Consider the following 54,525-nt stretch of genomic DNA (forward strand, 5'->3'; position numbering starts at 1 on the left):
GGCTCAGCCCCCCGGTGCGGCGCGTCACGTGGTAACGCATGGACAGTTGGTGGATGTGCTGGAAGGTCTCCAACGCCAGTGCGCGCAAGGCCCGCTGCCCTACAGGGGCAAAGGCCGCATCGCGTAACTGCTGGAAACCAACTGTCATCATGCGTGCGACACCATAGGCCACGGTCAGACCAACAGCGCCCAAGGCCAGTGGCGGAACACCCTCACCTGCCAGCCCATCGACAGCGCCCTTGTAAAGGATGGGGGTATAGACAGCGATCAGCTTGGCCAGCACCAGCATGCCCATGGCCAGAACGACGCGACGTTTTACCCAAGGCTCGTCCTCGGGCCACATATAAGGCGCAACCTTCCGGATCGTGCGCCAGCCTGAGCGGCGGTCGTCGGGCGTGGGCGTATCGGCTGAGGTCATTGGCGCTGCTCGTCTCATCACGTACCTGATCTGCGGTCAGAGATAGACCGCTGGCCCACCAAGGGCCAGCAGCAATAGTTCATTCCGGGATGGTGAATATCTGACCGGGATATATCAAATCAGGATCGCGGATCGCGTCGCGGTTAGCCTCGAACAATTTCACGTAAAGGATACCATCGCCGAACCGATCACGCGATATGGCCCAAAGCGTGTCGCCTTCCTGCACAGTGACCGCGCGGATCGGGGGGGTATCTGTTTCGCCCTCGGGCTGGTCGCCACCCTCTGCCGCGCGCAGAGCTTCCAGTGGTTCGCGCTTGAACGGCGTTTCAAGGCGACTGACCACGGTGCCATCCGTGGCGATTTCATCCACACGCAGGGTGTAGATCCCAGGGTCAATCCCTTCCAACTCGCTGCGCCATTTACCATCATCAACCAGCGGCAGATCGGCGACAAGCTGGTTGTCCAGATACAGCCGCACCGCAGACCCGTCCGGCACCCGGCCTGTCAATTCAACGTCGCCAACGTCAGAATATCCAATCGTGTCCAACGCCACCTCATCCGAAGTATCGGGTTCGGCTGTTGGAGATTGAACCAGTTCAACCCCGTCTTCACCTGAACGCAAAATAGCAACTTGTTGACTTTCATTGCTTTCTTCAGCGGCTTGTTGTGCAGTTTCCTGGGGTTGATCCTCTGGTTGATCTGCAACTGCCTCCGCCGTTTCGACATCACCGGTTGTCGATGTTTCATCGGTCGACGCAGGCGTCGATGTGTCTTGCGCCCCTGCAGTTTGATCACTGGCGGCGTCACCTGTTTCCAAGGCAGCTATCTGCTCAATTGCCGGTTCCGGTTCAGGTAAAGCTGCAATCAAATAATCGTCCGAACGGACAGGTTGATCCTCACCCGCAGTTTCCAGCGTTAACCCGCGTGCATCATCTGAGAATGGGATCGACAGAAACTCGGCAAACTGACCGGAGTCGTCGACGGTAAAGCTGTGTACCTGCTCACCATCCAGCAAAACACGAACGTCCGCACCCGGTTCTGCGTTGCCCGAAAGAACAGTATTTCCGTCAGGTTCTACGAAAATCTGGTCCAGAGTCGGTGGTGCGGCAACCGGCTCGACCTCGGCTGTGTCAGTCGCTGGTGCAGAAGTGTCATCAGACTGATCAATGGCTTCCTGTTCCTGATTTGCCGTGCTCTGATCCTCAGAGGCGGTGGAATTCGTACTGGCCGCTTCCGTGGTCTGGACTGCGGTGTCTTGTTGCGGCACAGCGTCCTGAGGACCAGCACCAAAGATACCGGACAGGTACAACCCACCGGCTCCCACCAATGCAACGACGCCGGCAATCACCCCCCAGGTGAAAGTTCCGGAACTTTCGCTTCCCGAATTGGAATTCATTCTTTTCCCTTCACTCCGCAGCGCAAGTGCTTTGAGTATAACACATTCTGCCTGACGGTTGAGCCAATCTATCAATCCCGCTATCACGGGTCAAAACACCATATACAAGCCCGGAGAAGCCATCCCATGTCTCGGAAATCTGTCTGTGTGTATTGCGGGTCACGAAATGGCGCGAATCCGGCCTATTCCGACGCGGCGCAGCACTTTGGAACCCTTTTGGCCGAAGAAGGTTGGCGACTGGTCTACGGTGCCGGAGATGTCGGACTGATGGGCGAGGTTGCACGTGCCGCGCAAGCCGCCGGTGGTGACACGTTCGGCGTCATCCCCGTGCATCTTTTGCAACGTGAAGTCGGTAAAACGGATTTGACCCGTTTCGTGGTCACCGAGACTATGCACGAACGCAAAAAGGTCATGATCATGAACGCCGATGCGGTCATTGTCCTGCCAGGCGGTCCCGGGTCGCTGGACGAGTTGTTCGAGGCGCTCACTTGGCGTCAGTTGGGCCTGCACGACAAGCCCATTCTAGTCATGAATGTGGATGGGTATTGGGATACGCTGCACGAGTTGTTGCAACAGGTCATCGGCCAAGGCTTTGCCGATACGTCTCTGTCAGACTTCATCACATGGGTCGACGGCCCCAACGCCGCAATGTCAGTTCTCAGGAAAGTTCTGAACTAACGCGGCTGGCAAAACGGGCGGTCAGAACCGCCCGTTTAATTTCACCGAATTCAAGTCGCAGGGGCAAGGCGCTGTCGCAACACTTGCTCAACCTTGTGCAGCGGGTGATTGGTCAGGGTTTTATCAACCTCGGCAACCACTTTTCCCAGCACTTCGCTGTGCAACCGCCGACGCAGCAGCCCGAGAACATGCGGGCTGGCCACCAGGACCAAACGTTTATAGGCCCCTTTTAATCCCTTGCGGTTCAACAAGTTGGCGACATCCTGCACGAATAGGGACTTCGCGTGGGTTTTCCATTTGCTCTCTTCCACGGCCGATTTCTGGTGTGGCGCCGTGTCAAAACGACGACCGGCTCGGTCCGAAGGCTTGGTCCTTGGTCCATCGCTTTCTTCTACGGATACGACAACCAGATTGGGATCTTCAGCGTCGGTGATATTCTCCATGAACAGCGCCTTTTCCCCGTCGGCAATGACAACCCATGTTCCCTGTGCAAGTTCGACCATTGTATTCTCCTGTAATGGCGTTTTTTGGCCATCCCTCATGCGTCAGGCAAAGCTTACCCGAGACGCACCGAAGTCATTCGGCGCGTTGCCTGACCGTTTTCTTAGTGGTTTGCGGCTCTCTCCCTCCGCATACTTTAGCTAGGTATTTCGGGACGGCGTACAATAGGTCTCAATTCGAAAGTTGACGTATAGGCAGGTTTTCTCCTGCGGCAGAGTTGCAGGGTCACGTCGACACTGTCGAATGGCTTTTCGACTAAAGTCAGCTTTGCGGACAAACCCGCTGTTCGCTTATCTGAGCACAATGGTTGTCCGCCAACGCAAAGCGGTATTTTGCTGAAGCAACCCGGCATTCACGACGACTTGTCAGACAACATCTTTCGCACAGTTGGGAAGACTGATTGCTGTCGGAGGCGACATTAAGACCGGCGCATAATATCTCCGCAAAAACTCTGTCAAAATCCTTTCGCCCTATTGGCTTCAGCGATGGGCTTCTCCCCAATCATTCCCTCACATGCTGCTTTAGCAGGAACTGATTCTTGAAGTTCTTCAGCCCCGGCATAACGTCGGCATTGGCGATATCGTCATTTGCGTGGATTTCACGCTCCAGAAATTCCTTCAATGCGTCATCATCGTCGCTGACCAATTCAATGATAAGGTCATATCGACCCGCGACCCACAGAATGAAAACAACCCGAGGGTTCTTTTCAAGCCGCTCCGCCACCTGGCGTGGGGTCACGCCAACAGCCACATTCAACCCAATCATCGCGTCGGTTGTGTACTCTGTGGCCACGGGATCCGACATCGCGACGATCCGCAACATGTTATTGTCTCGCAGACCGCTCACCCTGTTGCGGATGGTTCCTTCGGACACGTTCAACTGCTGCGCAATCTCCGAAAAGGCCATCCGGCCATCTTGCTGCAACAGCCGGATGATCTGTTGGTTCAAGTCATCCTTTGGGGACCTAATGCTCTGTGCGGTGGCGCGCACGTTTGATTGCTTTTTGACTGCCATATACCTGATGCTCGATTGCTGCATTCGTAGCTGAGACTAGGTGAGGACATCGAAATCCGCAATTCTCCCCTGAGAATTCTGTGGCAGGAAGTGCAGAAAACGACATCCTTTGCCCTCGACACCGCAGTTTCCAAGGACGGTGACGCGGACCTATTGCCAAATTTTCTGTAAAATCCCGTTGGAATTGCGGCTCTCGCAATCCACACGACCTCGTTATTCGAAATTCGTACCATCATGCCGTTTTTTGACCAGATCATTTCCGATTCTTGCCCCAAAATCCCAATTAGTCGCGGAAATCGAAATATCGCTAGACGAAAAATGCGATATTCGCAGTCGAAACCTCAAGCCCCGGCGCGGCGGGACAAAGTCGGCAAGTAGGAAGACCGCGAGAAACGGAAAAACCATGCGCCTGTCGTTGGACCGACGGGTACAGGTGGCAGTGTCGAAGGGAGGACAAATGACAATTGCCGAGGATAGAGCCCAGGCCGTTGGAGGGCCTCAGCACGGGTTGACCGCCGGGGCGTATCGTAGCGAAGAGTTCTGGCAGCGGGAATGCCAGACGGTCCTGGCCAAGAACTGGGTATTCATCGGGTTTGCGCATCAGATGGCAAACCCCGGCGACGCTCATCCGGTCACATGCGCAAACTTGCCACTGTTGGCGGTGCGCGGTCGTGATGGCGACATCCAGGTTTTTCACAACGTTTGCCTGCACCGGTGCATGACATTGGTCGACAAGCCCAAGAACGTCGGCAAGCTGATCCGCTGCCCCTATCACGCTTGGGCTTATGACCTGGATGGCCGCCTGCGCGCTGCACCTCATTTTGCCGGAACCGGCAAGCAGGAGTTCGACGGCTTTGACATCAAAAATCATCGCCTCAAGCCCGTTCGCACCCATGTCTGGCATGACTGGATCTTCGTCAATCTGGACGGGAATGCGCCGGATTTCGAAGACTATGCCGCGCCTTTGATCAGCCGACTGGAGGGGATGGACTTCACCAGAGTGGAACCAATTGGCCTGCTCGACTTTGGTGAGATTGGCACCAACTGGAAGCTGATCATGGAGAACTTTATCGAGCCCTACCACGTTCAGTTTGTCCATGCCTCAACCACTGATCAGCCGTTGGAGAACCACTATACCATCACCGATGGCACCTGCATCGGCAGCGCGGTGGATCTGAACGAAGAGTTGGGCACATCCGGCAGTCTGGGCGTCAGCTCTCGCTATCTGACCCTGTACCCCAATTTCATTCTGGGCCGCTATTTTCCGGATCAACTGGGCGTCTATCTGAACGTACCCATCGGCCCCGGAAAAATGCGCCAGTACCGAGCACTTTACACGACAGAAGGTCAGGAGCTGAGCGCCGAGGAAATACAAGCCCTCAGAAACCTTTGGTGGGATGTCCACAAGGAAGATCACGAGATGGTTGAACGCATGTTTGAGGGCCGCAAGTCCCCAGTCGCCGAGGATGGAGGCCTGTTGTCGCCCGCCTGGGAGGACAGCGTGCGCGCCTTCCAGGATCTGATCGAGCGCGACGTAGCTGGTGCCTAAGCAAGAAGGAACAATAACGATGAACAAGTCCATATCCAAAGGGTTTCGTCTGGCCCATACGATGATGCGGGTCACCGACATGGAGAAGTCACTGGATTTCTATTGCGGAATTCTGGGTATGGAAGTGCAGCGGCGCACGGACTACCCCGAAGGCAAATTCACCAATACCTTTATCGGCTATGGGCCCGAGGCCGAGTTTCCCACGCTGGAGCTGACCGCCAATTGGGATCAGGGCACGCCTTATGACAAAGGCGACGGCTGGGGTCACATCTGCATCGAAACGCCAGATGTTTATGCCGCGTGCGAACAGCTGGCTGCGGCGGGCGTAAACATCACCCGCCCACCGGGGCCAATGAAAAACGGCACAAGGGTCATCGCCTTTTGCGAGGACCCCGACGGTTACAAGGTCGAATTGAACGAATCCATACTGAAACACCTGGCACAGGAAGGCTGACCAAATGGGTGACACACCTCAACTTTTCAAATTCGATCTGGTTCAAAACCGCTACGACTCGATGGGCGACAGCGACACTTACATCAAACCGATGGTGACCAGCGAATTCAGCAAGTCCATGTGCGGCGGTATCAACGTCCTGAACAACATCAAGGTGCCGTGGGATCTGACCTGCGACGAGATCATTTATTGCCTTGAGGGTACATTCCGACTGGTTTGCGATGGCAAAAGTTATGTTTGCAATCGTGGTGATGTGCTGTTTGTCCCAAAGGACAACCACATTTCCTACGAGTCGGACGGCAAATGCGTGATCTTCTATGCCGCCTACCCTCACAACTGGAAACAGCTTGCCGGGATCACGCAGGTTCCGGGCATCGACCCCGACGATTTTGTCCCCGGCTGAACACCTTTTCGCTGAGCGACAGAACAACCGAAACCAGCACCAACACTGAGGGGTCACCCTCGGTGAACCAAATCTGATTGCCATTCGATGGGAGGACGCCGAATGCCCAAGGACAATGCCAGCACCCGCATCTACTACGAGACTTTCCATGACGCTGTCGAGCGTAACCGCCCGCGTATCGCAGAGGTACGGCAACGTCTGGAGGAGGCTGGCGTCAAATACGTGATGGCCGCCTGGATTGACCTGCACGGTATTCCAAAAACCAAACCCGTACCGATGAGTGATTTTGAACCGCTATGCCTTGGAAAAGGCCCGCAATTCGCGGTGCATTCGATTTCGTACGTGCCCGAGCTAAGCCCCGCCGACAGCGATCAGGTGGTGGTGCCGGATCTCGATGCCGTCTACGTCTGTCCATGGGACACATCGATGGCGATCATCTTCTCGGATCTCTACTGGGAAGACGCTCCTTACAACGTTTGTCCGCGTCAGGCCCTGAAACGCGCCATGCACGAGGCCGCGCTGGAAGGGTACACTGGTTACGCAGGGGTAGAACCCGAGTTTATCGTGATGAAATACGACGACGCCGGGCAGCCGGTAAAGGCATTTGACGATGACCCTGCAGATGGGCTTCGTCCGCGTCGTCAGGCATTTGGCTATGATGTTGAGTATTCCATCGACTCGATGCCATTCCTAAAAACCCTGATCGACATCATCGAAGGATTAGGCTGGAACCTGCATGACGTGGTGGCCGAGGGGGCGTATTCCCAGTTTGAACTTGATTTCCACTACACCAACCTGCTGGAAATGTCCGACCGGTTGGCTTTTCTGCGCATCACGTTGAAAGAGGTGGCCAAGCAGCATGGGCTGTTTGTGACCTTCATGCCCAAACCAACTGTGGGGGACTGGCGGTCCGGGGCGCATATCAACATGTCGATGCAGCATGAAAGTCGCCCCGGCGAAAACATTTTTGAGACACCCGATGGCAACTGGAGCGACGAGAGCCGCTGGGCCGTGGGCGGATTGATGCAGCACGCCGAAGCCATCACCGCAATCACCTGTCCGACAGTGAATTCCTATAACGGGTTGGTGCCGCGCGTTGGCGGTTTTGAAGGCGGCACAGTCACCTGGGCTCCGACCAATATCACATATGGCTTCAACAATCGCTCGGCCCAGTTCCGCCTGCCACAGAGCCGCCACTGCATCGAAAACCGTGCCTGCGACATGACCATGAATGTCTATCTGGCAATGGCGATGCATCTGAGCTGTAGTGTTAAGGGCATCAAAGAAAAGACCGACCCGGGCGAACCAACGGATTTTGATCTCTATTCTAAGACCGAAGCTGAACTTGCCAAGCTCGGAATCCGCCGATTGCCGCGAACGCTCTATAACGCGATTGAGGCTTTGCGTGGCGATGCCATGGCGGAACATGTGATGGGCCCGGTGATGCGTAGTTCTTATCTCGAATACAAAAACGATGAGTGGGAGCGGTATCACCAATCGGTCACCGATTGGGAAGTGCAGGAATATCTGCGGCTCTACTAAAACAGGAAAGGATCAGGTGGTGCCGGATTTTGAGATTTACGAGCTGGGCGACTTTCCGCTTTTGTCGGGCGAGGTATTGAAGGATGCCAAGCTTGCCTATCAGACCTACGGAACAATGTCGGCCGCCCGTGACAATGTCATCGTTCTGCCCACCTTTTATACCGGCACAAATTCCCGTAACGAGGGGTTCTTTGGCCCGGGTCGCGCGATTGATCCAAGCCGCCATTTTATCGTCAGTCCGAACCTGTTCGGTAATGGTCGCTCATCGTCGCCATCGAACACGCCTACGCCGCAGGACGGCCCGCGATTTCCGCTGGTGCAGATGTGGGACAACATCGCTGCCCAGCATCGGTTGATCCATGATCACCTGGGGATCGAGAAAATCGCCCTAGTCGCTGGCTGGTCAATGGCGGGCTGCCAATCCTACCAGTGGGCGGCGCAATACCCGGACATGGTCCAAGCGATCCTGCCTTTCTGCGCCTCGGCCAAGACCTCACCGCATAATTTTGTCTTCCTCGAAGGGGTCAAGGCCGCCCTTTGTGCGGATCAGAATTGGAACGGCGGTAATTATGACAGCCCACCCGAGGCTGGGCTTAGCGCCTTTGGCCGGGTTTACGCAGGCTGGGCCTTCTCTCAGACCTTCTATCGCGAGGGGCTATATCGGCAGCTGGGATTTCAATCCATTGAAGAACTGATGCAGGATTGGGAGCAGGACCATGTGCAGGGCTGGGATGCCAACAACTTACTGGCAAAGCTTGCCACTTGGCAGGCAGGCGACATCTCAGCCGGGCCGCTTTACAATGAAGATTTTGAACTGGCGCTAGGTGCCATCAAGGCTCGTGCCATTCTGATGCCTTGTACTCAGGATCTATATTTCCCTCCCGAGGACAACGAAATTGAGGCCCACCACATACCTCGCGCCGTCTTCCGCCCTTACAATTCCCCTTGGGGCCATTGCGCTGCCAACCCAGGCAATGACAAAGGTTTCACTGCGCAGCTAGATGCCAATATTCGGGAACTTTTAGAAGATTAACACTTGGTAAATAACTGGGGGGGCCGTACGCATTCACTAGTTACCGATATTTTTCGTTAATCGAGGGGCGGCAACGCGGCAACTGGAACGCAAACATGTTGGTTTAGGTATAGCTCTACTTTGGTTTGTTCGATCAACTTTTTTAAGTCCGCTTTACCGCACACAGCAGACGCCAATACCAGTCACAGCATTCGAAACATTGGGCTCACTGCTGCCATTCGACGCCGATTGCAAAACGCCGCATCACCTTCAGAAACACCCATCTAAATAAAAAAGACCTGCCGACGTCACCGCCAGCAGGCCCTTGATAAACCCTTATCGGGTCAACAATCACATCCGCGATGCAACGTTTTCCCAGTTCACCAGATTGTCGAGGAAGTTCGACAGGTAAGCCGGACGCTTGTTACGGAAATCGATGTAGTAGCTGTGCTCCCAAACGTCACAGCCCAGCAGTGCTGTCTGACCAAAGCACAGCGGGTTCACGCCGTTTTCGGTCTTGGTCACGGCCAGCGAGCCGTCTGCGTTTTTGACCAGCCACGCCCAGCCCGAACCGAACTGACCGGCACCAGCCGCGCTGAACTGCGACTTGAACTCGTCAACCGAGCCAAAGCTCTCTGTCAGGGCTTTTTCCAGGTCACCGGGCATTGCGTTACCGCCGGGTCCCATCATTTCCCAGAACTGGTTGTGGTTCCACAGCTGGCTGATGTTGTTGAAGATGCCGTTTTGCGCGACGGCGTTTGCGTCGTAGGTGCCAACGATGATCTCTTCCAGCGACTTGCCGTCCCACTCGGTGCCGGCGATCAGCTTGTTGCCGTTGTCGACATAGGCCTTGTGGTGCAGGTCGTGGTGATATTCCAGTGTTTCCGCGGACATACCCTTGGCTGCCAGCGCGTCATGTGCATAAGGAAGATCAGGAAGTTCAAAAGCCATATCGGCCCCCTGTTAAAAATGTAAGTTGCGGTTCCCAAGGTTAAATGCTTTGGCAGCCGCCGCAGGTCAAGAGCCGAGACAAGAAAACCCGGAGGCAGGCGATGCTTACACAGGCGCGCAAGATGTTTTACCGCGCCCGCGGATACTATGCGGGTCAGCTGAATGGCGAGCCGTTTCGTCTGGACCCTTATCATTCGAAATTTTGGCGCAAGGCATCCGATGGCAAGTGGGAGCCTGAAACCTTCGCCGTGCTCGACAAGTATCTGTCGGCAGATCGGGATTATCTGGACATCGGCGCATGGATTGGTCCCACAGTCCTGTACGGTGCCCGCAAGGCGCGGCACGTTTGGTGTTTCGAACCGGACCCAACGGCCTTTCGGCATCTGGCCTGGAACCTCGACCTGAACGACATCCGCAACGTTTCGGCCTTTGGCGTGGCGTTGTCGGACCAGTTCGGAGTGGCCCGCATGGCGTCGGTGCGCGGCGAGCCGGGCGATTCCACCAGCTCACTTTTGCACGACGGAACACATGGCAATGACGCCTTGACGATCGCATGGGACCAATTCGAGGCGGCGAATGACCTGTCGGGCGTTTCTCTGGTCAAGATGGATATTGAGGGGGCTGAGTTTTTTGTGCTGCCAACGATCCTGCCCTGGTTGAAACGGACGCGACCTACTCTGTACCTCTCACTCCACTCACCGCTTTTGCCCGAAGAGGACAGACATCAGCGGACCTCAGACCTGCTGAGCAGTCTCTCCTTTTATCCTGAAATTACTGACGAAACCGGACGCCCGCTGGATGTTCAGAAAGCGCTCAGCCCAACGGAAATGACACGGTACCGTACGGTTTTGTTTACTGGCTAGTAATGCGGCCATTAGCCCTGTCGAAGTAGGTGTTTCCACACTTGCAACCCAAGCGTGAGCTTGTTGAAGTGAACCCACGGAATAGTTTGAAGGATAACAAAAATGAAAGCTTCGCTTACGGCGATTGCTGCGATGATCGTTTCCGCGCAATCAGTTTTAGCTGGCACCGTCGAATACAAATGCGAAACCACGAAGCCGGACGGCCATGGCTGGATCGCACCCGAGTATTATTTTCAAGTAGATACTGACACGCGTGAGGCCAAAGTTGTCAGCGGTCATCACGATTGGACCAGCGCCCAACTCAAAGTGAAAAAAAGTGGCGAATATCGCATGTTTTGGAACGTCACCCTCCGGTCAAGCGAAGGACAAAATCTGCGCATGAAATATCAGGCAAATCTTAATTCGGCAAAAAACACTGTCAAAGTTCGCGCCAGTTTTGCGCATACAAGCGCTGCCAACAAACCATATGGATCCGGAGTTTGCAGCGTATTCACCGGGTAAAGAAAGCCCCGGCATAGCCGGGGCTTTTCAGTTCAATTCGGTTCAGTAAACCCCAACTTCGCTGCCCGGCTGCGCCGCAACTTTAAGCAGCTTGAACACGTAGTCTGCGGCCGACCGGAAACAGACAACGCGAAAAGTTTCAGCGTCATCCATCCAGAACGCCCCTGCCACCTGCGCCAAGCGCGAGCGGCGGATCTGACCTGGTTGAAATGCCTCAGCCGACAGCTCGACTGGGGCAAGTTTGCCCAGCACCTCACGCGCATTGCTGCCCGAGATACTGAACACGGCGCGGGCGTCCGAGACGTTGACGGCCAGCGCGTGTGTACCGCTCAGCGCGTTGGTCAAGGCCGCCAGTTTGGCCTCAACCTCGGCGTAAGGAACAAGCACCAACAATTCATCGGTGGACATCCAGCAAACGCCGGACTCACCGTCGACCAAGGCTTCGCGCTGACCGGGCATCTTCTGACCCGTTGCGTCCTTGACGGCCTTGGCCAACACCTTGTCGGACAGGTCGCCGCGCAAAGTAATCATACCCTGCAGGCCACATTCCCGGACCTTGGCGATGCCATCATAGCTTGCGTGGTTCAGTGCGCTGATGGGTTCAGACATTCTGCTTCTCCCCGTCCTTATCGAAGAAGATCGGGTCAACGATCTTAGCTTTGTAGGTTTTGCCATCGGTACCCGGGAACTCGACGATCTCGCCCATGCGGTCGGGACCGTGCTTGATCAGACCCATTGCGATGCCCTTGCCCAGATTGGCCGAGTAATAGGTTGAGGTCACCCGTCCGATCATATTGCGCTGCCCGTTGGCGTTGACGCCCTCGCCGACTGCGTAAGCTCCGTCAGGGATGACCGAACCATCCACAGTCTCAAGACCAACCAGTTTCCAGCGGTCCGGATCGGCCATGTGGCTGCGCGAATGGGCGCGTTTTCCGAGGTAGTCCTCTTTCTTCTTCGAGAGCGCCCAGTGCAGCCCCAGATCCTGCGGGATCACGGTGCCGTCGGTCTCGTCCCCGATCATGATAAAGCCCTTCTCGGCCCGCAGGATGTGCAGACATTCAGTGCCGTATGGCATGACGCCGAATTCTTTGCCAGCCGCCATCAGGGCATCCCAGAACGCCTGACCCTGCGATGCGGGAACCGCAATCTCATAAGACAACTCGCCAGAGAACGAGATGCGGTAAGCGCGGCAGTCAAACTCACCGATCTTGCCATCACGCCATTCCATGAAGGGCAGCGCTTCTTTCGAAACATCCATACCGCCCAATTCTTCCAACACCTTGCGGGCGTTGGGGCCAACCACCGCGACCTGCGCGTATTGCTCGGTCACGTTGGCAACGTAGACTTTCCAGTCCCACCACTCGGTCTGCAGCCATTCTTCCATATGGGCATGGATGCGTTCGGCTCCGCCGGTGGTTGTGTGGCACAGCCAAGTGTCCTCGTCGATGCGAGCAACAACACCGTCGTCGATCAGAAAACCGTTTTCCGAGCACATCAGGCCATAGCGGCATTTGCCGACCTTCAGCGTGGACATCATGTTGGTGTACATCATGTCGAGGAACTTGCCGGCGTCCGGGCCTTTGACGATCAGTTTACCCAGTGTCGACGCGTCCAGCAGACCAAGGTTTTCGCGGGTGTTCTTGACCTCGCGGTTTACTGCGTCGTGCACAGATTCACCAGGACGTACATAAGCGTAGGTCCGGCGCCAGTGGCCGACCGGTTCCCAATCCGCGCCGTTCTTGTCGTGCCAGTTGTGCATCGGTGTCTGACGGATCGGCTGGAACACATCCCCACGCGCCTCGCCGCCAATCGCACCCATCGAAATGGGCGTGTATGGCGGGCGGAACGTGGTGGTTCCTACCTTCGGAATTTCTGATTCCAGTGCATCAGCAAGAATCGCCAACCCATTGATATTGCTTAACTTACCCTGATCCGTCGCCATGCCCAGTGTAGTGTATCGCTTAGTATGCTCGACGCTTTCATAGCCCTCGCGCGCGGCCAGTTGCACGTCAGAGACTTTGACGTCGTTCTGGAAGTCCAGCCAGGATTTCATGCGTAACTGCACTTCGGCGTTGGCGGGCATCAGCCAGACCGCTTGCATAGCGGCCTCTTGCGTGGCCTCAACAGCCGGAGCTTTGGTGTTCTTTGGCTTGAAGCCAGCTGCTTTGGCGGCCGCTTTGCCCGCAGCGTGCGCGTCCGTCAGAACATCGCCTAACGCCAGAGGGCCATTAGACGCACCAGCAGCCACAACAAATCCCTCGCCGTTCGCGCCCAGTGGTGGCCGCGCCGGATCAGGGCGGAAATGCGCGTGTGCCTCGTCCCAAATCAGCTTGCCGCCGCAATGCGACCACATATGAACAACCGGGGACCAACCGCCAGACATGGCAACCGCGTCGCACTCAACTTCTTCGCGAGCGCCACCGATACCTTCCTGATTGCAGATTTCGACCTTTTTAACGCGCTTGCCGCCTTTGACTTTGGCAATGGCTTTGCCGGGGTCGACCCGGATGCCAAGCTGTCGCGCCTCTTCGGCCAGCGGTCCGGCCGCAGCGCGCGCATCAATAACACGCAGAACATCGACACCCGCCTGCTTGAGGATGATCGCTGTGCGATATGCGTCGTCATTGTTGGTCGCAACGATCACACGTTCGCCCGGGGTTACGCCCCAATTCACCACATAGTCGCGCATGGCCGCGGCCAGCATGACGCCCGGCACATCATTGCCCGCAAATGACAGCGGACGTTCGATTGCACCTGTCGCAGTGACGACCTGCTTGGCCCGGATACGCCACAGGCGATGGCGTGGACCTTGTGTGCCCGGTTTATGGTCGTTCAGACGCTCATACCCCAGCACATAACCATGGTCATAGACGCCCGCGCCCATGCAGCGGTTGCGCATGATAACGTTGTCCATTGCTTCCAGTTTGGAAACCATTTGTTCCACGAACTTATCCACAGGCTCATCATTGATGGTCCCGCCATCGACCGGAGCACGCCCACCCCAATGCGCGGTTTGCTCGATCAGCAGAACCTTGGCACCGGTCTCGGCCGCAGCCATGGCCGCCTGCAACCCGGCAACACCGCCACCGATCACCAGAACGTCGGTGAAGGCGTAGAAGTGCTCATAGGTATCTGCGTCGCGGTTGTCCTTGCCGGGTGCTTTGCCCAGACCAGCCGACCGCCGGATGATCGGCTCGTAGACGTGTTTCCAGAATGGCTTGGGGTGGATGAACGTCTTGTAGTAGAAGCCCGCCGGCAGGAACCGCGCCAGCGCTGTGTTCACGGCACCGATGTCGAATTCCAGGTTCGGCCAGTGGTTCTGTGAAATTGAGGTCAGACCATTGAACAGCTCGGTCGTTGTGGCGCGCTGGTTCGGCTCGAACCGGTTGCCCTGACCCAGGCCAACCAAGGCGTTCGGCTCTTCTGCACCGCTGGCGACAACACCGCGCGGCCGGTGGTATTTGAACGACCGGCCCATCATCATCTGATCGTTGGCCAACAGGGCCGAGGCGAGCGTGTCGCCCTCGTACCCCTGCATCGAGGTGCCGTTGAAGGTGAAGGTGACCTGTTTCGACCGGTCAATCAGCCGGCCTTGTTTTGCGAGACGGGTGCTCATGTTGCTGACCTTTCGCAGGCGGAATTAGGGATGGCAGCGTGGATCATTCGTAGTCTCTCCACGTCCAGCCAGGGCGCTTTGCAGTGATCGCGTCCTTGAGTTCTTTCGGCGGCTCGGTGGTCTGGGCGGAATAGGTTCCGAACACTTCGAGCGTTTGTGTGCAGCGAGCGGCGTGGAACCACTTGCCGCAGCCGTTGCTGTGGCGCCAGCGTTCGAAATGAACGCCTTTGGGATTTTCACGCATGAACAGGTAGTCGTGGAATTCGCCATCCGACGAGCCGGGACCGAAGCGTTTCAGGTGCGCCTCACCTCCGGCGGACAGTTCAGATTCTTCGGCGTCGACGCCGCAATACGGGCAGTTCAGGATCAGCATATGGTCATCCTTTTGGCGGTCGGCTGGCAATGTGGCCAACCAGAATTCTATTAGGTGGCACCTTCGGGCCAGGGTGTTAGTGCGCCACCCCGGCGGCGACGCTTTCGTCGATGAAGCGGCCCTCTTTGAAGCGGTCCAGCGTAAAGGCTTCGGTCAGCGGAGAGTGACCTGTGGCCATCAGCTGCGCCATGCCCCATCCAGATCCGGGAATCGACTTGAAGCCACCCGTGCCCCAGCCACAGTTGATAAAGCAACCGCCCAAAGGCGTTTTTGACAGGATCGGAGACCGGTCGCCGGTCATGTCCACAATCCCGCCCCACTGGCGCAGCATCTTCAGGCGCGAGATCATCGGGAAAGTTTCGACCAGTGCCCGAACGGTTTCCTCGATATGATGGAAGCTGCCGCGCTGGGTGTAGTTGTTGAAGGCATCAGTGCCGCCGCCAATCACCATCTCACCCTTGTCGGACTGTGACATGTAACCATGCACGGTGTTGGCCATCACCACCACGTCCATGCAGGGTTTGATCGGCTCGGACACCAGCGCCTGCAGGGCAATCGCCTCAAGCGGCAAACGGAAGCCCGCCATCTCGGCCAGCTGACCGGAATGGCCCGCAACCACCATACCTAGCTTGTCACAGTCAATCGAACCCTTGGTCGTATCGACACCGACAACGCGGCCATTCTCAGACCTGACGCCTTTGACCTCGCATTGCTGGATGATGTCCATGCCCATTGCGGAACAGGCGCGCGCATATCCCCAAGCCACGGCGTCGTGACGAGCGGTGCCCCCGCGTTCCTGCCACAATGCGCCCAGAACCGGATAGCGCGGGCCGTCGATGTTGATAATCGGTACCAGCTCCTTAACGCGCTCAGGGGTGATCCACTCGGTCTGCACACCTTGCAAAGCGTTGGCATGTGCCGTGCGCTGATAGCCGCGAATTTCGTGCTGAGTCTGGGCCAGCATCATGACGCCACGGGGGCTGAACATGATGTTATAGTTCAGTTCCTGGCTCAGATCCTCGTACAGGCTACGCGCTTTTTCGTAGATCGCTGCCGAAGGGTCCTGCAGATAGTTTGAGCGGATGATAGTCGTGTTCCGACCGGTGTTACCACCGCCCAGCCAGCCTTTTTCGATCACGGCGACATTCTGGATGCCGTAGTTCTTACCCAGATAATATGCTGTGGCCAGACCATGACCGCCCGCACCAACGATGATCACGTCGTATTTCTTCTTGGGTTCGGGCGAACGCCAGGCGCGTTCCCATCCGGTGTGATAGCGCAGCGCTTCGCGCGCTACAGCAAAGGCTGAATAGTGTTTCATAGGCGAATCCATCCGGTTCGGTGATTGCGCGAAGATATGCCGCGTAACGCCAGCGCGCCCCTGCCGTTCAACGCCGTAATATCGCACTATTGCGACATAGGCCCCATTATTGCGACACGAAGTCTGCCAGCGGCCATTTGTCCCTTTTGTCGGCCCGCCGAGAGGTCTAAGTCAGGGCAGCCACTTCGGAGAAGCCATGTCGTTCTGGGTCCTGATCATCCTAACAGCTGCCGTGACTGCAGTGTTCCTGGGCTATTCTATCCTGCGCGCGCGCGACACACGCGAACCCGCAGCGGCCTATGACCTGCGTGTTTATCGCGAACAATTGGCGGGCGTGGACAAGGATCTCGCCCGAGGTGTCATCGGGGAAGCAGATGCCGAGCGTGTACGCACCGAGATTTCACGCCGTATTCTGGCCGCAGACGCACAGATACAGGCACAGTCGACTCGACCGGGACCGCCACTTTGGGCTTCGGTCACCGCTATCGCAGCCGTGGGTCTTATCCTGGTCGGCGGTGCGGCCTGGATGTACGACCGGATGGGTGCGGCGGGGCTGCCGGATCAACCTCTGTCGCTGCGCATTGATCGAGCGGAAACCTTGCGCGCGGAACGCCCCAGCCAAGCTGAATTCGAAGCCACCACAACACCAGCCCCCCTGCCGCAGCTGGAAGAAAGCTATGCAACGCTTTTGGAGCAGTTGCGTGAAACCGTCGAAGCGCGTCCCGATGACCTGCAAGGCCATGTTCTTTTGGCGCAACACGAAGCGAACGCAGGCAACTTTCCGGCCGCTTACAAGGCCCAGCAGCGCGTGATCGAATTGTCTGGCGACGCTGTCCCTGCAGACGCTTATTCGCATCTGGCCGAAATGATGATCTTGTCGGCGGGTGGATATGTATCCCCCGAAGCCGAAGCTGCATTGCGCGAAGCGTTAAAACGCGATCCGCGACATGGCCCGGCGCTGTATTACCTTGGCCAGATGATGGTGCAGGTCGGACGCCCCGACATCGGGTATCGCATCTGGACCGACGCATTGCGCAACGCACCGGCCGGCGCGCCATGGGTCGACGCAATTCTGGCCCAACTGGATGAGCTGGCCTTTCGCGCAGGGGTGTTCAACGCGCCCGAGGTTTCGGCCCCCGCAGGACCCGGCCCAAGCCAGGATGACGTCGTGGCCGCCGCTGCGCTGACCCCGGAAGAACGACAAGAGATGATCCGAGGCATGGTTAATCAGCTCTCCGACCGGTTGGCCACCGAAGGAGGAGCGCCCGAGGATTGGGCTCGTCTGATCGCGGCACTGGGCGTTCTGGGCGAAGGACAGCGCGCCATCGACATCAGGAACGAAGCCATGGCGGTCTTTGCCGGAAACGCCGACGCGCTGGAGATCATCGACGCTGCCGCACTTCAGGCAGGTATCGCGCAATGATATATGACGAATTCGAAGACTTCGCCGCCGCATTATCCCCTATGACTGCCCTGATGGGGTTGGATCTGGGCGAAAAGACCATCGGCGTGGCCGTGTCCGACCGGATGCGCGGCGTGGCCAGCCCGCTTGAGACCGTGCGACGCAAGAAATTCACCCTGGATTCGGCCCGATTGCTGGACATCATCGCGGACCGAGAGATTGGTGGTGTCGTACTCGGCCTGCCCAAAAACATGGACGGCACCGAAGGCCCCCGGTGCCAATCGACCCGCGCTTTTGCCCGAAATCTGTCACGTCTGACCGAGGTTTCAATCAGCTTCTGGGACGAACGGCTAAGCACAGTCGCGGCGGAAAAAGCACTTCTTGAGGCGGATACGTCACGAAAACGTCGCGGACAGGTTATCGATCACGTTGCGGCAGGCTATATTCTACAAGGAGCGCTGGACAGGCTGCGCTTTCTTTAAGGGCAACGGGGTGTACCGATGACAAACATGGTCTGGAAAAGGAACGAGGTCGAGAGCCCTTGCATCCAGATATGCGTCGTGCACCCGACCGAGCGCATCTGTACCGGTTGTTATCGCACAATTGATGAGATCACGCGCTGGTCGAAAATGGACAGCGTTGAGCGTGCCGAAATCATGGAAGATCTGCCTGCACGCAAACCCCGACTTGCCAAACGGCGCGGTGGGCGGGCTGCGCGAATGAACAAATCCTGATATCCACTTCTGGCTTTTTGGCTGAATTCGCGCCGCTGCGGGTCGGTCTGAACTCCGAGGGGGGATCAAGTTCGACGACATGCGTAAGTGAGTGGCAACCCACAGCGGCGCTCTTCAGCATTTAAGTTCTTCCGAAGTGGTCATACGGAAGACTAAAACACGTTTAATCTTTTTTTGACCGACTGATCAAGAAAAAATAAACAGCCGAAAATTTAACCTTACGTAATGGTAAAGCTCGGCGAAATCTTTCGCTCTGCCGGCCGCCGCCTTACCCGGCTGCAAGCCAGGATTTTGCGTTTTCGAAATCCTCAGAAGGAAAGAACTGCGTGCGGGCACCCAGAACGTGACTGGCGACACGCTGCGCCATATGTTGCCACGCTTTGTCCCCGATTATGGCGGCGCGATCCAGCATTCCCACATGCCCTCGGGCCAGACGGAAATGCGCGGCCAGTGCGGTCAGCCCCTGCCAGCCGTCAAACTCGCGCAGGTCAATCAACAGACGGAACCCGTTCTTTGAGCTTAGCAAGGTATCCAGATCACGCTCTGCCTGCTGGTACTCTTCGGGATCCAGTTTGCCCATCAGGCTGATCTGCACGCAGGGTCCCCCCAGATCGGTCACATGAATGGCCCCCAGCGACTCGCGCATCCAACGGCGCGCGGCCTCAAGTTCCGAAAGTTCAAACACCTGAACGGGGCATGGCAGAATCGGCGCGGCCAGACGGATGCTGGTCTGCACCCAGCCCTGATCAGCCGCAACTGCGATACGGTCAAACCCGCGCCAGTGGCTGAGACCCAGCTTGGTATCGGACCACGCGGCCCCAAGATCATAACCTTTGAACTCTGGCTGCACGATCGCCAACAGACGCACCGCATCATGAGCCTCTAGCGCCGCTTCGATCGCGGGGACCAATGTCTCGCTGTAATCTTTGCTTGTCACTTCGCCGGACAGCTCGACCTCAATCTGGGCCCCTTCAGAATGCGTATGAACCGTAATCATCGAAAACCTCCAAACCTGAATAATGGCAACAGGTTACGGGGATTCGATCCACTCGGCTACTCCCCCCGCGCATTCCGGACGAAAATAGGCGATCATCCGTCCATCCGGCCCGGCGGTCGCCCCCTCGGCCCAAGGCGCGACGCCGTGCAAACAGTGGCGATGCAGCAGGTAGGCTTCACCCGGCTTTGCAGGCAGCTCAATACGGGGGCAGGTTTCAAACACCTCACGACGGGCGGTCTGATAGACATCGGTGATGTCGATCTGGTGCAGACTGTCCTTGGGCTGGCCTTCCATGGCACGCTGAAAGGCTGCCCCCAGAATCTTGTGGCTGCCTTCCCACAGAACCATCGACGCGGCATCCGCACTTGCATCCGTTAACGGAATGCCAAGGATCCATGCGTGTGGCTCATCCACCCGTCGTCGGCGATCCGGCCCCATGGGACGCAAACCGTCTACATGCGCCGCGTCACGGTTCCGCCGGTATCTGCTGGCGGCATCGTTTTCGCCACGACGTGGGCGGGGATAACCGGGATAAACGACCGAGACCTGCCCCTTGTGCAGTGGCAACCGCCCGTAATGTTCGGCGATAAAGTCTATCGCCTGACCTGACAAAAGGTCTGATTGCCCCACCCTGCCCTCTGGATCGTTATCCAGCGCATCCACGCCGATGAACCACGTGCCTTCGCAATCCAGCCATTCCGCAAAGGTTGGATCCGTGACCGAGGCGCGGGCTTGCGGCAAAGCGTGTTCAACCCATTGGGCAAGTGTCGGATCGTGTGGAAACCTGATCCAGCCCTTGTCCCAAAAATCGGTCATAGCCCCAACGCCTTGCGAAGCATGTTCAAGGCGACCAGCGTCAGAAACACCGCGAACACGCGCTTCAATGGTTTGGGGTCCATCGCATGCGCCAGTTTCACACCCCACGGCGCGGTGATCATGGTCATGGTCACGACAATTGCAAATGCTATCAAATTGACAGCGCCAATTGTGAACGGCGGGCGGTGTTCAGGCGCTATGTCCAAGAATAGAAAGCCCAGAACTGAAGGCACGGCGATGATCACGCCAAACCCGGCCGCCGTTGCAACCGCCCTGTGGATGGGCGTGTTGAACAGACTCATCAGCGGCACGCCAAAGCTACCGCCGCCAATGCCCATCAGAACTGAAAGGAACCCGACTGAAGGTGACAAAACGGCCCGCTTCACGCCTTTTGGCATCACATCACCAAGCCGCCATTCCGATTTGCCCAAGCCCAGATAAGCGCCGATGACCATGCCCAACACTCCGAACAAGGCTTGCAAGGCTTCGGTTCGTAGCGCCGAGGCGACCAGCACGCCGACAATTGCACCAACTGCAATTCCCGGCCCCCAACCGCGCAAAATATCCCAGTCTACCGCGCCTTTCTTGTTGTGCGCCAAGACGGATCGCAATGAGGTGACGATGATGGTTGCCAGTGAGGTCGCAAGACACAACTGCATCAATTGCGGGCCACCATATCCAAGTGTTTGGAACGCATAGAAAAACGCTGGCACCAAAACGATGCCGCCGCCGACACCCAGCAATCCGGCCAAAACACCGGCCAGCGCCCCGATTACAAGCAAAAGGCCCAGCATCTGGGCCAGTAACATCGTCTCGGGCATCATCCCCCCAAACCGGCCAACTGGCCGTATCCTGTAGCTGTCAAACCTCTGCCAAAGGCGCGATGCTGTCCAGCGCCTGCAGCATCACCTCGGGGCCTGCCCCATCGTGAACCGCACCCTCGGACAAAGCCCGCCTCCACGCACGCGCACCGGGACGTCCGGCAAACAGGCCCAGCATATGACGCGTGATCTGGTGCAGGCGGCCGCCCTCGGCAAGGTGGTTTTCGACATAGGGCACCATTTTGTGAACGACATCAATCGGATCAGCTACCTGCCCGCTGCCGAAGATCATGGCATCCGCCTGGGCCAGAATATCCGTGGGTTGGTGATAGGCCGCGCGGCCAATCATGACACCGTCCAGCCCGGCGTCCAGTTGCGTCTTTGCTTGTTCCAGAGACGTGATTCCGCCATTGATCGAGACGTGCAGGTCCGGGAACGCATTTTTCATCCGATGCACAAGGTCGTAGTCCAAAGGCGGGATATCCCTGTTTTCCTTTGGGCTAAGCCCTTGCAGCCATGCTTTGCGCGCGTGGATTGTTACGCGTCGGCATCCGGCCGCCTGAATGGCCTGCAGGAATTCAGGCAAGACCCGTTCCGGATCCTGATCATCGACCCCAATACGGCATTTGACCGTCACCTCGACATCAACAGCGTCGCGCATCGCGGCAACGCAATCAGCAACACGAGCGGGATCTTTCATCAAGACGGCCCCGAATGTACCCGATTGCACCCGATCCGAAGGACAGCCACAGTTCAGGTTGATCTCATCATACCCCGCTTGCGCGCCCAGCCGGGCCGCCTGCGACAGCTCCTCTGCGTCAGAACCGCCCAATTGCAGCGCGACGGGGTGTTCCTGCGAACTGAAGTCCAACAAATGCAATGCGCCACCTCGCACCAACGCCGGGGCGGTTACCATTTCGGTGTATAGAAGTGTCTGCTGGCTGAGCAGTCGGTGCACAAATCGGCAATGCCGGTCTGTCCAATCCATCATGGGTGCTACTGATAATTTAGCGTGATAATTCAATGATTTAGTCATATCTCTACCAGCTTTTTTGCCTCAAAGTTGCACACGTATTGCACACGTTTGTATTTTTTCTGTATGAAGCGTGCAGGGAAATTTGCACACGGATCGCACATCACATGGCCACTATCACGAAATTACCGTCAGGCAAATGGCGGGCGCAGGTAAGACGCAAAGGCGTGAACAAGGGCCGAACCTTCACGCGCAAAACGGATGCGGTTGGTTGGGCTGCGGACTTGGAAAGATCGCTGGAAGGCGGGCGCACCGCTGGTACGATACAGGCACCCTCTGACATGACGCTGGCCATGGTGATCATGTCCTATCTGAAACAGGTCGAAACGGGCCGCACCAACCGCTTCAATCTTGAACGGATCGCAAGTAGGATCGGTGGCGTATCGATGCGGAACCTGTCGGCCCTGACGATCCAAGGCTACGTTGACCAGCGGTTGAAAGAAGGCGTGACGGGCGCGACCCTTTCGGGTGATCTGTCCGCCCTGTCCAGCGTCCTGAAATGGGCCAGACACAGCCGCAAGATCGACATTGACCCAGGCCTAGCCAAAGACGCCCGCACCGCCCTGACAACGGCGCGTATCGATACCCGCAGCCAAGAGCGTGACCGCATTCCGACCGATGACGAACTGGATCGGATCATCGCTTGGTTCGATGCCAACCCGCGCATGACGATACCGATGCCAACCATAATTCGGTTTGCCGCAACCAGCGGAATGCGTCTTGGCGAAATCTGCCGTATTCGGATCGAAGACATCAGGTGGAACGAAAAGGCCGTGTTGATACGCGAACGGAAAGACCCGAAGCGCAAAGCCCGCAATGATCAGCTTGTGCCGTTAGTGGGTGAGGCGTTCGACATTGCCCGCAAAATGGCCAACGGGCGCACAGATGGCCGCTTGTTCCCGTACGATGGCAAATCCGCTGGCACTGCGTGGCGTCGTGCCGTGAAAGCGTGCGGGATCCACGATCTGCATTTTCACGATCTGAGGCACCACGCAATTACCGAATTGTTCCGCCTTGGTCTGCCAATTGAACTGGTGGCCGTTGTGTCCGGTCACCGCGACTGGAAGCACCTGAAACGCTACACCCAGCTTGGCGCGGCTGATGTTCACGCAGCATTGGAAGGATTACAGCGATGAGATTTACAGCAACTTTGATTGCCGCTCTGATGGCGGGTGCTGCATCTGCAGGCTTGGAGTGCAAAGGTCCGCAAATTAAGGTCACCGAACAGGGTGGAAAGGCCCTGATAACACTAAACATTCATCCAGGTGAAAGCCCTACATTCGCTGCAGATTGCAAAAAGTTCTTTGAGCTTCCCAACCAAATCGAAGCAAAAAACGTATCGCTCTGCCACACCTCATCGAGTGCGTTCATACTAGAACCACAGGCAGTTTTTATGGTGCTCACTAACGATGGAACGTTTTCGACGGGACACATTGCTTTTGATGCCACATGTACAGGCTTTGGAGATGAGTGAGGGAAAACAGATGAAGTTTTTTGCAACCGCCTGTGCCACTCTAATAGTGACAACCGCTTCTGCGGATATTTCCTGCGAGGGCCCAGAAATTAAGTTAGTGGAACAAGGCGGAAAGGCCCTTCTAACAGTAGCTGATCAGACCTACTCTGGGAATTGTGGTCCCGTATACCCCCCACTCGATTTCGATACCGAAATAAGCGACATTCGAGTTTGCGGCTTCGAAACGCAATCTGACGATATAGCGGGTATCGAATTTCTCATACTTGAGCCGCAACGAATTTTGTCGCCCGTCCGCTCACCTTTTGGTCACTTTGGAGTTTCGTTCGAAGCCACCTGCACAGGCTTTGACGATGAATGACGCCTTGCAGAAACTTGCATCGTCAGGCTAACGTCACAAGACCAGCCGAGTCGCATCGGCTGAACTAGACCACACGACAAATGACTTGAACTAGCTAGGAACCGTCAGCGCATCGCGTTGGCAAACCGAACTGGTCGGGTCGTGGCCCGCCAAATGCAAAGGGGGCCGTCGTGGACGATCCAATCCTTGTAAAGTTTCTGGCCGAAAACGGCTGGATGACCGAAGAACAGGTTGCAGCGTTTGAAGTCTGCGATATTCAGACAATCAAATCCCGCCGAAGCCGTGGCGGAATGCCGAACCATCGCAAGGTTGGCAAAACCATTCTGTATCTGCGATCCGAATACGCCGAGTTGATCGAAACGGATCGCTTGCGCGAAAAGAACCCGCCCGCACCCCTCGCGTCACAAGACCTGTTGGACGGTGTCGCATGAAGCTGCTGTTGGAAGAAGCCAGGGCAAAGAACCTCGTGGCCGATGTTACCTATTGGATGACCCATTATGGCGACACTGGCGACCATACCCGTGCCGCAAATTACGCCCGTCTGGTGAATCGTCTTTACGTCGGCTTGGCACGTGAACGGCGCGACGGTCTGGTAATCGTCAAGCTGTCTGGCGACGTGGAAACCAAGCTGTACAACCAACTGTCTCGGGCGGATGCGTAACAGCCAATTAACCATCACGGGCGCGGTGTGGCTGAGCGCGAGCTGACAGCGAAGTGATGGAACGAAAAGACCCGTGACGCATGAGGCGTCACGGGCCACAAGAATTCCGCCAACCACAGCGGGTCGCACAACACCCCATTACGCAAGAGGCTGTCAGATATGGCAAACGATATAGGACAATATGTCGATTGGAAACAAGAAGCTAAGAAGACGGGACTTCGCGTGTTTCCTGTGCATATCGACTGGAATCCAATTGGTCGAAAGTACGACAAAAGGCCGATGATCAAGGATTGGCCAAACGCGGCAAGTTCCGATCCAGTCGCCATCGATGCGATGCCGTGGGGGTATGCAAACGGCTACGGAATAGCCACTGGGGGCGGCATCTATGTTCTGGACGACGACGGTTACAAAGAAGGATCAAAGGCCGCTGAATGGTTGGCCACACGGCACCTAAATGGCGGCACGCGTACGCACCGCACGATCAGTGGCGGCACGCATCGGATTTACCAATTACCTGCGGGTGTCGAACTGAGAAACCGCAGCGGTATCGTGATGGGTCTGGACGCCCGTGGTGATGGGGGATTCATAGCGTTTGGCGACGGATACCAGGTGATTGACGTAAGCCAGCCCGCGCTGCTTGATCCGTCTATTTGTGCTGAGTTGGCGCAGCCGCCGAAACAGAAAATTGAACTGTCTGGTGATGAAGATTTCACACCCGCTGAATTGACGCCCGATCTGATGCAACGCTTGGAACAGCAGAAGCAGTGGAACCCGCAGTTTGCAGCAGACCTGATGGCACCAGCGGTGGAAGGTATCGACAAGTCGAAGACGCTGCACAGCGTTGCGCGCACGCTGAAATCCACGGGATTTACCAGCAATGAATATGCGGCCATTGTCGAAGAAATATCCATCGCGCCGATGGCCCATGTTGAGAACCAAGGGAAGAACGCATTGCGGGCGTTGAAACGGTTCTGGGCGATGGCTGGTCCGTCCTTGGCCGTGTCGCTGGCAAAAATGCCCGCTAACCCAAAAAAGCCGCACGTTGCACCGAAGGCATCAAACCTGCAACCGATGGCCGATGTGGACCCTGTGGACCTGTTACAGCCCATTGTGCCACCCGCACTGCCAGAACACTGCATTCCGCCTGTTCTGCGGCCCATACTGATGCACGAAGCACCCGCAATGGGCGTGCCGCCGGAAATCTTGTTCGTCGCGTGCATTGGGGGCGTTGTGGCGGTGCTGGACGACCGTGTGAAGATCAAGCCGCATCAGCACCGGGATTGGGAAGAACGCGCGTGCCTGTGGCTGACATTGATCGGTGATCCGTCGATCAAAAAGACACCGGGTTTAAATCTCGGAATGAAGCCCGTGCGCAAGCTGGATCGCCAATACACGGACGAGGACGCTGGACGGATCGCGCAGTACCAGACCGAATTGAAGCGGTACAACACGGCCCTGAAGAAATACACGGACGGGAAGACGCAGGAACCGCCAGAGGGATTTGCACCGCAGCACCCCGATACCAGAATGTTGGTCATCAGCGACACGACAACATCAAAACTATCCGACATTTTGCAGTACAATCCGCGTGGCATTCTGGTCGAACAGGATGAACTGTCAGGCTGGTTTGCCAGCGTCGAAGGACGTGGCGAAGCGGCCAAGACACGGGCCGATTTTCTGAAGCTGTACAATGGTGGCCCAAACAAGATCGCACGCGTCACACGCGGCATAGTCAACGTGCCGAATTGGTCTGGATCCATCATTGGCGGCATCCAACCTGCCGCGCTGGCCACGGCCATGAAGCACGCACAGGACGACGGCCTGTTGCAGCGGTTCTATCCGTTCTTTGCCAGCCGTGCTGGCCGCGCTACAAATGCGGTATCGGATGACAGCCAAAAGGCCGCGTACCAGCATGTGATCAACCAAGTGGCCGCATCGTTGCCAGGCACCGTCCAGCTATCACCCGAAGCCGTGCAGATATTGGATCGCTGCTGGGGCGAAATCCACAGTCTGATTGACGAGGGCGGATTGTCAATTCGGATGAAAAGCCATCTGTCGAAATGGGAAGGTGGTCTGTATCGTTGGGCATTGGTCCTGCACGCCATGGAATGTGCACATTACGGCATGCAGCCTGTTCAATACATGGTATCCGCAAAAACGGCGCAGATCGTGGCTGACCTGCACATGAAGTATTTTCTGCCGAACATCTTCGCGCTGTACGAAAACGTGCTGGGCGATGGTGGTGATGCCGAACACGTCCGCTGGATCGCTGGTTACATTCTCAGCCGCGAACTGAAAGAACTGTCGTTGCGAGATTTGCAGCGCAATTACCGTAGATGGGGCAATCTGGACGATCCAATGAAACTACGCCTATTGCGCTTCATTGAAGACAGTGGGTGGATCACACCATTGGATGCCAATTACCTTCCACGGCGTTGGACAGTGAACCAGACCGTCTACACCAAGTTCGTCGTACAGGCTGAACAGGAAAAACTACGGCGTGCTGAAATCGTCCGTAAAATCAAAGAAAGCGTCGGAAAATAAAAGTGTCGACAATGTCGCTTGTGCGTGAGGTACAAATAGTTTTTCTTCTCCTTCTCAAAATTTTATTCACGTCTCGCGCGCGTGCGAGCGACTTTGTCGACAGTGGTTATTCCGATAATAAACTACGGGAACAATAATAGATGCCATGCGGTCCGATTTACTAACCGGAGCAATAGCGCAAGGTTCGTGCGTTGGTTTGTAAACGTGACAAGCAGTGCTGCACGAACAGTGGTTGTGAATACTTCCAAAATTAGAAACGGGATGGCTCTAGATCCACCGCGATGATCTGCAATTCAGATTTCAAAGACCTACAAATTCAGACTACTTATACCTTTCAAGAAACTGCCAATGATCGGCGTATTCCGCATTTCCACAATCGACCAACGCCCAATCAACCAATGCAAACCAATTATTTGGTTCATCCAACTGGTTGTCTTTCTGCAACGAAGCGTACGCCTTCGCAGCTTCTTCCTTTCTATTGTAGAAAAGTTCCATGCTCATTTTTCTATGAATCGCCAATGTAGCGTTTTGCAGCATTCTTAGTTCGTCTTGGGTGAATACGTAAACGTGTCCGTCTGAAACGTTTACCATACCTTTGTTCCATCGAAGCTGCTGCAGCCGTGTTGTGTGGAAGGCCACCGCTTCCTGGAGGCAGCCATCATACCGTATGATTTGCTCCGCTTCTTCAAATGAAAGGTCAGAATCATAGACGTCTTGGAGCCATTGGTTTGTCCCAGCTTGAACAGATTCAACACTTGCAAATAGTAGCATCATAGATGCCAACACTACCGACATATTCATCTCGAGTTCTTTCCCAGCACATGAAACAGGTATCCTATAGTTGGACGCCTGGCTTCAAACTGTCCACACTCGCGCTATGCCTGATCCGTTCTACAGCAGCAAGCAATGGCGCAAGGTTCGTGCGTTGGTTCGAAAGCGTGACCGACAGTGCTGCACCAACTGTGGTCGTGACGTGCGCAAACGTGGTGCTGGTTTGGTGGATCACATCAAGCCCCGATCCAGTCACCCAGACCTTGCGATGTTCCCGCCAAATCTGCGGACGTTGTGCTGGCCGTGCCATAACGCCCGCCACAGTGATCTGCGGCATGGGCGTGCGGAGCGTCCGACGATTGGTGCCGATGGTTTCCCTGTTGGATCGGAATGGTCGAACCTCAGTAAGCGTGACGATGATGATGATGGTGACACGTGATGATCATTCGTTGATTGATTGCGATCTGGTCACCAGCACCACAGCAACACCAGCCACCCCCCTGCCCTGCCCATCACCTGATCGACCGATGACTGATCGATGACTGACCGTGTTGGTGCGTCGTGTGTTTAAGCTGGGGCGGGGTATGCCGAAGCATGATCGGGAGGCGCGGCACCGACGGGTGGGGTTAATTTTAATAACTAACTGCGAAAACGACCTTAGTAAAAAGTTGTATATTCGCCCCGCTATATGCCGCCAGATCGCCATCAAATTACCGTCCAAGTACGCTGGATTAGATCGGATCAGATCAAAATCCTTCCAGTTACTGTAAGGTTTGGTATAATCGCCCTGACTCACGCGTTCCGGCGCACGATCAGGATCACCATATGTCCAACAACCGCAGCGACAGCACCAGCCGACAAGTGGAGAACGTAGCCAACGCATCGAAGCTGCACGGGTGGCCTGATGAAGCTGGAACGCCCAACGCCCGCGACGTTGAGTTGTTCAATCGAATGCAGGAACAGCGCAGCCATACGGACTGGACGCCCTTCGACCTGATCAGCGCAGCCAATCTGGCCAAACTGCAATCCGACCTTGTAGAGCAACACGATCTGTTACGCGCCGAAGGTGTGATCAGTTACGGGGGGAAAACTGGGCTGGTGCCGATCCAAAATCCGCGCGTGCGGATCGTCTCGGATTTGAACGGTCAGGTGAACAGCTTGGCCCGTCGTTTAGGGTTCACATCTGCCAGCCTGCCCGACCGAAAGAAACGCGCCAACAATGCAGCCGCCGAACGTGAAGCCCGCAAGCACACTGACCAGCCGACCCATGAAGGCAACCGCCCGCGACGGCAGTCGTTGATCTGATGGCCAAACGCCGACGCCCGCCCAAACGTCAAAGGATCGCCGCCCGTGAAGCAGCCAAACCTGAACCACATCGACCCGAACGCGTGCGCAACCCTGTGGTGCGAAGCGATCCGCCAGCACGTCAAAGCAGCGACCAAGGGCGACGAAAGCAGTAAGATTTGGTTGAGCCGTGACGGGTTGCTGGTGGCGTCGATGATCGGTGCAGATGTCGAAGCCTATTGGCGTGCGGTTTCCGATCTGGCGTTGTCTTAAATCTGTTTCCAGGTACTTCGGCGTAATACGACATCTGGTATTACTTTTTCGTTTTTGTACTCGGTTTATACCATATCTGGTAACGAATCGTTTTTCGTGCATATGATGGCTGCGAACCAAATCGATTGGACCGCGCCGATGACACTTACAGTCACAACAGCCCCGAACCTGACCAGAAAACTGGTGCATGGTCAGGGATACACGCGGTCACGATTGGATCAGATCAGTAAATCCGAAGAATCTGGAACAGCAGGCGCGACCGAAGAACGTCTGAAGCTGACCGCCTACATTCAACGCGACATCGACCGTGCCAATCAGGCCATCACCGACACGCGATCCGCAGCGGCCCGCTATGCCAAGGGGGCATCGATCCTGCGTGGTGGTACCAGCACCGTGACCAGTGATCCGTTGCACGTCATGTGCGCCGATCTACATCGCATGAATGCCCAATCGGTTGGGCATTTGGCCGACCAGATGGATCGGATCGCGGATCGGGCCGAACAGGCGGCTGACAAATCCGCCGACCGAATGGCCAAGGCCGATCTTGATCTGAAGGCCACAGCCGCACTGGCCCGATATCTCGCAAAGCTGGCAGACCGAAAATTCCGCAAAGACAAATCAACCGAACGCGACCGCCAGAACTATCTGGCGTTACGACGCGCTGCCAAGGGGGCATAAATGTCTGGAAACCCGTTCCGTAACGACCAGCAAAATCCATACGACCTGCCGATGGTCAACGGCCAGCCCGTTGGCGGCACAAGATCATCACAAGACCTGAATGCCGTGGTTTACGACAGCCAAACCGACAGCGTAAATCCCGCAGGTCTCGCGTTCACAAGATCGATTTTGAATCAGGTCGACAAACGCACGTTGAGCGCCGACGACATTGCTGGTGCCATGGCAAATTTGATCAGCCCGTTGATCGAACGCATCGACACGCTTGAGCGGCAATTGGACGTGAAGCGATCCGACTCAGCCGCCGCGATCCAGTCGGAAATTGACGGATTTCTGGGTGCCGAAGAACCGACATTGAATGACCTGAACCGTATGGCCGACGACCATCGCAAACGCATGGAAGGAATCCGCAATGGCTAAACTGATCGACGTCCGAACGATCATGACGGAATTGCCGATCAGGGTCCGACGGACCAAGGCGCAAATGGTTGGTGAATTGCTAGCCGAGGGCAAAAGCACATCTGAGGCCAGGACGATTTCCGACGCCGCACACAAGCGCACCTATCGCGCATGGCTTTGCGATTTCGAAGATCAGCACGGGCCGGGTCTGGCCGACGCGGCTGAACGAACACTGAAAAGAATTGGAGTATTTTAAGATGCCCAAAGACATGACCAAATACGCCAACGCATTCGATGGCGACATCAGCGAAGACAAAAAAGCCCGCCGCCTGATCGACGCTGAACGCAAAGCGGCATTGTTCGATGCGGCCATGGCTGAAGCGAAGGAAATCCCGCAACGCTTGGATCAGGTGAAGCGGCTGGAAGCCAAAGTGGATGCACTGACTAAGGCTGTTGAACGCCCTGTCACGGTCGAAGCCCGCCTGAAGCAGCCCGCCAAGCCCTGTGTCGGCATGAAGCGGCCAGACCTGCTGAAATGCGTCACAGCAGGCGTTGTGGGCGAGTTTATGCGCCGTGTGAAGCAAACCCCCGTGGAAGACACGTTGCGGGTGCTGTTGCCCGACGACACCAACCGACTGGCGCGTCAGGTGGCGAAAGGGATGATGCAAAACAAAGCCGCATCTGATCCAGCCACCACAACAGCGGCTGGTTGGGCGGCAGAACTGGTTCGGTCGGATGTTCTGGCTTTCTGGTCGAAGCTGGCACCAATCAGCATTCTAGGTGAGCTGATCGACCGCAGCCTGATAAATTCGCTTGAGTTTGGCGACAACCGTAGCCTGACCGTGCCGCACCGTGGCGCGGACAATTACGGCAAGATGAAACCCGCTTGGATCGCGGAAGGTGCAACCATCCCCGTGCTGAAGGGTGCGCTGGGTAGCATGTCCCTTTACCGTCACAAACTGGCTGCGATCAGTGCGTTTTCGAACGAACTGGCCGACACGTCGATCCCGAACATTGCAGCCGTTGCGGAACAGTTCATTCTGGATGATCTGTCGGTGGCACTGGATGAGAAATTTACATCCACGGATGCGCCGTTGGTGGGCATTATGCCCAGCGGTATCCGCAACGGCATTGCCGCGCTGACGCCACTTGCCGACCCACTTCGGGACTTGGTCGCGCTGGTCACTGCGATGGCTACTTACCGCGCCCGTCGTCCCGTTCTGGTCACCGATGTGACAACCGCCCTGAAACTTCAGTTTCATATGGTGGACGGCAAATTCCTGTTCCGCGACGAAATCGAAACCAAGGGTTCGGTTATGGGCGTTCCGCTGATCGTCAGTGCTAATGCACCCGCGTTCGTCATGACGATTATGGACGGCAACAGCGTATTCGCCCTGCTTGGCATTCCAGAGATTGATCTGTCCAGCACCGTCACGCTGGCCATGGCCAACGCGGATGCCAATGCACCGACCATGGACGCCGATCAGGATGGTGCGGTCAGTGATGGGGAAGCGATCCACATTTCCGATGCTGCCACGACCACACCACCAACTGAAGTGCGGTCAATGTTCCAAACGAATAGCACGGCAATCCGTACCGTTTTGGACGGCGCAAGCTGGAACGTGATGCACCCTGACGCGGTCGCGTGGGTCAGCACAGCGGGATATTGATATGCGCCAGATCAGCCTGACCCAGCACCGTCACAGCACCGAAACGTCGGTTTACATCGACGGCAAAACCAGCACGGCCACCACGCCCGATCAGATCGGGGCGATACTGGTCAAGGCGGGCGTTCGGCATAACGATCAGGTTTCGTGGATGGCACCCAACGGGCGCGTGGATCGCCTGTTGGCTGCGCAGTTCATGCCGCCTGCGAACGTGAAGAAAGGGAAGCGCAAATGAACCTTAAAATCTACAACCGCGCTGGCCAATACGTCCGCGATCTGCACGTCACCACCGCCATGCGCCGTGAACCCGATCCGCACCGTGAAGGCTATACAAAGAACTATATGGGGTCGCGGATGGTCGGCTGGACCAAGAAAGGCGAAGAACCGAAACCGCATCCAGCGGCCCGCCATGACGGTCTGATCATGATGGATTACACAACGCAGGTGACACCATGACACCGCGCAGGAACAAGTTCGGCGTGTTGCTTGAACCGCCAGTGGATGAAGCCGTCTATGACCTGCAACGAACCGTTGCGACCGATCTGGTTCAGCTTGGCGACAGCAACGGGTTGAACGCAGCCATTTGGCACCCGCTTTACATCCGCCCGTCTGAAGTCCCGACGCCATAACCCGAATACCTGGAAACTGAACAATGCCCTTTGATGGTCCTATGCCCCGCAAAAAACGCCAACCCAAAAAGCCCGTTTACGACCGCGATGCAGCCGCTGTGGCCGTGCAGCGCGAACTGAAGCGACCACTGACTTGGGATGAGTACGTCAAGATTTGGAACAGCCTGACCCGCGAAATGGGTGAGTCGGATTTCTTGGAATGAAGAAACAACATGAATCCCTGCACGTCGCCATGGTCGCCAACGCAAAATCGTGGCCCGATCTGCGCAACGCCCATACGGATCGGCTGGTCGGTCGTGCCGAGTCATGCAAGGCCGCCGGTCTGCATCTGGCCGCACGGGTGCTGCGTCGGGAAATCGAGGCACGCAATGATCGCGTTTGATCTGGATAGCACGACGGGCGAATTGACCAGCGAAGGCCAAACGCTTGGCGTGGCCAAAGATCAGATGGACGCCAGCATGAAGGTCTGTGAACACCTTTGCCTTTGTGGTGACGACACCGAAATTTCTATGAACGAACACGTCAAAGAACTGGGTGATCTGCGCGAGTGGTTGAGCCGCGTTGTGTCCGAAGCCGAATGCGAGAATGAGCCGATACACTGATGGAAACGCACGACTACATTTACATGGAATTGATGGACGCGCTGAAGCCGTTCAGGGACCGTGGTATCAGCACAACCGTTTGGGTGCGCGAAGACTCAGCAAGTCCAAATCTGGTCGTGTACGTGAAGGTTTCAGACTTCGTTCTGATGGACTGTGAACGGGTGACGATGGCCATGGGCGCAGGCGACATTCTTCAGTCGATAATGGTTCGCTTGTGGCCCGATCTTGTCCCGCTGCTTCGGATAGCAGGCACGACCATTCCACGACCGTTTCAGGTAACTTCATCGCCACGTCTCACATCTGTTGAAAGTGTAATACAAGAATAACACAGTTTGGTCAGTGTGCGTTTATTCCTTCGCTAACGCGTCGGCACACGGCCCGCCCGTCACATCGCCGCATACGATGTGACGGGCAATAAAAAACGCTTTGACACCCGCTAGAACAAAATCAGAACATGCAGTATGGAACGTTGGCCCCGAACAATCCCACATGACCTGAAGTGCAAGCTGGAAAGTTTGCGCGAATATCGCAGCGCGCCTTCGTTGCAGGACGACTGGTCTGCGATCTTTGAGTGGCTGAACAAGCACAACGTGAAGCCACCAGAAAACCCGTTGCCGACCGAACCTGAGTTACGCGGCCCGGTCGGCCACTCTTGACGGAAAACAACTCTTTACCCCTCGTCCCCCAAAAAAACCCGCGCTGAACGGGGGGGACCCTTCGAACAACGCGGGGGCAGTTGGGGTACCTTAGTTACGGCACGGCACGCGGGCTGGATCAGTCAGAGCATTCAAAATAGCAAATTCAGTCTATCGGCACAAAAAAACCTCCGCTCAGATGGGGCGGGGTTGTTTTTGTGTCTGGTCGCCCGCAACGGGCCGATGAAAACCGTTGCGGGCTGTGTCGCGGGGCAGTGGCGCGTGTGGTGCGACAAGGGAATAAATCCCCCGCCGACAATTCGTGTTAATGTCTTACCAAATCGATGGTCGGATGGTGATGGGCGAGTCGTGGTGAAAAGAACAGACGGTCAAGTTTTCGCGGGTTGGCTTCGTGCCGAAGCATCAGCCGCGCAAGGTCCACACGATGCCGCCATAGGACTTCGTAAATCTTATCCAGCACGCCTTCAGCCGACGACCAGAACACCGTTCCCATCACGGACGCGCCCTCTATCCAAATCTGAACGGCTATTTCTTCAGCGTTCAACTAGACCGAACTGACCGTCACGCGCACGCCTTGATCCACGAACGGCTGAAGACCTTCGGCAAACATGTCTTTGATAAAGTCGGCGTCGTCTTCGTAATAGTCCATCAGTGTATCGGCTCGTTTTCGCAATTGGCTTCGGTCACAGCGCCTCAACGCTGCCCTAGGTGGTCATCCTAGCTAGTGGGAGGGTTGATCGTTTTCAGCACCAAACGGGTCATCATCTCGGAGGCAGTTTCCAGCGGCGATTAAGATTTGGTATTCCCACAGAGGGACCACCTGATCGAAGTAGTCATAGTACTTCTTCAAGGCATCCGCTTTGGGCACTGCAGCGAGTACACCAGCGGCCCTATGATCGATGAAAGGGGTTGCCTCTACGACCCTGTTATATTCAGACACGAGGCCATGCACAGTCTGCAGCAACTGGCGCTCTACGGTTTCCTTCCCCGGCCAATCAGGCAAGAAAGGCTCATCCCCATAGAAGTTATGCTCAGACGTGGCGACTTCCTCAGCACACAGATAGACCGATCTTACGTGCTGCGCATAGTCAGACGTTTGGGCTTTCGCTACGCTGACTGAGAACAGGACAGCAAAGCCAAATGCCGCGGCCGCCTGAATGGTTCTTACGAATAAACGTTTCATTGTCCATTCCCGTTGATAAGACAGGCCCCAACAATCCCAACCACCTCATAAGTGGCCCAGTATAATGGGCCTCTATCGTCGTTGTACTTGCCTGCAGCAAACCCCTGCCCGTAACTGGCGCTATGCATCGCTGCCCATCTAGCCTCCTTGTCCTTCGAAAGCAGTTGCACGTAGCGGTAGGTCATGGTTATTGAAATGTCCGTGATAATATTCAGCCGCTCATCACCAGCGGGGACGCTGTCTGGCCATTCAACCTGATTGTGTGCTTGTGTTAAACCGCAGGATACAATGTTATCATGCAGGTCCAGAAACATTTGGTCATCAGCCTTAACTAGAGACGCGAACAGCGTTGCCGCCAGTATCCCGGTCCCGGTGACTTTCAGTGTGTTTGAGAGTGTTCGTCCCATATCAGTATCCGCCTGTAAGTTTGATTTTCATGTTCGACCAGTCACGGTCAAAGACCAGCCCGCGCTTAAACGACAAATTATTCCGCGCGGCACCTAGCAGCGAAATGACCAGTATCAGATCAATTTGCGACGACCAGCGTCTGAAACGAAATATCAAACACATGCAAATAGCGGTCCCCATGTGTCTTAAGCTGCCTTAAAACTGTTGCAATTTTCCCCGCCAGTACACGCAGCGACAAGTTGCTACTTGGCTTTGCTTTTCAATACACAAATGGTCTCACATTGAAACTATAGGGGTGTTGTTTTGAAACGTATTTTCCAAATTGCTGCGGTCGCTACAATTCTGACAACGGGCGGGCATACTTTGTGGGCGCAGGACTTCGACAAGGGTTTCGATGCTTACATGGCTGACGATTTTGATACTGCGCTACAAGAGTTGCTACCCGTCGCAGAACAAGGGAACAGTATCGCGCAGTCGATGCTTGGCGTTATGTATCACGAAGGCAAGGGCGTACCGCAAACCTACAAATTGGCGGAGTTATGGTTTCGCTTGGCGGCAGAACAAGGGGATGGAATCGCGCAGTTCTATCTTGGCAGTTACTATGAAAAAGGCGAGGTAGTCCCGCAGGATTTCGCAGAAGCGGTGAAGTGGTATCGCTTGGCGGCAGAACACGAGATACCCACCGCGCAGTTCAATCTGGGTTTTATGTACTATGAAGGTAAAGGTGTTCCGCAGGATTACGCAGAAGCAATCAAGTGGTATCGTCTGGCGGCAGAACAAGGGGTCGCAAATGCGCAATACAACCTTGGTGCTATTTACAATAATGGCGACGGAGTTCCGCCGAACTACGCCGAGGCGGTGAAGTGGTTTCACCTGGCGGCAGAACAAGGGCACGCAGAGGCGCAGTATTTTCTTGGCAGTTACTATGATGCAGGCAATTCAGTTCCGCAGGATTACGCAGAAGCGTTCAAGTGGTTTCGCTTGGCTGCAGAACAAGGGCTTGCAGAGGCGCAGTATTTTCTTGGCAGTTACTATAATGCAGGCAATTCAGTTCCGCAGGATTACGCAGAAGCGTTCAAGTGGTATCGCCTGGCGGCAGAACAAGGGAGCCCCGGTGCGCGGCACAATGTTGGCGTTGCGTATGACAAAGGAAAAGGCGTTCAGCAGAACTACGCCGATGCGGTGAAGTGGTATCGCTTGGCGGCAGAACAAGGGTTCGCAGAGGCACAAAACAACCTTGGCTTAATGTATGCAATTGGCAAAGGCGTCATCCAGGACGATCTTTATGCTCACATGTGGTTCAATATTGGCGCTTCGCTTGGTTTTGATGGCGCAGTAACAAACCGAGAGAAAATCGTCCAAAGAATGACCGGCAGTGACATTTCCAAGGCGCAGGAATTAGCCAGAGACTGTGTCGCCAAGAACTATGAGGGGTGCTAAACTGCACATACACTGCACACCTAACATCGTACCAATCTGTTTTATAACGATATTCCATGCAGTCCATCATGGGTGCAACCGACAGCCTCGCGGCCTTGGTGACAAGGCCTGTTGAAGCCGACCGGCACTTTAAAACAGGGTTTGACGATGCGGTCATGGATGGGTCTCGGTGTACACTGAATAGGTGGCTTACTGCACCGGACGGCGTTTCGCAACCAAGGGCACACTGTGGTCAAGACGCGTCCCGATAAGACGCTCCACCAACAAAGAAAGGGCAGGTCTTTCGACCTGCCCTGCGCGATAGCACCGATTGGGAGGAGTGGGTGCGCCTCGCGGCGTTTGCTTACTTGGCGGCAGTTGCTTTCTTGGCAGCAGCTGTCACGTCGTTGGTGGCTTTTTTGACAGCCGCGGTTGTGTCTTCGGCTACATCTTTGCCAGCCGCCATCAGCAGCTCAACGGTTTCGGACTGAACTTTTTTCGCGATCTCTGCGAAGGCCGCCATGTTTTCAGCTGCAACTTCAGCCGATGCGCTGGCGAAGTCGGTTGCTGCCTTGGCGTAGTCTGCAGGCTCTGCCTTGGCTTTCGACATCTCGGTCAGCTTGGCCAGGGTGTCCTTGGTCCATTTGTTCGAGATCTCCGCCGACTTTTCAGCCGCTTCCAGTGCAACACCCGACAGCTTTTCGTTCAGCGTCGCGGTCGATTTGAAAGCACCTTCCAGAGCGGTGGTGTCAACGGGGAACGCGCCCATAACGTCTTTCAGGGTCGCGGTGAAGTCTTGCGTCTTTGCCATGTCTAAAATCCTTTTGCCGAACCGAGCCCACCCCGGTTTTCATCAGCTTGAGGACAATATGTATGCTGCAATGCGGCATTGCAAGATTTTTATTGCTGCATTGCAGAATTTTTCCACGGAGTGATTTAAAATCAACTGCTTGCCTTAACCTGCACATAGGTCCCCGGCACCGGCGCCAAGGTGGGATAGCCCGAATCGCCGGGCGCGCGCGCAGGCACCTGCTTGCCCGACTTCTTCTTCAGCTAGGCCTCCCACCGGTGGCGGCTGCGCCTCGGCAAAATTCCGAACAGATTGACCCCAAAACTCAATCCGCTACTCCAAAAGGCGCACGGAGTTTTTTCAAGTGACAAGACATCTTGGACCAAACCGCTCCGCTTAGTCGATCAATGGCAGGAGTTTGTCGAGGCTTGCCCTTGCACCGCCGTAGAACATGCGGGTGTTTTCTTTGAAGATCAGCGAGTTTTTGATGCCCGAGCACCCGGTGTCCTGGCCTCGTTTAGCTGACGCACCTTGGCAACAATGTCGACCGCCTTCCACAGAGCCGCAGCCGTCTTGACGACCTCACCCCCTGCAGCCTCATACGACGCATCAGAAAACCCGACCGCAACGCCCGCACCCTTCTCAATCAGGCACTCATAGCCCAACTTCTGAAGCTGCAACGCCGACTCAGGCATCATCCCAACACGGTTCTCACCGTCATAAGTCTCTCTCAGTGTGCCTATCTTCATCGCCATGATCCTAGCTGCGTTTCTTGGGCGGGATGAGATCGGTGATCGTGCCCTCGAACATCTCGGCCGCGAAGTTCACTGTCTCGCTCAGCGTCGGGTGGGGGTGGATCGTGTGACCAAGATCGACCGCGTCCGCCCCCATTTCGATGGCCAGAGCAGTCTCGGAGATCAGATCACCGGCGTTGGTGCCGACGATGCAGGCACCCACGATGCGCTGATCCTGTGGATCGAACAGCAGCTTGGTGATGCCTTCGGATCGGCCATTGGACAGAGATTTGCCCGACGCGGCCCACGGGAACACGCCTTTTTCGACCTTGATCCCCTTGGCCTTGGCGTCGGTCTCAGTCAGGCCACACCAAGCCACTTCCGGGTCGGTATAGGCGACCGAAGGGATCAGTTTCGCGTCGAAGAACCGCTTGTGACCGGCGGCAACCTCGGCTGCAACTTTGCCTTCGTGCACGGCCTTGTGCGCCAGCATCGGCTGGCCGACTAGATCACCGATGGCGAAGATATGCGGCACGCCGGTGCGCAATTGGTTGTCCACGGCAATAAACCCATGCTCATCCACCGCGACCCCGGCCTTTTTGGCGTCGATCAGCTTGCCATTGGGCTTGCGTCCCACAGCCACCAGAACCTTATCAAATGTGTCGGTGAAGCTGTCGCCCTTGTCATCCTCGAACGTGACCTTGAGGCCCTTTTTCAACGGTTCAATCGCTGTGACCTTGGTCTTTAGGAAAATGTTCTCGTACCGGCCCTTGATGCGGGTCATCAGAGGTTTAACGATATCCTTGTCCGCACCAGGGATAATCTGATCCATCAACTCGACCACGGTGATGTCCGAGCCCAGCGCGTCATAAACGCAAGCCATCTCCAGACCGATGATACCGCCGCCCAGAACCAGCATCCGCTTTGGAACATCCGCCAGTTCCAGCGCACCGGTCGAGTCGATCACGCGGTCGTCATCATGGGGGAGAAAGGGCAGCTCAACCGGTTCAGATCCCGCCGCAATGATGCATTGGTCAAAGGAAACCGTTGTCATTCCGTCATCGCCCACGACCTCAATCATGTTCGGACCCGAGAAGCGACCGTAGCCGCGCACGATCTGAACCTTGCGACCCTTGGACAAACCGTCCAAACCGCCGGTCAGTTTGCCGACAACGCTGTCTTTGAAGGCGCGCAATTCGTCCAGGTCAATCTTGGGCTTGCCAAAGCTGACACCATGTGCGCCCATCTCTTCGGCCTCGGTGATGACCTTTGCCACGTGCAACAACGCCTTCGAAGGGATACAGCCCACGTTCAGGCAGACACCGCCCAGCGTCGGATTGCGCTCGATCATTACAACCTTTTTGCCCAGATCTGCGGCGCGGAAGGCTGCGGTGTAACCACCGGGGCCCGAGCCCAGCACAACCACTTCGGCATGTACGTCGCCCTGCCCGGCTGCAGTGCCGGTGGCGGCCACAGCCTGCAGTACGGCGGGTGCTTCTGCTGGCGCGGCCTCGGGTGTTGCGCTGTCGGCGGCTTCCAGTGTCAGGATCAGCGCGCCTTCCGAGACATTATCTCCTTCGGCAACGGCAATCGAGACGACCTTGCCATCGGCGGGGGACGGAACCTCCATCGTGGCCTTGTCGGATTCCAGTTCGATCAGCGGGTCTTCGGCGACGACGGTATCACCAACCGAGACAAGAATGCTGAGCACGGGCACATCGGAGAAATCACCGATATCGGGTACTTTGACGTCCATCTGATCTCTCCTCACCACATCAACTTGCGCATGTCACCCAACAGCGTCTTGAGCGTCACACAGAAGCGTGCGGCCAAGGCGCCATCAACGGCACGGTGGTCATAGCTGAGCGACAAGGGCTGCATCAGGCGCGGCACGAATTCTTCGCCATTCCAGACCGGAGCCATCTTCGACCGGGTCAGGCCCAGAATGGCCACCTCGGGCGCGTTGACGATCGGAGTGAAATGGGTGCCACCGATACCGCCCAGCGACGAGATCGTGAACGTCGCGCCCTGCATGTCGTTCGATTTCAGCTCACCTGCACGCGCCTTGCCCGACAGCTCCATCAGATCCTTGGAGATTTCGACAATGCCCTTACGATCCGCATCTTTGATGACCGGAACAACAAGGCCGTTCGGCGTGTCTGCAGCAAAGCCTATATTGTAGTAAGATTTGCGGATCAGCTTGTCGCCGTCGGGGTGGATCGACGAGTTGAACTCCCAATGCTGTTTCAGCGCATTGACCGAGGCCTTGACCACAAAGCTCAGCAAAGTGACGCGATAGCCTTCTTCCTTGGCCATCGTGTCCATTTCCTTGCGGTATTTGTCCAGCTCGGTGATGTCGGCCTCATCATTATGGGTGACATGTGGGATATTGAGCCATGACCGGTGCAACGCAGGGCCAGACAGCTTTTTGATCCGAGGCATTTCCACGTCTTCGACCGGGCCGAACTTTGAGAAATCGACAACCGGGATCGGCGGGATACCCATGCCACCCGATGCACCTGCAGCAGCCGGAGCGGCCGCAGTCGTGGATTTGAGGAACTTGGTGACGTCCTCGCGCAGGATACGACCCTTGCGGCCCGAGCCGTTGACCTTGGACAGGTCAATGTCCAGCTGACGGGCAAAGGCGCGCACCGATGGCGAGGCGTGGGCCTTGCCGAACCCTTGATCCATCACCGGTGCCGCCGGGGAGGCTGGTGCTGGGGCAGCCGCAGGTGCCGGTGCGACGGTGGGCGCGGCCTCGGCCGGGGCGGCAGGTGCCCCTTCGCCTTCCAGCAGCAGGATCAGCGCCCCCTCGGATACGTTGTCGCCCTCAGACACTTTGATTTCCTTGACGACACCCGCGGCAGGGGACGGAACCTCCATCGTGGCCTTGTCGCTTTCCAATTCGATCAGCGGGTCCTCGGCAGCGACGTTATCACCGACCGAGACCAGGATGCCGATCACCGGGACATCCGCAAAATCCCCGATATCCGGGACTGTTACTTCGATTTCCATTTCTACGTCTCCTCGTGCCCCGTGGCCTTAAACCAACCGGGGGTTCGGCTTGTCGCCGTCGATTTCATATGTCTTGAGCGCCTTCTCGAGCTCGGCCTTGGTCACCGCACCTTCGCGATACAGATCGACCATCGCCGCCGCCGCGATATGATTGGCATCGACCTCGAAGAACCGGCGCAAGTTCACCCGGCTGTCCGAACGGCCATAGCCATCCGTGCCCAGCACCGAATAGCGGCCCGGCACAAAGGCGCGGATCTGCTCGGCGTAGTTCTTCATATAGTCAGTGGCTGCAATGATCGGACCTTTGGCCTTTGAAAGCTGTTCGGTCACGTAAGGCATGCGTTCCTCTGCCAGCGGGTCCAGACGGTTGGCGCGTGCCGCATCCTGTCCGTCACGGGCCAATTCGTTGAAGGAGGTGGCCGACCAGATATCAGACGTCACGCCGAAATCTTTCTTCAGCAATTCCGCTGCTTTCATCGCCTGCACAAGAATGGTGCCCGAGCCCATCAGGTTGACGTGCTTCTTGCCTGGCTTCTTGGTTTCCTGAAACCGATACAGCCCCTTGATGATCCCCTCTTCCGCGCCCATCGGCATATCGGGGTGCGTATAGTTTTCGTTCATCAGGGTCAGGTAGAAATAGATATCTTCCTGATCGCCATACATGCGCTGCAGACCATTCTGGATGATCACTGCGACTTCATAGCTGAAGGTCGGATCGTAGGTGATGCAGTTCGGGATAGTGCCCGCAAGAATGTGGCTGTGGCCATCCTCGTGTTGAAGACCTTCACCGTTCAGCGTCGTCCGACCGGCCGTACCGCCCAGCATGAAGCCCCGCGCACGACTATCACCAGCCGCCCAGGCCAGATCACCGATGCGCTGGAAGCCAAACATCGAATAGTAGATGAAGAACGGGATCATCGGGACGCCGTGATTGGAATACGCAGTCGCTGCCGCAATCCAATCGGCCATGGCGCCAGCCTCGTTGATGCCTTCCTGCAGGACCTGACCGTTGGTCGTTTCCTTGTAGAACATCATCTGATCAGCATCTTCAGGGGTATAGTTCTGACCCGAGGGGTTGTAGATCCCGACCGAGCGGAACAGCCCCTCCATCCCAAAGGTCCGGCTTTCGTCCGGCACGATCGGCACCACGTTCTTGCCCATTCCCTTGTCACGCAACAGCGTGGTCAGGATGCGGACAAAGGCCATCGTCGTCGAGATCTCGCGATCACCGGTGCCCTTTAGTTGAGCTTCGAACTTGGAAAGTTCGGGGATCTCCAACGCCGGAGCGCTGCTGTCGCGTTTGGGGAACTCACCGCCCAAAGCCTTGCGTCGATCGGCCAGGTAAGCCTTTTGTGCGTTGTTCAACGACACAAACGGCGCGTTGGGCAGGTCTTCGTCACTGACCGGGATCTGGAACCGATCACGGAACGCACGCAACTGATCTTCGGCCAGTTTCTTTTGCTGGTGGGTGGTGTTCTGCCCCTCACCGGCCGAGCCCATGCCGTAGCCCTTGACGGTTTTCACCAGCAGGCAGGTCGGCGTGCCCTTGTTCTCGGTCGCGCGCTTGAATGCGGTATAGACTTTTTCTGGGTCATGTCCGCCCCGGCGCAATGCCCAGATCTGATCGTCGGTCCAGTCTTCGACCAAAGCAGCGGTTTCCGGGTATTTCCCAAAGAAATGTTCGCGGATATAAGCGCCGTCTTTCGACTTGAACGTTTGGTAGTCGCCATCGACGGTTTCATCCATCAACTGACGCAACCGCCCGCTCGTATCTTTTTCCAGCAGCTGATCCCAGCCCTTACCCCAAAGCAGCTTGATCACGTTCCAGCCCGCACCGCGGAAGTCGCCCTCAAGCTCTTGCACGATCTTGCCGTTGCCGCGAACCGGACCGTCGAGCCGTTGCAGGTTGCAGTTGATCACGAAGATCAGGTTATCCAGGCCTTCTCGCACTGCCAGGTCAATTGCACCCCGGCTTTCGGGTTCGTCCATCTCGCCGTCGCCCAGGAAGCACCACACTTTACGGTCGGCCATGTCGATATGACCCCGGTTGTGCATGTATTTCATGAACCGCGCCTGATAGATCGCCATCAGCGGGCCCAAGCCCATCGAGACCGTCGGGAACTGCCAGTAATCCGGCATCAACCACGGGTGCGGATAGCTGGACAGCCCGCCGCCATCGACCTCGGAGCGGAAGTTTTCCAGCTGCTCTTCAGTGATGCGCCCTTCCATGAAGGACCGGGCATAGATGCCGGGGATCACATGGCCTTGAAAAAACACCAGATCGCCACCGTGGATCGCCGATTTCGATCGCCAGAAGTGGTTCAGGCCCACGTCATACATAACAGCTGATGAGGCAAAGGAGGCAATGTGGCCGCCATATTCGCTGCTGACTTTGTTGCGCCGAACCACGGTGGCCATGGCGTTCCAGCGGTTGATCGTACGGATCCGCCACTCCATCTCAGGATCGCCGGGAAAGGCGTACTGATCATCAACCGGGATGGTATTCTGATAGGGCGTCGTAGCCGAAAACGGCAGCGTCGCCCCGGCGGCGCGGGCCTTCTGCACGGCCTTATCCAACAGGAAATGCGCACGGTTTGCACCATCGCGTTCAATCACGTCTTCAATGGCGTCCTGCCATTCCTGACTTTCTACCGGGTCGATATCGGGTTCGAGGTCTTTCATTGGGCAGGTTCCTTTCTCAAACTGTGTCCGGTGGGGTGTCAGACGAAGAATTGTGCGCCGTTGACAGAAATCGTTGAGCCGTTGACAAACCCGGCGTCATCCGAGGCCAAGAAGACCACACAGCGGGCGATTTCCTCGGGTTTGCCCAGCCGTCCGGCGGGGATTTGGCCGATAATGGCCTCGCGAACCTTTTCAGGCACGGCCATGACCATCTCAGTGGCGATATAACCGGGGCAGATGGCGTTTGCGGTAATGCCTGCGCGCGCGCCTTCCTGTGCCAGAGATTTGACGATTCCCAGATCACCCGCCTTGGTGGCGGCATAGTTGGCTTGCGCAAACTGGCCTTTCTGGCCGTTGATAGAACTGATGACAATGACACGGCCGAACTTACGCTCGCGCATACCGGGCCAGATTGGGTGGATGGTGTTGAAAACGCCGGTCAGGTTGGTGTCTATGACATCTTTCCACTGCTGGGGCGTCATCTTGTGGAATGGCGCGTCGCGGGTAATCCCAGCGTTGGCGACCACAATATCGATCGATCCAATCTCGGCCTCGACCTTTGCGATCCCAGCGGCCGAGGCTTCGTAATCTGCGACATTCCATTTATAGGTTTTGATGCCGGTCTCGGCGGTGAAAGCAGCCGCCTTTTCGTCATTGCCGGCATAGGTCGCGGCAACAGTATATCCTTCAGCTTTCAACTTTCTGGAAATCGCTTCGCCGATACCCCGGCTACCACCGGTTACAAGTGCAGTTCGTGTCATCTCTAATCCCTCCAATTAGTCAGTGACTTTGACCTAACTTGCAGTGTTACGTAGCGTAATTTTTTACCACCGGATAGGCCTGAGCGGAATAACAGCTATGCGTTTCAGGAAAGGTTTAATATTAAACTACTTGAAATTTTAACCTTAAAATTATTCCCTTACAAAGAGTTATCGGAGTGTTTACGCAACCATTCACGGTCAACACACAAAGGATGGCACACGATTGCGACCGCGGTCACCGGGGCTTGTCACCAACGTAATCCCGGAACTTCGACATTTTACCAATCCCGGGGTTAAAGGAATTGGTTGGATCGCAGCGCCTGTAATGCGCCGCCAGATCCGGTTTGGCCTTGTAGAGGTGGCCGACATTGTGCTCGGCCGGATATTCGGCCCCGCGCTCATCAAGGATCCGAAGCATCGCAGTCTTGATCGCCCTTGGATCGCATCCCTTCTTGACGATGTAATCCTGGTGCATCACGTGGCACATCAAGTGGCCGTAGTAGACTTTGCCAACCAACTGATCAGTGATCTCAGGCGGCAGCGTTTCGAACCAATCACGATCATTGCGACGCAGCGCGATATCCAGCGCCAGTATCTCTTCGACTTCGTCGGAATGGACATGGCCATACCGCACGGCGGCACCCGCAGCAGCAAATCGATGCAACCCGGCGATCTTGGCGTCACGCGGGCTGCAGGTGACAAATTCGGCGCTGCGGGAACCAAAGAATTCGGGAAGAAACACCGCCGCCTCTTCGATACCGCTGTCATGCATTTTCAAGATGAGGTGGTGTTCATACCTGTCACGATACTCATACAGGAACTTCGGCAGATGCTCGGGCCAAAGCTTTGCAACAACCTGCATGAACTTGTCGGTGAAACCCCGGGTCAACGAAAACTTGTTCAGACGCGAGTCCACCGCGCCCTTCATAGCAAAGAACATCGGCAGCCGGTCGGTCCCCAGCTTGTCGATCATTACCAGAGTGTCCTTACCGTATTTCGCTGCGATGTCGAAACACTCTCGATGAACGTATTCGGCTGAAACTGGCAGTGTTTTGAAATGCGTCAGGATGTGGCGACGTAGGTCGGTAAGGTCAGCAGGGTGGTTTGTACCGATGTAAAAGACCTGCTCACGCTCATAGGTCGGGAAGGTATCAAGCCGCACTGCGAATACCGCCAGTTTGCCCGCACAGCCGGACACTTCGTACAACAGCCGTTCGTCATTGTTGTAACGCGAGGGCGTGTCCGCATCGACATCGCGCAGGATCGCAGTGTAATCCGGGTCCGACGCATTGCGACCCTGAGGTGTCGGGGCATCCTTGTCGAAATCCCCGGCTTCAACACGGGTCAGGATTTCCTCTGGAGTGTCGCCCAAATCCAGCCCCAGATGGTTCACCAGTTTCAGCGTCCCATCCGCGGCGATCTGGGCGAAAAGGGCAAGCTCTGTATAACTGGGTCCGCGCTCGCACAAGGAACCGCCGGAATTGTTGCAAACCCCACCCACGATCGAGGCCCCAATGCTGGAGGACCCGATTACCGAATGCGGTGTTCGCCCCAGTGGCCTTAGCTGCTTCTCCAACTCAAACAGAGACGCGCCCGGCAGGCTTAGAACCTGCTGACCGTCTTGCAAAAGGTGCAGGGCTTTCATCCGACTGACATTAATCAGCACAACGTCACGGTCGTAACCGCCTTTGGGTGTAGACCCTTCGGTCAGGCCAGTATTGGACGCCTGCATGATGACGATCTTGTCGGCGGCGACGCAGGCCTGCAGAACGTGCCACAGTTCCAGCAAAGCACCGGGTCGAACGACGCAGAGTGCTTTGCCCTCACCCGATCTGAACCCGCGGCGGAACCGCTCGGTCGCGCGTTCGCCTTTTAGCACATTACGGGCGCCGACGATGGCGCGAAATTTGGTTATGAGGGCTTCGTTGATCATGCCGCGTTCCGATGTGCATCGCCAGGACTGGTCGCTGTGTCCCGGAAGCGCAGGTTAGTGCGCGACAGTTGGTCGAGCCGCGTTACGCCCATCAGCTTCATGTCGCGCTCGATCTCGGCCCGCATCAATCCCAACGCCCGTTCGACGCCCGGCTGACCAGCGGCAGCCAATGGATACAGATAGTGCCGCCCTACCCCGACCGCCTTGGCACCCAAAGACAACGCCTTGAGCACATGGGTTCCGCGCTGAATTCCGCTGTCCATCATCACGTCCAGCTTGTCGCCGACGGCATCAACAATCTCGGCCAACTGGTCGAACGGCGTGCGCGAGCCGTCCAACTGGCGACCGCCGTGGTTCGACAAGATGATGCCGGTACACCCGATCTCAGCCGCGCGGCGCGCGTCCTCGACTGTCATGATACCTTTAAGGCAGAACTGGCCATCCCACTCACGCAACATCTCGGCCACATCATCCCAGTCCATCGACGGGTCCAACATGTCAGTGAAGTAACCACCGATCGAACTGGCACCGCCGCCCATATCCACATGTTCGTCCAATTGCGGCAGGCGGAACCTTTCATGCGTGACATAGTTGATGCCCCACATCGGCTTGATCGCAAACTGGATCATGCCGCCAAAAGTCAGGCGGAACGGGATCGAGAAACCAGTGCGCAGATCACGCTCGCGGTTGCCGCCGGTGATGCTATCCACGGTCAACATCATCACCTCGACGCCCGCCTCTTTGGCGCGCTGCATCATGGCAGAGTTCAGGCCGCGATCCTTGTGAAAGTAGAACTGATAGACCTGCGGGTTCTTATGCTTCTGGCGCAATTCTTCCATGGACACGGTGCCCAGCGACGACACACCGAACATGGTGCCATATTTCTCGGCGGCCGCTGCCACAGCACGTTCCCCTTGATGGTGGAAAAGGCGCTGCAAAGCCGTCGGCGAGCAATAAATCGGCATATCCAGCTTTTGCCCCATCACGGTGACCGACATGTCCACGTCCGTCACCCCACGCAGGACCGATGGCAGCAGATCACACCGATCAAACGTCCGTGTGTTTTCGCGGTAAGTCACCTCATCATCCGCGCCGCCGTCAATATAGTTGAAGATCGGCCCCGGCAGGCGGCGCTTGGCCAATCTGCGGAAATCCTGAAAGTTATGACAGTCCTTCAGACGCATGACTCTTCCTCCTTAATAGGCGACGGATGGCAACCAGGTGGCAAGTGTGGGCCACAGGAAGACAAGAGCCAGTCCGGTCAATTGCAGCAGGACAAAGGGGATGATGCCCTTGTAGATATGCGTCAGTTTGATCTCGGGCGGGCAGACGCCCTTGAGATAGAACAAGGCAAAACCAACGGGTGGGGTTAGGAAGCTGGTCTGCAGCGTAACTGCCACCAGGATCACGAACCACACAAGCGCCGGTTCATCCAGTACTCCAAATCCGGGAATATCGATGCCCAGACCGTTCACGATGGGGCGCATCAGCGGCAGCACAATCAGCGTGATTTCGATCCAGTCCAGAACAAAACCCAGCAGGAATACGATGAACAGGATGAAGAGGATCGTTCCATTGGCCCCAAAGCCAGTGGACTGCACCACGTGTTCGATCAACTCATCTCCGCCCAGTTCTCGTAGGACATACGAAAACACGGTCGCGCCCAGGAAGATCGCGAAGATGTAGGCGGTCGTGTTGAAGGTCGACACCAGCACATTCCACAGTTTGGCGAATGTCAGCTTGCGATAGCCCAGCGCAAGCAGTGTTGCACCCAACGCACCAATGCCCGAAGCCTCGGTTGGCGTCGTCAGCCCGGCAAAGATCGAACCCAGCACTGCAAGGATCAACAACAGGGTTGGGATGACGGCAAACAGCACGTCCTTGACGGCGGCCCAATCGGGGGCTTTTGCACCCTCGGGCACTGGTGCCGCATCGCGTTTCACCAAGGCGAGGATAAAGATGTAAGTCAGGTAGAGGCCACCAATGATGACACCCGGAAAGACCGCGGCCATGAACAGATCGCCTACCGACAATGCCATCTGGTCAGCCATGATCACCAGCATGATCGACGGCGGGATCAGGATGCCCAGCGTGCCTGAGGCCGAAACCACTCCAGCCGCCAGCGTCGGTTGGTACTTTTGCTGCATCATTGACGGCAGCGACAGCACACCTAGCAGAACCACGGACGCACCGATGATACCAGTCGAGGCGGCAAGGATGATCCCGATCAGCGTGACCGTGATCGCCAAACCGCCGCGCACCGTACCAAATAGGCGCTGCATCGAGGACATCAGACGCTCGGCCACGCCGCTTTCGTCCAGCATCAGGCCCATAAAGATGAACATCGGCAGCGCAACCAGAACCGCGTTGGACATGGTCGCGTAGACCCGGTTCACCACAGCGCCCAAGGTCAGATAGTCGAGCCCCGTAAAGGTGCTTTCCAACCCTGTCCACAGCATCAGATCGTTGTCGAACAGATAGGCCAGCCCACAATAGGCAACGCCGACACCGGCCAGAACCCAAGCCACCGGATACCCGGTGAAAAGCAACGCAATGAACGTCAGGAACATTGCGATGACCAGCTTTTCCTCAGTCGTTTCAACCAGGAAGGTCAGGCCAATACAAACCGCGGCAAATACGGCCAGCACCAGAAGGATTCGGCGCAGGGGTGCGCCCTCGCGCTCCGAGGCGGGCCCGTACATCAGCGCATGCCCGTCATGGATCAATCGCGCCAGCGCGGCCAAGCCCAGCAGAACAAAACTGATCGGAATGACCGCCTTGAAGGCCCAGCGCGCAGGCAGACCTGTGGGGCTGTCCGAGCGCTCGCTGACGCGGAAGCTTTCGTAGAAGTAATCATACCCTTGATCGATCATCAGATAGATGAACGGGGTCAGTAGAGTCAAAATGCCGAACACTTCGATCACACGCTGCGCGCGACGGGACAGTTGCATGTGCAGAACGTCAACGCGCACGTGGCTGTCTGTGATCAAGGCATAGGATATGCCGATCATCGTGACGATGCCGTAAAAGTGCCACTGGATCTCGTCCAGTTTGGGATAGTTCTGGCTGAACAGATAGCGCAGCGAAACCTGACTGAAGATCGCGGCCATCAACAGGACATTGGCCCACATCACTACGTGCCCGACGGCTTTGACACCTGTATCAATAGCAACGGCGATCTTCTGACGGTCGGTGTCAGGATGTTCCAGGATGCCTTCATAGGCTTCGACCGGATCATTGAGGTTCTTTTGCGTGGCCATGGGTAATCCTCGCTCAGTTGACCGGCGCAAGCGCGGTCAAGGGAATGCAGGTTTGAAATCCTGATAATGTCCGAGGCAGAGTTGCCCCTGCCCCGGACGCGTCAGCAAGTCGGGTTACTGACGGGGGAGGAACGCGTTGGTTTTCCACAGGGAGTAGCCGTCGCGGAACTCATTCATGTCGGACAGAACCTTAGCAAAGAAGGCATCGTTGGCGGCCTCCTCGGCAGCAACCTCATCCCAGGTGGCACGGAAGGTATCCAGCATCTCAGGCGACCATTGCTTGATGGTGACGCCGTTGTTTTCAACGTTGTCGATCAGGGCCGCGTGCTGGATGGCCTCACCTTCGGCAAAACTGTCGGCCATCGATGCCTTACAAGCGTTTTCGATGATAGCCTTATGCTGCTCGCTGGTCTCGTTCCAGACGTCCTTGTTGATCATCAGCTCGAACACGGTCGCCTGCTGATGCCAGCCGGGGAAATAGTTGAACTTGACCAGTTTGTGAAAGCCCAGACGCGCGTCGATGGCAGGCATCGAGAATTCAGTCGCATCAATGGCGCCTTTTTCAAGCGCAGGGAAGATTTCACCACCCGGCAGCAGCGAGGTCGCCACGCCCAGTTTCTGCATGACTTTTCCACCCAGACCGAAGAAGCGCATCTTGAGGCCACTCAGATCTTCAGGGGTGTTGATCTCGGTCGCGAACCAGCCCGACGTTTCAGGGGCGATAACCGCGCAGGGGATGACGTGGACGTTGTATCCCGCCTGATCATACATCTCTTGGTACAGCGACATTCCGTTGCCGTAATACAGCCACGCCATGTATTCGCCCGCCTCAGGGCCAAACGGAACGGCCGAGAACAGCGGCGCAGCCGGGATTTTACCTGCCCAGTAACCAGCAGTGGTGTAGCCCGAGTTAATCTTGCCGGTCGACACGGCATCCAGAATTTCGAACGGCGGGACCAGTTTGCCCGGCTCGTAAACCTTCATCTTCAGCGTACCGCCAGACATCAGGTCAAGCTGCTCGGCAACACGAGGGATCGGGGAACCCAACCCTGGAAGCTCGGTCGAGAAAGCAATCGGGGTTTTCAGCAGCAGTTTGTCAGCAGCAACCGCAGGTGCCGCCATCAGGCTGGCAGCCACGGCAAGGCTCGTCAGGGTCTTTTTCATGAAATCTCCTCCAGGGTCGGTCGGACTTGGCGTCCGATGAATTTGTGACGCGAGATCTTCCTGCGCCACACTGGTAAATAAAGTTGACCAAACATTTCAGTCAACAACTTTATTTACCAATGGCTCGATTGCCATTTGCCTAGAAATGACCCAGATCGCCTAAACTTAAGAGGGCCGCCGCCAACGATGCCTAAGCAAGTGTTTCGGACTTTTTTGTTTACTGGTAACCAGTTGCGCTCTAAATTTTCCGAGAGGTTACCCCATGAAATCAGGCATTGAAAAACACACACTCAAAGGTTACTTTTATTTACCATATGGGTTCTGAATCTTCTTCAGAAGGGTAAACCACGATGAACACGACAGCGATTTTCGAACCAATCGGGCACGAATCACTCTCGGATGCAGTGGTGGCTCAGATTGAAGACCTGATTGCTTCGGGCATCCTCAAGCAGGGTCGCAAACTGCCATCAGAACGCGATCTGGCGGAAACCCTTCGCGTATCTCGCCCCAAACTACGTGAGGCGCTGGCGGTTCTTGAAGAGCGGGGCCTGGTGACGACACAGCATGGTGAAGGCACTTTCGTAGCTGCGTTGACAGGCAGCGCTATGCTCCCTGCCCTTTTGGCGCTTTACGAACGCCATGAGCCCGCTTTTTTTGACTATCTCGAATATAGGCGCGAACAGGAAGGCTTTGCCGCTAAGCTCGCCGCGCGGCGGGCGACCAAAGCGGATAAGGAACGGATCACGAATATCCTGGCCGAGGATGAACGCGCCTGGCGCGAGAAGGATGCATTGGCCTCGCGTGAAGCTGATTTTGCGCTGCACGCCGCAATTGTGGACGCCAGCCAAAACGCGACGCTCATCCACATGATGGCGTCTATCTACGAGCTCACACGGCAAGGCGTATTCTACAACCGTGATTTCCTCAAAACCATTGACGGCACTGGCAAGTTGTTGATGGAGCAGCATCGCGAACTGGGAATGGCGGTCATCGCAGGCGACGAAGCACGCGCGGAAAAAGCTGCGTATGACCATATCGACTTTGTTGAAGAGTCCTTCAAGCTTGGCATTGAAAGACGCCGCCGTGAGGCAATGGCCGAAAAGCGCCGCCTTCTGTCCGATTCAAAACTCTGATCGGGCAGCGCAAGTCGTTCTTACTTTCCAACGATCTCAATCATGTAATCACGACGGGCTGCGGCAGGTGGTGGCTGAAATGGCGCTGCCGCGCGTACCTGCGCAAGTGCCACCTGATCCAGTCGTTTCGACCCCGAGCTGCGCTTGACGGTGACACTTACAAGCGCCCCATTGTCGCCAATCCGAAAACTCACCAACACCGCACCACGAATATTGACGTTCTTACGTCGGGCGCGGGTGATCTTGCGCATTACGTGCCCTCTGTAATTGCTGACCTCAGCGTTACCCTGCCCGGCCGCTATGGAACTTGTCTTTTTGGCCGTCGCAGCGCCTTTGCTGGTTTTTCCCGATGCATTGCCTTTTCTGGTGCTCTTTTCAGAATTTCCTGCCTGCGACGCAACCTGATCGACCTTTTGTTTGGTCGGGTCCGCCGGTTTCACGGCTGGGGTTTTCGCGACGGCTTCCGTCTCTGACGGCGCTGCTTCTTGCGCTTCGGCGGATGCTTGTCGATGGGTCACCGCGACGGCGGCTTTGGTGTCGGCGACAGTATGCTTGATCGCCCCGGGAACTGACGCCCGGGCCTGAGAGGTTGGGCTGACCGCAGTTTGTTGCTGTGTCGGTGCGACGGTCGGTTTATGTGCAGTAGCGGGTGCCGAGGCAGTAGCCCCCGTCACATAGTCCTTGAATGCATCCCCCAGCGCAGCAACCTCGCCCGACCCGCCACCTTCGACAAGCACCGGTTCACCTGTAGAAAAGTCATGCAGGGCAAGAACATGGGTGGCTGCGGCCAGCGCCAAAGCCGCAACAGCTACGCCACGAGATCTGGGTATCATTGCAAACCCCTTTCTGTGACCACGTACACCCTTTTTGCACCCAGCACGTGCAAGGCATCACTGACCTCTTTCAGCCGAACAGCAGGTAAAGCCCGGTCCGGCACGACGCGAACATCATCCAGCGGCAGGTTGATCGACGCGCGTTCCACATACGCCTCAACGCCAGTCAGTTCGGCGCCCCGGTATTCCAGTGAACCATCGCTACGAATGACTAACGCGTCGGGTGGCTCACGACCGTCCAGATCACTGGTTTCCACCAGCTTCACCGATTTACTCAGCGGCGGTGCAAGCGTGCCTGCGATCATGAAAAAGATGAGCATCAGAAAGACGACATTGATCAGTGCGATCGTTGGCTCTCGACCCTGTTTTGTCTTGCGTTTGAGTTGAATCATCCGATCACCTGTGCGCGCAAATGGTCGATGCCTTTCAGCACCGAAAGCAAATCAATCAGCTGTTGCGAAGTCGCACTCTGTCCAAGACTGATCAACGCGGTCTGAGGCTTATCGGTCGCCATCACCATGGCCATGTCTTCGAACGCGGCAAGCGTGCCATCAACCAAAATACGGTCGGCCTCAAGTTTGACAAAGCGGATTACCCGGTCAGTTTCCGCTCCTCCGGCAGCGGCAGTGGCAAATTCGACTTCGCCATATTTGGAGAACGTCGACGTCAGCATGAAGAACAGCAACAGCAGAAAGATGACGTCAATCAAGGACGTCATCGACAAGCGCCTGCGCCGTCTTCTGCGGACGTTAAGTGCCATGGGCGAAAACCTGTTGCGGGGTTTGATCAGCCACCGGCGCGTCCTCAGCATAGCCCGGTGCA

At 56.4% G+C, this 54,525-nt stretch carries 63 protein-coding genes and 1 pseudogene (2 of these 64 cut by a window edge); 34 read left to right on the forward strand and 30 right to left on the reverse strand.

Annotated elements, in window-relative coordinates; genetic code table 11:
* Both AC2FJE_RS12890 and AC2FJE_RS12895 read right to left on the reverse strand, forming a co-directional pair.
* A protein-coding gene (locus AC2FJE_RS12890; protein WP_282120409.1) for an ABCB family ABC transporter ATP-binding protein/permease crosses the window boundary here: on the reverse strand, positions 1–418 show its start. Its footprint begins 1,382 nt before the window's first position; the window shows 418 of its 1,800 coding nt (coding positions 1–418); it begins with the start codon at positions 416–418; the stop codon falls past the left edge of the window.
* 79 nt (positions 419–497) lie between these two features.
* Positions 498–1,814, reverse strand: a complete 1,317-nt coding sequence (locus AC2FJE_RS12895) for a LysM peptidoglycan-binding domain-containing protein (RefSeq protein ID WP_496754496.1) — start codon at positions 1,812–1,814, stop codon at positions 498–500.
* Between the two features lie 126 nt (positions 1,815–1,940).
* Here AC2FJE_RS12895 and AC2FJE_RS12900 point away from each other — a divergent pair, with 126 nt between their 5' ends.
* Positions 1,941–2,492, forward strand: a complete 552-nt coding sequence (locus tag AC2FJE_RS12900) for an LOG family protein (RefSeq protein ID WP_496754498.1) — start codon at positions 1,941–1,943, stop codon at positions 2,490–2,492.
* A gap of 50 nt (positions 2,493–2,542) precedes the next feature.
* On the opposite strand, the gene AC2FJE_RS12905 is transcribed toward AC2FJE_RS12900, so the two are convergent.
* Together AC2FJE_RS12905 and AC2FJE_RS12910 are read right to left on the reverse strand one after the other, a co-directional pair.
* Positions 2,543–2,995: a baeRF12 domain-containing protein gene (locus tag AC2FJE_RS12905; protein ID WP_108860298.1), complete on the reverse strand. Its 453-nt coding sequence runs from the start codon at positions 2,993–2,995 to the stop codon at positions 2,543–2,545.
* 499 nt (positions 2,996–3,494) lie between these two features.
* Positions 3,495–3,941, reverse strand: coding sequence for an Lrp/AsnC family transcriptional regulator (locus AC2FJE_RS12910; protein WP_496758106.1), 447 nt, complete (start codon positions 3,939–3,941; stop codon positions 3,495–3,497).
* A gap of 523 nt (positions 3,942–4,464) precedes the next feature.
* Between AC2FJE_RS12910 and AC2FJE_RS12915 the strand changes: the two genes are divergently transcribed.
* The 5 genes from AC2FJE_RS12915 (at position 4,465) to AC2FJE_RS12935 (ending at position 8,988) form a co-directional block, all read left to right on the forward strand.
* Positions 4,465–5,556: an aromatic ring-hydroxylating oxygenase subunit alpha gene (locus tag AC2FJE_RS12915; protein WP_282169300.1), complete on the forward strand. Its 1,092-nt coding sequence runs from the start codon at positions 4,465–4,467 to the stop codon at positions 5,554–5,556.
* A 19-nt stretch (positions 5,557–5,575) separates the two neighbouring features.
* Positions 5,576–6,010 carry a lactoylglutathione lyase gene (gene gloA, locus AC2FJE_RS12920; RefSeq protein WP_085823161.1) on the forward strand — a complete coding sequence of 145 codons (435 nt, stop codon included), beginning with the start codon at positions 5,576–5,578 and terminating at the stop codon, positions 6,008–6,010.
* A gap of 4 nt (positions 6,011–6,014) precedes the next feature.
* The gene (locus AC2FJE_RS12925) at positions 6,015–6,413 is read left to right on the forward strand and encodes a cupin domain-containing protein (RefSeq protein WP_108859955.1); all 399 of its coding nucleotides are present in this window, start codon (positions 6,015–6,017) and stop codon (positions 6,411–6,413) included.
* Between the two features lie 102 nt (positions 6,414–6,515).
* A complete protein-coding gene (locus AC2FJE_RS12930; protein ID WP_282120403.1) occupies positions 6,516–7,955 on the forward strand; it encodes a glutamine synthetase family protein in 1,440 nt (479 codons plus the stop codon).
* Between the two features lie 19 nt (positions 7,956–7,974).
* Positions 7,975–8,988, forward strand: a complete 1,014-nt coding sequence (locus AC2FJE_RS12935) for an alpha/beta fold hydrolase (RefSeq protein WP_496761008.1) — start codon at positions 7,975–7,977, stop codon at positions 8,986–8,988.
* 330 nt (positions 8,989–9,318) lie between these two features.
* On the opposite strand, the gene AC2FJE_RS12940 is transcribed toward AC2FJE_RS12935, so the two are convergent.
* Positions 9,319–9,918, reverse strand: a complete 600-nt coding sequence (locus AC2FJE_RS12940; protein ID WP_109311451.1) for a superoxide dismutase — start codon at positions 9,916–9,918, stop codon at positions 9,319–9,321.
* 101 nt (positions 9,919–10,019) lie between these two features.
* Between AC2FJE_RS12940 and AC2FJE_RS12945 the strand changes: the two genes are divergently transcribed.
* Positions 10,020–10,781 carry an FkbM family methyltransferase gene (locus AC2FJE_RS12945; protein WP_496761009.1) on the forward strand — a complete coding sequence of 254 codons (762 nt, stop codon included), beginning with the start codon at positions 10,020–10,022 and terminating at the stop codon, positions 10,779–10,781.
* 102 nt (positions 10,782–10,883) lie between these two features.
* Positions 10,884–11,282, forward strand: coding sequence for a hypothetical protein (locus AC2FJE_RS12950; protein WP_496761010.1), 399 nt, complete (start codon positions 10,884–10,886; stop codon positions 11,280–11,282).
* Between the two features lie 42 nt (positions 11,283–11,324).
* Here AC2FJE_RS12950 and AC2FJE_RS12955 read toward each other — a convergent pair whose 3' ends face one another.
* From AC2FJE_RS12955 to AC2FJE_RS12970, 4 genes are all read right to left on the reverse strand, one after another.
* The gene (locus AC2FJE_RS12955) at positions 11,325–11,891 is read right to left on the reverse strand and encodes a sarcosine oxidase subunit gamma (RefSeq protein WP_496754508.1); all 567 of its coding nucleotides are present in this window, start codon (positions 11,889–11,891) and stop codon (positions 11,325–11,327) included.
* Positions 11,884–14,898 carry a sarcosine oxidase subunit alpha family protein gene (locus AC2FJE_RS12960; RefSeq protein ID WP_496761011.1) on the reverse strand — a complete coding sequence of 1,005 codons (3,015 nt, stop codon included), beginning with the start codon at positions 14,896–14,898 and terminating at the stop codon, positions 11,884–11,886. Before AC2FJE_RS12960 ends, AC2FJE_RS12955 begins: the two co-directional genes overlap by 8 nt.
* A gap of 43 nt (positions 14,899–14,941) precedes the next feature.
* Positions 14,942–15,271 carry a sarcosine oxidase subunit delta gene (locus tag AC2FJE_RS12965; RefSeq protein WP_282151554.1) on the reverse strand — a complete coding sequence of 110 codons (330 nt, stop codon included), beginning with the start codon at positions 15,269–15,271 and terminating at the stop codon, positions 14,942–14,944.
* Positions 15,272–15,347: 76 nt separating this feature from the next.
* Positions 15,348–16,592: a sarcosine oxidase subunit beta family protein gene (locus tag AC2FJE_RS12970; RefSeq protein ID WP_108860433.1), complete on the reverse strand. Its 1,245-nt coding sequence runs from the start codon at positions 16,590–16,592 to the stop codon at positions 15,348–15,350.
* 196 nt (positions 16,593–16,788) lie between these two features.
* On the opposite strand from AC2FJE_RS12970, the gene ccmI reads away from it, so the two are divergent.
* From ccmI to AC2FJE_RS12985, 3 genes are read left to right on the forward strand one after another with little or no spacing between them, the layout of a single operon-like run.
* Positions 16,789–18,015 carry a c-type cytochrome biogenesis protein CcmI gene (gene ccmI / locus AC2FJE_RS12975; protein WP_496754512.1) on the forward strand — a complete coding sequence of 409 codons (1,227 nt, stop codon included), beginning with the start codon at positions 16,789–16,791 and terminating at the stop codon, positions 18,013–18,015.
* Entirely contained in the window at positions 18,012–18,476 is a 465-nt protein-coding gene (gene ruvX / locus AC2FJE_RS12980) for a Holliday junction resolvase RuvX (protein WP_058278324.1), read from the forward strand. The genes ccmI and ruvX overlap by 4 nt, the downstream gene beginning before the upstream one ends.
* Before the next feature lie 18 nt (positions 18,477–18,494).
* Positions 18,495–18,728 carry a DUF1289 domain-containing protein gene (locus tag AC2FJE_RS12985; protein WP_058274068.1) on the forward strand — a complete coding sequence of 78 codons (234 nt, stop codon included), beginning with the start codon at positions 18,495–18,497 and terminating at the stop codon, positions 18,726–18,728.
* 268 nt (positions 18,729–18,996) lie between these two features.
* Here the strand turns inward: AC2FJE_RS12985 and AC2FJE_RS12990 are convergent, their stop codons facing one another.
* From AC2FJE_RS12990 to dusA, 4 genes are read right to left on the reverse strand one after another with little or no spacing between them, the layout of a single operon-like run.
* Positions 18,997–19,725, reverse strand: coding sequence for a SpoIIAA family protein (locus AC2FJE_RS12990; RefSeq protein WP_058274069.1), 729 nt, complete (start codon positions 19,723–19,725; stop codon positions 18,997–18,999).
* Positions 19,726–19,758: 33 nt separating this feature from the next.
* Positions 19,759–20,541 carry a hypothetical protein gene (locus AC2FJE_RS12995; RefSeq protein ID WP_496754514.1) on the reverse strand — a complete coding sequence of 261 codons (783 nt, stop codon included), beginning with the start codon at positions 20,539–20,541 and terminating at the stop codon, positions 19,759–19,761.
* Complete coding sequence (locus tag AC2FJE_RS13000; protein WP_109311481.1) at positions 20,538–21,362, reverse strand: sulfite exporter TauE/SafE family protein; 825 nt, start codon at positions 21,360–21,362, stop codon at positions 20,538–20,540. Before AC2FJE_RS13000 ends, AC2FJE_RS12995 begins: the two co-directional genes overlap by 4 nt.
* Positions 21,363–21,402: 40 nt before the next feature.
* Entirely contained in the window at positions 21,403–22,398 is a 996-nt protein-coding gene (dusA, locus tag AC2FJE_RS13005) for a tRNA dihydrouridine(20/20a) synthase DusA (RefSeq protein WP_496761012.1), read from the reverse strand.
* 104 nt (positions 22,399–22,502) lie between these two features.
* Between dusA and AC2FJE_RS13010 the strand changes: the two genes are divergently transcribed.
* The 6 genes from AC2FJE_RS13010 to AC2FJE_RS13035 all read left to right on the forward strand — a co-directional run bounded on the left by AC2FJE_RS13010 (position 22,503) and on the right by AC2FJE_RS13035 (position 27,432).
* Entirely contained in the window at positions 22,503–23,531 is a 1,029-nt protein-coding gene (locus tag AC2FJE_RS13010; protein WP_496761013.1) for a tyrosine-type recombinase/integrase, read from the forward strand.
* Positions 23,528–23,869 carry a hypothetical protein gene (locus tag AC2FJE_RS13015; RefSeq protein ID WP_496761014.1) on the forward strand — a complete coding sequence of 114 codons (342 nt, stop codon included), beginning with the start codon at positions 23,528–23,530 and terminating at the stop codon, positions 23,867–23,869. The genes AC2FJE_RS13010 and AC2FJE_RS13015 overlap by 4 nt, the downstream gene beginning before the upstream one ends.
* 10 nt (positions 23,870–23,879) lie before the next feature.
* Entirely contained in the window at positions 23,880–24,227 is a 348-nt protein-coding gene (locus AC2FJE_RS13020; protein ID WP_496761015.1) for a hypothetical protein, read from the forward strand.
* A 170-nt stretch (positions 24,228–24,397) separates the two neighbouring features.
* On the forward strand, positions 24,398–24,658 hold the full coding sequence (locus tag AC2FJE_RS13025; RefSeq protein ID WP_496761016.1) for a hypothetical protein: 261 nt from the start codon (positions 24,398–24,400) through the stop codon (positions 24,656–24,658).
* Positions 24,655–24,888 (forward strand): hypothetical protein, encoded by a 234-nt coding sequence (locus AC2FJE_RS13030; protein ID WP_496761017.1) that lies wholly within the window; start codon positions 24,655–24,657, stop codon positions 24,886–24,888. The genes AC2FJE_RS13025 and AC2FJE_RS13030 overlap by 4 nt, the downstream gene beginning before the upstream one ends.
* A 159-nt stretch (positions 24,889–25,047) precedes the next feature.
* Positions 25,048–27,432: a DUF3987 domain-containing protein gene (locus AC2FJE_RS13035; RefSeq protein ID WP_496761018.1), complete on the forward strand. Its 2,385-nt coding sequence runs from the start codon at positions 25,048–25,050 to the stop codon at positions 27,430–27,432.
* Positions 27,433–27,753: 321 nt separating this feature from the next.
* Here AC2FJE_RS13035 and AC2FJE_RS13040 read toward each other — a convergent pair whose 3' ends face one another.
* Positions 27,754–28,233 carry a hypothetical protein gene (locus AC2FJE_RS13040; RefSeq protein WP_496761019.1) on the reverse strand — a complete coding sequence of 160 codons (480 nt, stop codon included), beginning with the start codon at positions 28,231–28,233 and terminating at the stop codon, positions 27,754–27,756.
* A 20-nt stretch (positions 28,234–28,253) separates the two neighbouring features.
* On the opposite strand from AC2FJE_RS13040, the gene AC2FJE_RS13045 reads away from it, so the two are divergent.
* From AC2FJE_RS13045 to AC2FJE_RS13115, 15 genes are all read left to right on the forward strand, one after another.
* On the forward strand, positions 28,254–28,745 hold the full coding sequence (locus AC2FJE_RS13045) for a hypothetical protein (RefSeq protein ID WP_496761020.1): 492 nt from the start codon (positions 28,254–28,256) through the stop codon (positions 28,743–28,745).
* Positions 28,746–29,028: 283 nt separating this feature from the next.
* Positions 29,029–29,508, forward strand: a complete 480-nt coding sequence (locus AC2FJE_RS13050) for a hypothetical protein (RefSeq protein WP_496761021.1) — start codon at positions 29,029–29,031, stop codon at positions 29,506–29,508.
* Positions 29,509–29,553: 45 nt separating this feature from the next.
* Entirely contained in the window at positions 29,554–29,760 is a 207-nt protein-coding gene (locus AC2FJE_RS13055; protein WP_496761022.1) for a hypothetical protein, read from the forward strand.
* Positions 29,761–29,898: 138 nt separating this feature from the next.
* The gene (locus AC2FJE_RS13060; protein ID WP_496761023.1) at positions 29,899–30,438 is read left to right on the forward strand and encodes a hypothetical protein; all 540 of its coding nucleotides are present in this window, start codon (positions 29,899–29,901) and stop codon (positions 30,436–30,438) included.
* The gene (locus AC2FJE_RS13065; RefSeq protein WP_496761024.1) at positions 30,439–30,855 is read left to right on the forward strand and encodes a hypothetical protein; all 417 of its coding nucleotides are present in this window, start codon (positions 30,439–30,441) and stop codon (positions 30,853–30,855) included.
* Positions 30,848–31,090, forward strand: coding sequence for a hypothetical protein (locus AC2FJE_RS13070; protein ID WP_496761025.1), 243 nt, complete (start codon positions 30,848–30,850; stop codon positions 31,088–31,090). The genes AC2FJE_RS13065 and AC2FJE_RS13070 overlap by 8 nt, the downstream gene beginning before the upstream one ends.
* 1 nt (position 31,091) lies before the next feature.
* Complete coding sequence (locus tag AC2FJE_RS13075) at positions 31,092–32,504, forward strand: phage major capsid protein (RefSeq protein ID WP_496761026.1); 1,413 nt, start codon at positions 31,092–31,094, stop codon at positions 32,502–32,504.
* A gap of 1 nt (position 32,505) precedes the next feature.
* The gene (locus AC2FJE_RS13080) at positions 32,506–32,736 is read left to right on the forward strand and encodes a hypothetical protein (protein WP_496761027.1); all 231 of its coding nucleotides are present in this window, start codon (positions 32,506–32,508) and stop codon (positions 32,734–32,736) included.
* Entirely contained in the window at positions 32,733–32,957 is a 225-nt protein-coding gene (locus AC2FJE_RS13085) for a hypothetical protein (RefSeq protein ID WP_496761028.1), read from the forward strand. The genes AC2FJE_RS13080 and AC2FJE_RS13085 overlap by 4 nt, the downstream gene beginning before the upstream one ends.
* Positions 32,954–33,130 carry a hypothetical protein gene (locus tag AC2FJE_RS13090; RefSeq protein ID WP_496761029.1) on the forward strand — a complete coding sequence of 59 codons (177 nt, stop codon included), beginning with the start codon at positions 32,954–32,956 and terminating at the stop codon, positions 33,128–33,130. Before AC2FJE_RS13085 ends, AC2FJE_RS13090 begins: the two co-directional genes overlap by 4 nt.
* A gap of 41 nt (positions 33,131–33,171) precedes the next feature.
* On the forward strand, positions 33,172–33,333 hold the full coding sequence (locus AC2FJE_RS13095) for a hypothetical protein (protein ID WP_496761030.1): 162 nt from the start codon (positions 33,172–33,174) through the stop codon (positions 33,331–33,333).
* The gene (locus AC2FJE_RS13100) at positions 33,330–33,512 is read left to right on the forward strand and encodes a hypothetical protein (protein ID WP_496761031.1); all 183 of its coding nucleotides are present in this window, start codon (positions 33,330–33,332) and stop codon (positions 33,510–33,512) included. The genes AC2FJE_RS13095 and AC2FJE_RS13100 overlap by 4 nt, the downstream gene beginning before the upstream one ends.
* Entirely contained in the window at positions 33,499–33,732 is a 234-nt protein-coding gene (locus AC2FJE_RS13105) for a hypothetical protein (RefSeq protein ID WP_496761032.1), read from the forward strand. Before AC2FJE_RS13100 ends, AC2FJE_RS13105 begins: the two co-directional genes overlap by 14 nt.
* The gene (locus AC2FJE_RS13110; protein ID WP_496761033.1) at positions 33,732–34,058 is read left to right on the forward strand and encodes a hypothetical protein; all 327 of its coding nucleotides are present in this window, start codon (positions 33,732–33,734) and stop codon (positions 34,056–34,058) included. Before AC2FJE_RS13105 ends, AC2FJE_RS13110 begins: the two co-directional genes overlap by 1 nt.
* A 135-nt stretch (positions 34,059–34,193) precedes the next feature.
* Positions 34,194–34,388 (forward strand): hypothetical protein, encoded by a 195-nt coding sequence (locus AC2FJE_RS13115; RefSeq protein ID WP_496761034.1) that lies wholly within the window; start codon positions 34,194–34,196, stop codon positions 34,386–34,388.
* Between the two features lie 721 nt (positions 34,389–35,109).
* On the opposite strand, the gene AC2FJE_RS13120 is transcribed toward AC2FJE_RS13115, so the two are convergent.
* A complete protein-coding gene (locus AC2FJE_RS13120) occupies positions 35,110–35,571 on the reverse strand; it encodes a hypothetical protein (protein ID WP_496761035.1) in 462 nt (153 codons plus the stop codon).
* Positions 35,568–35,978 carry a hypothetical protein gene (locus tag AC2FJE_RS13125; protein ID WP_496761036.1) on the reverse strand — a complete coding sequence of 137 codons (411 nt, stop codon included), beginning with the start codon at positions 35,976–35,978 and terminating at the stop codon, positions 35,568–35,570. Before AC2FJE_RS13125 ends, AC2FJE_RS13120 begins: the two co-directional genes overlap by 4 nt.
* Positions 35,979–36,282: 304 nt before the next feature.
* Here AC2FJE_RS13125 and AC2FJE_RS13130 point away from each other — a divergent pair, with 304 nt between their 5' ends.
* Positions 36,283–37,419 (forward strand): SEL1-like repeat protein, encoded by a 1,137-nt coding sequence (locus tag AC2FJE_RS13130; protein ID WP_496761037.1) that lies wholly within the window; start codon positions 36,283–36,285, stop codon positions 37,417–37,419.
* 343 nt (positions 37,420–37,762) lie between these two features.
* On the opposite strand, the gene AC2FJE_RS13135 is transcribed toward AC2FJE_RS13130, so the two are convergent.
* From AC2FJE_RS13135 to AC2FJE_RS13180, 10 genes and pseudogenes are all read right to left on the reverse strand, one after another.
* Positions 37,763–38,209, reverse strand: coding sequence for a phasin family protein (locus tag AC2FJE_RS13135; protein ID WP_058274073.1), 447 nt, complete (start codon positions 38,207–38,209; stop codon positions 37,763–37,765).
* A gap of 458 nt (positions 38,210–38,667) precedes the next feature.
* Positions 38,668–38,937 (reverse strand): annotated as a pseudogene (locus AC2FJE_RS13140) (Re/Si-specific NAD(P)(+) transhydrogenase subunit alpha); the annotation flags it as partial.
* Positions 38,938–38,947: 10 nt separating this feature from the next.
* A complete protein-coding gene (gene lpdA / locus AC2FJE_RS13145) occupies positions 38,948–40,678 on the reverse strand; it encodes a dihydrolipoyl dehydrogenase (protein ID WP_496754526.1) in 1,731 nt (576 codons plus the stop codon).
* Positions 40,679–40,689: 11 nt separating this feature from the next.
* On the reverse strand, positions 40,690–41,937 hold the full coding sequence (gene aceF / locus AC2FJE_RS13150) for a dihydrolipoyllysine-residue acetyltransferase (RefSeq protein ID WP_496754528.1): 1,248 nt from the start codon (positions 41,935–41,937) through the stop codon (positions 40,690–40,692).
* Positions 41,938–41,964: 27 nt separating this feature from the next.
* Positions 41,965–44,619, reverse strand: a complete 2,655-nt coding sequence (aceE, locus tag AC2FJE_RS13155; RefSeq protein ID WP_496754531.1) for a pyruvate dehydrogenase (acetyl-transferring), homodimeric type — start codon at positions 44,617–44,619, stop codon at positions 41,965–41,967.
* A 38-nt stretch (positions 44,620–44,657) separates the two neighbouring features.
* On the reverse strand, positions 44,658–45,380 hold the full coding sequence (gene phbB / locus AC2FJE_RS13160; protein WP_496754533.1) for an acetoacetyl-CoA reductase: 723 nt from the start codon (positions 45,378–45,380) through the stop codon (positions 44,658–44,660).
* Between the two features lie 235 nt (positions 45,381–45,615).
* Positions 45,616–47,313 carry a D-lactate dehydrogenase gene (gene dld / locus AC2FJE_RS13165; RefSeq protein WP_496754535.1) on the reverse strand — a complete coding sequence of 566 codons (1,698 nt, stop codon included), beginning with the start codon at positions 47,311–47,313 and terminating at the stop codon, positions 45,616–45,618.
* The gene (locus AC2FJE_RS13170; protein ID WP_496754537.1) at positions 47,310–48,497 is read right to left on the reverse strand and encodes an alpha-hydroxy acid oxidase; all 1,188 of its coding nucleotides are present in this window, start codon (positions 48,495–48,497) and stop codon (positions 47,310–47,312) included. Before AC2FJE_RS13170 ends, dld begins: the two co-directional genes overlap by 4 nt.
* Positions 48,498–48,509: 12 nt before the next feature.
* Positions 48,510–50,573 carry a TRAP transporter large permease subunit gene (locus AC2FJE_RS13175; protein ID WP_496761038.1) on the reverse strand — a complete coding sequence of 688 codons (2,064 nt, stop codon included), beginning with the start codon at positions 50,571–50,573 and terminating at the stop codon, positions 48,510–48,512.
* A gap of 114 nt (positions 50,574–50,687) precedes the next feature.
* The gene (locus AC2FJE_RS13180) at positions 50,688–51,737 is read right to left on the reverse strand and encodes a TRAP transporter substrate-binding protein (protein WP_496754541.1); all 1,050 of its coding nucleotides are present in this window, start codon (positions 51,735–51,737) and stop codon (positions 50,688–50,690) included.
* A 350-nt stretch (positions 51,738–52,087) separates the two neighbouring features.
* On the opposite strand from AC2FJE_RS13180, the gene AC2FJE_RS13185 reads away from it, so the two are divergent.
* A complete protein-coding gene (locus AC2FJE_RS13185) occupies positions 52,088–52,870 on the forward strand; it encodes a FadR/GntR family transcriptional regulator (RefSeq protein ID WP_282121489.1) in 783 nt (260 codons plus the stop codon).
* Positions 52,871–52,890: 20 nt separating this feature from the next.
* Here the strand turns inward: AC2FJE_RS13185 and AC2FJE_RS13190 are convergent, their stop codons facing one another.
* The 4 genes in view from AC2FJE_RS13190 to AC2FJE_RS13205 are tightly spaced (each overlapping or abutting the next) and all read right to left on the reverse strand, a layout consistent with a single transcriptional unit that may run on beyond the window.
* The gene (locus AC2FJE_RS13190) at positions 52,891–53,703 is read right to left on the reverse strand and encodes a TonB family protein (RefSeq protein ID WP_496754544.1); all 813 of its coding nucleotides are present in this window, start codon (positions 53,701–53,703) and stop codon (positions 52,891–52,893) included.
* Positions 53,700–54,095, reverse strand: coding sequence for an ExbD/TolR family protein (locus AC2FJE_RS13195; protein WP_496754545.1), 396 nt, complete (start codon positions 54,093–54,095; stop codon positions 53,700–53,702). The genes AC2FJE_RS13190 and AC2FJE_RS13195 overlap by 4 nt, the downstream gene beginning before the upstream one ends.
* Positions 54,092–54,463, reverse strand: a complete 372-nt coding sequence (locus AC2FJE_RS13200) for a biopolymer transporter ExbD (protein ID WP_496754547.1) — start codon at positions 54,461–54,463, stop codon at positions 54,092–54,094. Before AC2FJE_RS13200 ends, AC2FJE_RS13195 begins: the two co-directional genes overlap by 4 nt.
* Positions 54,453–54,525, reverse strand: partial view of a MotA/TolQ/ExbB proton channel family protein gene (locus AC2FJE_RS13205; RefSeq protein WP_496754549.1) — the 3' portion only. The gene runs 572 nt beyond the window's last position; only the last 73 of its 645 coding nucleotides appear in the window; its start codon lies off the right edge, out of view; its stop codon occupies positions 54,453–54,455. Before AC2FJE_RS13205 ends, AC2FJE_RS13200 begins: the two co-directional genes overlap by 11 nt.

This window comes from Ruegeria sp. CDSC002 (assembly GCF_059610905.1).

Excerpts from the sequence above, each read along its gene's own strand:
- AC2FJE_RS13050 (WP_496761021.1), top strand. The coding sequence starts at position 29,029 with ATGTCCAACAACCGCAGCGACAGCACCAGCCGACAAGTGGAGAACGTA.
- AC2FJE_RS13175 (WP_496761038.1), bottom strand. The coding sequence starts at position 50,573 with ATGGCCACGCAAAAGAACCTCAATGATCCGGTCGAAGCCTATGAAGGC.
- AC2FJE_RS13035 (WP_496761018.1), top strand. The coding sequence starts at position 25,048 with ATGGCAAACGATATAGGACAATATGTCGATTGGAAACAAGAAGCTAAG.
- AC2FJE_RS13020 (WP_496761015.1), top strand. The coding sequence starts at position 23,880 with ATGAAGTTTTTTGCAACCGCCTGTGCCACTCTAATAGTGACAACCGCT.
- AC2FJE_RS12960 (WP_496761011.1), bottom strand. The coding sequence starts at position 14,898 with ATGAGCACCCGTCTCGCAAAACAAGGCCGGCTGATTGACCGGTCGAAA.
- AC2FJE_RS12940 (WP_109311451.1), bottom strand. The coding sequence starts at position 9,918 with ATGGCTTTTGAACTTCCTGATCTTCCTTATGCACATGACGCGCTGGCA.
- AC2FJE_RS13090 (WP_496761029.1), top strand. The coding sequence starts at position 32,954 with ATGACACCGCGCAGGAACAAGTTCGGCGTGTTGCTTGAACCGCCAGTG.
- AC2FJE_RS13115 (WP_496761034.1), top strand. The coding sequence starts at position 34,194 with ATGGAACGTTGGCCCCGAACAATCCCACATGACCTGAAGTGCAAGCTG.
- AC2FJE_RS13015 (WP_496761014.1), top strand. The coding sequence starts at position 23,528 with ATGAGATTTACAGCAACTTTGATTGCCGCTCTGATGGCGGGTGCTGCA.
- AC2FJE_RS13085 (WP_496761028.1), top strand. The coding sequence starts at position 32,733 with ATGAACCTTAAAATCTACAACCGCGCTGGCCAATACGTCCGCGATCTG.
- gloA (WP_085823161.1), top strand. The coding sequence starts at position 5,576 with ATGAACAAGTCCATATCCAAAGGGTTTCGTCTGGCCCATACGATGATG.
- AC2FJE_RS12990 (WP_058274069.1), bottom strand. The coding sequence starts at position 19,725 with ATGATTACGGTTCATACGCATTCTGAAGGGGCCCAGATTGAGGTCGAG.
- AC2FJE_RS12985 (WP_058274068.1), top strand. The coding sequence starts at position 18,495 with ATGACAAACATGGTCTGGAAAAGGAACGAGGTCGAGAGCCCTTGCATC.
- AC2FJE_RS12965 (WP_282151554.1), bottom strand. The coding sequence starts at position 15,271 with ATGCTGATCCTGAACTGCCCGTATTGCGGCGTCGACGCCGAAGAATCT.
- aceE (WP_496754531.1), bottom strand. The coding sequence starts at position 44,619 with ATGAAAGACCTCGAACCCGATATCGACCCGGTAGAAAGTCAGGAATGG.
- AC2FJE_RS13125 (WP_496761036.1), bottom strand. The coding sequence starts at position 35,978 with ATGGGACGAACACTCTCAAACACACTGAAAGTCACCGGGACCGGGATA.
- AC2FJE_RS13170 (WP_496754537.1), bottom strand. The coding sequence starts at position 48,497 with ATGCGTCTGAAGGACTGTCATAACTTTCAGGATTTCCGCAGATTGGCC.
- AC2FJE_RS13075 (WP_496761026.1), top strand. The coding sequence starts at position 31,092 with ATGCCCAAAGACATGACCAAATACGCCAACGCATTCGATGGCGACATC.
- AC2FJE_RS13185 (WP_282121489.1), top strand. The coding sequence starts at position 52,088 with ATGAACACGACAGCGATTTTCGAACCAATCGGGCACGAATCACTCTCG.
- AC2FJE_RS13200 (WP_496754547.1), bottom strand. The coding sequence starts at position 54,463 with ATGGCACTTAACGTCCGCAGAAGACGGCGCAGGCGCTTGTCGATGACG.
- AC2FJE_RS13060 (WP_496761023.1), top strand. The coding sequence starts at position 29,899 with ATGACACTTACAGTCACAACAGCCCCGAACCTGACCAGAAAACTGGTG.
- aceF (WP_496754528.1), bottom strand. The coding sequence starts at position 41,937 with ATGGAAATCGAAGTAACAGTCCCGGATATCGGGGATTTTGCGGATGTC.
- AC2FJE_RS13190 (WP_496754544.1), bottom strand. The coding sequence starts at position 53,703 with ATGATACCCAGATCTCGTGGCGTAGCTGTTGCGGCTTTGGCGCTGGCC.
- AC2FJE_RS13120 (WP_496761035.1), bottom strand. The coding sequence starts at position 35,571 with ATGAAACGTTTATTCGTAAGAACCATTCAGGCGGCCGCGGCATTTGGC.
- AC2FJE_RS13010 (WP_496761013.1), top strand. The coding sequence starts at position 22,503 with ATGGCCACTATCACGAAATTACCGTCAGGCAAATGGCGGGCGCAGGTA.
- AC2FJE_RS13110 (WP_496761033.1), top strand. The coding sequence starts at position 33,732 with ATGGAAACGCACGACTACATTTACATGGAATTGATGGACGCGCTGAAG.
- AC2FJE_RS12955 (WP_496754508.1), bottom strand. The coding sequence starts at position 11,891 with ATGTCTGAACCCATCAGCGCACTGAACCACGCAAGCTATGATGGCATC.
- AC2FJE_RS13100 (WP_496761031.1), top strand. The coding sequence starts at position 33,330 with ATGAAGAAACAACATGAATCCCTGCACGTCGCCATGGTCGCCAACGCA.
- AC2FJE_RS12995 (WP_496754514.1), bottom strand. The coding sequence starts at position 20,541 with ATGACCGATTTTTGGGACAAGGGCTGGATCAGGTTTCCACACGATCCG.
- AC2FJE_RS13030 (WP_496761017.1), top strand. The coding sequence starts at position 24,655 with ATGAAGCTGCTGTTGGAAGAAGCCAGGGCAAAGAACCTCGTGGCCGAT.
- AC2FJE_RS13180 (WP_496754541.1), bottom strand. The coding sequence starts at position 51,737 with ATGAAAAAGACCCTGACGAGCCTTGCCGTGGCTGCCAGCCTGATGGCG.
- AC2FJE_RS13195 (WP_496754545.1), bottom strand. The coding sequence starts at position 54,095 with ATGATTCAACTCAAACGCAAGACAAAACAGGGTCGAGAGCCAACGATC.
- dusA (WP_496761012.1), bottom strand. The coding sequence starts at position 22,398 with ATGACTAAATCATTGAATTATCACGCTAAATTATCAGTAGCACCCATG.
- phbB (WP_496754533.1), bottom strand. The coding sequence starts at position 45,380 with ATGACACGAACTGCACTTGTAACCGGTGGTAGCCGGGGTATCGGCGAA.
- AC2FJE_RS12950 (WP_496761010.1), top strand. The coding sequence starts at position 10,884 with ATGAAAGCTTCGCTTACGGCGATTGCTGCGATGATCGTTTCCGCGCAA.
- AC2FJE_RS13135 (WP_058274073.1), bottom strand. The coding sequence starts at position 38,209 with ATGGCAAAGACGCAAGACTTCACCGCGACCCTGAAAGACGTTATGGGC.
- lpdA (WP_496754526.1), bottom strand. The coding sequence starts at position 40,678 with ATGGACGTCAAAGTACCCGATATCGGTGATTTCTCCGATGTGCCCGTG.
- AC2FJE_RS12925 (WP_108859955.1), top strand. The coding sequence starts at position 6,015 with ATGGGTGACACACCTCAACTTTTCAAATTCGATCTGGTTCAAAACCGC.
- AC2FJE_RS13070 (WP_496761025.1), top strand. The coding sequence starts at position 30,848 with ATGGCTAAACTGATCGACGTCCGAACGATCATGACGGAATTGCCGATC.
- AC2FJE_RS13065 (WP_496761024.1), top strand. The coding sequence starts at position 30,439 with ATGTCTGGAAACCCGTTCCGTAACGACCAGCAAAATCCATACGACCTG.
- AC2FJE_RS12930 (WP_282120403.1), top strand. The coding sequence starts at position 6,516 with ATGCCCAAGGACAATGCCAGCACCCGCATCTACTACGAGACTTTCCAT.
- AC2FJE_RS12915 (WP_282169300.1), top strand. The coding sequence starts at position 4,465 with ATGACAATTGCCGAGGATAGAGCCCAGGCCGTTGGAGGGCCTCAGCAC.
- AC2FJE_RS12905 (WP_108860298.1), bottom strand. The coding sequence starts at position 2,995 with ATGGTCGAACTTGCACAGGGAACATGGGTTGTCATTGCCGACGGGGAA.
- AC2FJE_RS13080 (WP_496761027.1), top strand. The coding sequence starts at position 32,506 with ATGCGCCAGATCAGCCTGACCCAGCACCGTCACAGCACCGAAACGTCG.
- AC2FJE_RS12900 (WP_496754498.1), top strand. The coding sequence starts at position 1,941 with ATGTCTCGGAAATCTGTCTGTGTGTATTGCGGGTCACGAAATGGCGCG.
- AC2FJE_RS13095 (WP_496761030.1), top strand. The coding sequence starts at position 33,172 with ATGCCCCGCAAAAAACGCCAACCCAAAAAGCCCGTTTACGACCGCGAT.
- AC2FJE_RS12945 (WP_496761009.1), top strand. The coding sequence starts at position 10,020 with ATGCTTACACAGGCGCGCAAGATGTTTTACCGCGCCCGCGGATACTAT.
- dld (WP_496754535.1), bottom strand. The coding sequence starts at position 47,313 with ATGATCAACGAAGCCCTCATAACCAAATTTCGCGCCATCGTCGGCGCC.
- ccmI (WP_496754512.1), top strand. The coding sequence starts at position 16,789 with ATGTCGTTCTGGGTCCTGATCATCCTAACAGCTGCCGTGACTGCAGTG.
- AC2FJE_RS13000 (WP_109311481.1), bottom strand. The coding sequence starts at position 21,362 with ATGCCCGAGACGATGTTACTGGCCCAGATGCTGGGCCTTTTGCTTGTA.
- AC2FJE_RS13040 (WP_496761019.1), bottom strand. The coding sequence starts at position 28,233 with ATGAATATGTCGGTAGTGTTGGCATCTATGATGCTACTATTTGCAAGT.
- AC2FJE_RS12970 (WP_108860433.1), bottom strand. The coding sequence starts at position 16,592 with ATGAAACACTATTCAGCCTTTGCTGTAGCGCGCGAAGCGCTGCGCTAT.
- AC2FJE_RS13105 (WP_496761032.1), top strand. The coding sequence starts at position 33,499 with ATGATCGCGTTTGATCTGGATAGCACGACGGGCGAATTGACCAGCGAA.
- AC2FJE_RS13045 (WP_496761020.1), top strand. The coding sequence starts at position 28,254 with ATGAAACAGGTATCCTATAGTTGGACGCCTGGCTTCAAACTGTCCACA.
- ruvX (WP_058278324.1), top strand. The coding sequence starts at position 18,012 with ATGATATATGACGAATTCGAAGACTTCGCCGCCGCATTATCCCCTATG.
- AC2FJE_RS12895 (WP_496754496.1), bottom strand. The coding sequence starts at position 1,814 with ATGAATTCCAATTCGGGAAGCGAAAGTTCCGGAACTTTCACCTGGGGG.